The following is a 57,671-nucleotide window of genomic DNA, read 5'->3' as shown; positions in this document are numbered from 1 at the left end:
CACACCCGGCGCCACGATCAGGCGGCCACGGTTTCGCGACAATGGCCACGCCACAGCACGCGGCCTTCCGCCGCTTGGCAGCCACATGACGGACGCCACGGCGCGGCCACGTAAACTCCGGCACGGCAGCTGCCACCCCTGATCGTCTGGAGACGCCGTGACCTTGCCCCTGCTCCGCCTGCCCCGCCTGCTCCGCCTGCTCACCCTGATCGCCATCGCGCTGCTGTCGGCCTGCGCCACCCAGGCGCCGCGCGCGCCGCAGCGCTCGCCGGAGGCGGTCAAGGCCGATATCGCACGGCGCCTGCCGGCCAACCTGCCCGATCGCAGCGGCTGGGCCAACGATGTGTATGTCGCGCTATCGTCGCAGGCACTGGACACCAGCGCCGAGCACATCTGCGCCGTGCTGGCGGTGACCGAGCAGGAATCGACCTACCAGGCCAATCCCGCGGTGCCCAACCTGGGCAAGATCTCGCGCGCGGAAATCGACCGCCGCGCCAGTGCACACCACATCCCGGCTTTCATGGTCGATGCCGCCCTGCGCATCACATCGCCGGATGGCCGCAGTTACGCCACCCGTATCGCTGCGGCGCGTACCGAGCAGGAACTGAGCCGCATCTTCGAAGACTTCACCGGCAGCGTGCCGCTGGGCGCGCGCCTGTTCGATGGGCTCAATCCGGTGCATACCGCCGGGCCAATGCAGGTGAGCATCGCTTTTGCCGAACAACATGCCGCGCGCTACCCGTATCCGCCCGACAGCTCGGTCCGCCACGAGGTGTTCAGCCGCCGTGGCGGGCTATGGTTCGGCACCACCCATCTGCTGGGCTACCCCACGACCTACGATGCGCTGCTGTATCGCTTTGCCGACTTCAACGCCGGTTGGTATGCCAGCCGCAATGCCGCGTTTCAGGCCGCACTGAGCAAGGCCAGCGGCATCGCGCTCGCACTGGACGGCGACCTGCTCACGCCCGGCGCCAGCCTGGAGTCACCCGGCGGCACCGAGCGCGCGGTGCGCTCGCTGGGCAGCCAGCTGGCGCTGAGCGACCGCCAGATCCGCAGTGCGCTGGAAGCCGGCAACACACTGGAGTTCGAACAAAGCGCGCTGTATCGCCAGGTGTTCGCGCTGGCCGATCGCAGCGCCGGCAAGGCCTTGCCGCGCGCGGTGCTGCCGGGCATCACCCTGGACAGCCCCAAGATCACCCGTACGCTGACCACTGCCTGGTTTGCGCAGCGAGTCAATGAGCGCTGGACGCGCTGCATGAGCAAGTAAGCGACTGGCTTGGCAGCGCTGCGCGCAGTGCCTGCGCTGCGCACCGGCATCTCATTCCCCACTTAGAGCAGCTAACAAAACTACTGTGCAGCCGCCAGGCGGGCGCGGCCGGTGCTCGGAATCCTCATGTACCAGCCGTACACTCCGGTTCCTCCGCGCCGTCCACACCCACCTGACGACTGCTCGCTACGTTTTGTTAGCCGCTCTTAGGCGACTGCTCAACACATCGCCGACAACAGGACCATCTTCCACGTTGCCATCGCGACCGCGTTGATAGTTGATGCCGACCCGACAGGCTGCAGGGTGCATCTCCCAGACCCAGCCATACAGGGCGCGCCCCGTGTCTGGCGGCGAGCGCAGCGGCATGTTCATGCGCAGCCCATCGTCCTGGCCTCGGTCCAGTGTGCACATGACGGTGCCGGCGCCGTCGTCTTCAGCGTCGGGGTCGACGTCGTCCACATGGGTGATGGTGGCGATGATCGCTTCGGCATTCACCCGTTGCTGTAACGCGCGTGGAAGATCGGCAAGCGGCGGCGCAGCGCGTCCATCGGATGACTCCTCGACAAATGCATCACTCAACCTCACCTTGCGAAAGTAGTACTCGCTGCGGCCCAGCGTGTTCGAGCCATCCATGGCCGTTGCCATGTCTGCCAGCTCGTCGCTGCGCAACAGAAACATGTCGGTCCCCGAGCGCATGACCACCAGCTGCGCATCGTTGGCATCGCTACCGCTGGAGTCGCTGCGCAACCGGATATCCAGCGTCACGTGCTCGTCGCCAATCTCGGTATGCGTCACCGCATAGCGGCCCGCATACGCACGCACATCGGTGCGTGCAAGACTGCGATGATCGATTTTCCAGAACAGCAGGCGATACTGGCCGTTGGGCTCGAGCGCCAGCATGCGATGCCAATCGATGTACGACGACAAGTACAGGCCGTGCAGCGCGTTGCTGGACTGTGACCCGTTGACGATGTCCTCGAACATTGAGCGCTGCGCTGTAGGCAATGCGTCACCATTGGTCGTAGGTGCATCGGCGACGGCTGCGGTCCCGTCGACAGCATCGCGAAGCCGGGTGTGCAGCGCCAACGCATCGACCTTGTTGACCCGCAACATCTGCATCGAAAACAGCATCTGATCGATCTCGTAGACCTCGCCCGCAGCGAGCGGGCCGCACTCTTTGCGCGCGGCGGCAAGCAGGGCCGATGGGATCAGGGAGTCGCAGAATTCCGCCTCGCACAGGGACTGGTTGAAGAAGTCGTCCAGGCTCCAGCTCAGGTCAGCGGCGGCTTTGGAGACCGGGTCCAGGTAGACCACGTCTTCGTCGGTGGCGGTCAGCTTGCGGTAGTACAGCAGCGCGCCGAAGGGGGTGAGCGCGATCGGAATACGCCGCACCGCATCGGGTGGCGAGACGATCCAGCGATCCAGGACCGGCTGCCATTGCCGGGGGTCGATCAGCGCGAACTGCATGTTCCCGTAGTGCCCCAGCCCTTCTTGACGCCACAGCTCAAGCAGGCTGGCAGGCAGCACCGGCGCATAGGCGGCAATCAGATCCGCCGGGGCAGGCTGCGTCTTGCGCGGTGGGTGTGCCTTGATAAAGGGGGACAGTGCCAAGCGGCGGAACCATGACATCAGACGGCCTCCAGTCAACGTTGCGTGCGGTCAGTAAGAGCAGCGAACAAAACGACTGTGCTCACCGCCAAACGGGCGCGGCCGGTGCTCGGTGCTCGGTGCGGCATGGTCCACTCGTACACTCCGGTTCTGAGCGCGCCATCCGCACCCACCTGACGACTGCTCGCTACGCTTGTTAGCCGCTCTAAACCCGAATCGTGCCGCATGATCCTGTGTGGACGACGAGAAGCGTAGTGCATAGCCTGACATTCCCGTAATCAGTGGCTGGCCGATCACGCAGCGTGCGTGCGGTCCACGGGTGTGATCTCCCTCGATGGGCATCGAGCTCGACGAAATCGGTCACGCTGTGCCGGTGCCGGGCCGGGCGATCCGCTCGGCAACCGCTTGATCACAGGTCCGCCCCGCGTCGGTCACGCCCACTCGGTCGCCGAAACGCGTGCGGCCTGCTACCGTCGACAACGGCGCAGACACGACTTCTGGCAGAGGCACCCGGCCCACGTGGCGGGTAGCATCGGACGGTCGCGCCGACCGCATTGCGCGCTCCTTTCGTCCCGGAGAGTCCTACATGCCCACCCCGTTGCCGATGCGGCAGCTGTTCGCCGCCCTCGCCCTGGCCGTCCTGCCGGTCATCGCCAGTGCGCAGGCACCCAGCGTCACCGAGGCCGACTATGCGCGCGCCGAACGCCTGATCGGCTACCTCACTCAGCCATTGGTCGATCACACGGCCTCACGCATCGACTGGCTGGACGCCACCCACCTGGTCTATGTCGACCACGATGCCAAGGGCGACCGGCTGCTGCAGCTGGATACCGCCACCGGCAAGACCGCACCGATCTTCAAACAGTCCGCGCTGGTCGCTTCGCTTAACACGCTATTGAAGACCGGCGACAAACCGCTCAAGGCCGACACCTTCGCGCCGGTGGTCAAGGTCGCTGCCGATGGTCGTTACCGCCTCAATGTGCGCGATACCGCCGTGGTCTGCGATGTACGTGCGCGTTGCAGCAAGCTGTATGCCAAGGACAAACCGGAACCTGGCGTCTTGTCGCCGGACAAGCGCAGTGAAGCCTTCATTCGCGACTGGAACCTGTGGGTACGCGATCTGGCCAGCGGCCAGGAAACCCAGCTCACCCGCGATGGCGTGGAAAATTTCGGCTATGCCACCGACAACGCCGGCTGGCAGCACAGCGATCGCGCCATCGTGGCGTGGTCGCCGGACTCGCGCAAAATAGCGACATTCCAGCAGGATCAGCGCAAGACCGGCGACATGTATCTGGTCAGCACCAAGCTCGGTCACCCCGAGCTGCAGGCGTGGAAATACCCGCTGGCCGGCGACAAGGACGTGACCATGATCGAGCGCGTCATCATCGATGTGCCATCGCGCAGCGTGGTGCGTTTGAAGATGCCGCCGGACCAACACCGCTCCACCTTGTGCGATGACGTCAGCTGCGACGGCGCCTGGGACGATGCGAAATGGGCACCCGACGGCAAGACGCTGGCATTCGCCTCCACTTCGCGCTTCCACAAGCAGACCTGGTTCCGTATTGCCGATGCCGCCACCGGCGAGGTCCGCACCGCGTTCGACGAAACCGCCAAGACCTATTACGAAAGTGGGCAGGTGGCCGCCAATTGGGCGTATCTGCCGGGCAGCGATGAGGCGGTGTGGTTTTCCGAACGCAGCGATTGGGGTCAGCTGTTTCTCTACGACCTGCGCACCGGCAAGCCCAAGCACGCCATCACCACTGGCGAAGGCAACGTCACCGAGCTGTTGCGCGTAGACCCGGCGACACGCACCGCCTGGTTCATGGCAGTCGGCCGTTCGCCGGGCGTGGACCCGTATTACCAGCAGCTGTGGAAGGTGAGCCTGGATGGCGGCGCGCCGGTATTGCTGACGCCGGAAGTGGCCGACCACAGCGTCGTGCTATCGCCCGACGGCGCGCGCTTTGTCGATACCTATTCCACCTCGCTGACGCCACCGGTCACGCTGCTGCGCGACGCCGCCGACGGCCGCAGCATCAGCACGATAGCCACTGCCGACATCACCCGCCTCAAGGCCGCCGGCTGGGTGCCACCGGAGCCGATCACGGTCAAGGCGCGCGATGGCAAGACCACGCTGTACGGGTTGATGTTCAAGCCCAGCAACTTCGACGCCAGCCGCACGTATCCGGTCATCGATTACATCTACCCCGGCCCGCAGACCGGCTCGGTCCGCGGTCGCCGGTTCTATGCCGGCCATGGCGACAATCAATCGCTGGCCGAACTCGGTTTCATCGTCATCGCCATCGACGGCATGGGCACGCCGTGGCGCTCCAAGAGCTTCCACGACACCTGGTACGCCGACATGGGCGACAACACCTTGCCCGACCAGGTGGCCGGACTGAAGGAACTGGGACAGCGCTACCCGTGGATGGACCTCAGCCGTGTCGGCATCTGGGGGCACTCCGGCGGCGGCAACGCCTCCACCGGCGCGATGCTGCGCTACCCCGACTTCTTCAAGGTGGCGTGGTCGGAAAGCGGCAACCACGACAACCGCGGCTATGAAGACGACTGGGCGGAGAAGTATCACGGCGAGCACATCGTCAACAAAGACGGCACTTCCAACTACGACGACCAGGCCAATGCCACGCATGCCAGCAAGCTCAAAGGCAGACTGATGCTGGTACACGGCACCCTGGACGACAACGTACCGCCGTATCTCACCCTGTTGGTGGCCGAAGCGCTGATCAAGGCCAACAAGAACTTCGACATGCTGATGCTGCCCAACGCCAAACACGGCTACGGCGAGATGACCCCATATGTCACCCGCCGCCGCTGGGACTATTTCGTGCAATACCTGCTCGGTGACACGCCGCCGGCGCAGTACCAGATGAAGCCGATGCCGTAGAGGTGATGGAAGCGAAACTACGAAGTGCGCTTAGCACACGGGCGCTCTGTCACAAACAGCCGACAGAGCGCATTCCATCTCAAGGCGTCGCGGACAGACGGCTCCAGGTTTCTTTCCATTTCGTCCACCCTGTCTGTCGACCGCGCGTCACTTTCTCAAACACCACCCGGAGGTGCGAGGCCTCCGCCATGCTGAGCGCATGCATCCGCTGGTATGCCGATGTTTCGGTGCAGGCTTAGCTTGTAATCTACTCGGCCAACGATCTTCAAAGGAACTGAAATGCAGTTGTCACAAGGTCAACGCGTCCCGCTGTCTACGCTGATCCAGCAGCCCAGGTTCGACTTCGTCACCCAGATCGCCTCAAACCGCACTATCGATTACGTGTGCTTTGGTCTCGACGCAGCCGGCAAGCTGTCCGACGACCGTTACATGGTGTTTTTCAATCAACCCAGTAGCCCATGCGACAGTGTCCGACAGCATGCGGACGGGCGCTTCGAGCTGTCCTTGGCAAGCCTGCCGACGACGATCGATCGCCTAGTCTTCACTGCCTCCATCGACGGCCAGGGCGTCATGCACGACATCGACGCCAGCCATTTCAGTCTCCAGGCCAGTGGCCAGGAGACTGCACGCTGCAGTTTCTCCGGCACAAGCTTTGCCGACGAAAAAGCGATCATGGTCGCCGATATCTACCGCAGCAAGGATCAGTGGCGCATCGTCGCCAACCTGCAGGGTTTCAATGCCGGGCTGGATGCATTGGTGGCCCACTTTGGCGGTGAAGTCTCCGAGCCGCCGGCAGTGCCCGCAGCGGCAGGTACGCCCGCGTCTGCAGCGAAAGTCTCGCTGGAAAAGCGGGTGGGCGATGTGGCACCGCAATTGGTCAGCTTGGCGAAAAAGGCACAGGTCAGCCTCGAAAAAGCCCGGCTCACCGACGTCAAGGCACGGATCGGGTTGGTCCTGGATGCCTCCGGCTCGATGAGCGCTCAATACAGCCGAGGTCATGTTCAACAGGTGGTCGATCGCCTCATCCCGATGGCGGTCCATTTCGATGACGACGGCGCACTGGATTGCTGGGCATTCGGTGCAACTCCATGCCAGCTGTCACCTGTGACACTTCATAACTTTTCGGGCTATATCGAGCGCGATTCGGGTGGCTGGAAGAAATGGTCACTAGGCCCGCGCATCAACGATGAGCCCAAGGCCATGCGCATGGTGATCGACTACTACAAGCAATCCAAGGACCGTACCCCGGTCTACATCCTGTTTATCAGTGACGGCGGCGTGCATCAGGATCGCGAAATCACCCAGCTGATGAAGGAAGCCGCTGCACTGCCGATCTTCTGGCAGTTTGTCGGCCTGGGTGGCCGTGGCTACGGCATCCTCGAGAAGCTCGATGACATGCATGGCCGTGTCGTGGACAACTGCAATTTCTTCGCACTTGATCGGCTGGATCAGATTCCCGAAGAAAAACTTTACGACCTGCTGATGGAAGAGTTTCCCATGTGGCTCACCGCAGCGAGAGCGAAGAACATCCTGTAAGACAAGGCGTCACGCCTGGCTGGCGCCGGTCGCCTTGCCTGCAAGCGACAAGCACGGCTCACTTGGCCGTGCTGCCACCCAGCTGCTTGCTCAAGAACGCCAGCAAGCGCGTGTAGTACTCGCGTCGATGTGCTTCGGTGTAGAAGCCGTGGCCCTCGTTGGGGAAGTACAGCGACTCCACCGGCACGCCGGCGCCTTTCAACGCGCGCTCCATGGCCTTGGTATGTTCGATCGGCGCGCGCTCGTCCTTGCCGCCGGCCGCCAGAAACACCGGCACCTTGATCTGCCGTGCCAGGGTCACCGGCGAACGCGCAGCCAAGGTGTCGCGTGCGCCCAGCCAATCGACCGTCCAGTTCTTTGCCCAACGCGCGGAGCGCCCGGTATCGCGCGCCATCATGTCCAGATCGTAGACACCCACATAACCGGCCGCGCAGCGATACAGCGCCGGCTCCTTGGCCACGCCCATCAGCGCTGCATAGCCGCCGTAGCTTGCGCCATAGATGCAGATGCGCGATGCGTCGGCAATGCCTTCGCCGATGGCCCAGCGGGTGGCATCGGTGACATCGTCCTGCATGCGTCCGCCCCACTCCTTGGCACCGGCCTGGGTAAACGCGTAGCCATAATTGGCCGAGCCGCGGTAGTTGACGCGCAGCACCGCGTAACCGGCTGCCGCCAGCAACTGAGTGTCGTCATCGAACTCCCACTTGTCGAAGATCCCGAACGGGCCGCCATGCGGCATCACGATCAACGGCAGCGGCTTGCCGGCTTGCGCATGCAAGGGCTGGGTCAGGTAGCCATGCAGCACCAGGCCATCGCGCGCCTTGAAGCTCACCTGCCTGGTCGCCGGCACTCCATCGGGCGGGAACCATTCGCGACGGCTAAACACGCGGTCGGCCTTCTTGCTGACCGTGTCGAACAGATAGTAATCGCCGTTGTTGCGATCGCTCCACACATACGCCAGCACCATGCGGCGGTCGCTGGTGGCTGAGGTGATGTAGACCGCGTTGCCGTCGAAGGCTTTTTCCAGGCTGCGATACAACTTGGCGGTGGGCGCTGTTTCGTCGAAGAAGCGATTGCGCACGCGATCGCTCATATACGACGCACCGATCGGCGTGGTGCCGTCCAGATCGCGCAGGATGTGGTACGGGTCCACGGTATCGTCGTGCAGGAGCGGTGTTGCCTTGCTGGTTGCCGGGTCCCACGCCACCAGCACATCGGTGCCGGTGGCCTGCTCCACCTGCAGATAAGCGCGACTGCCATCGGCGGAAAAACCCAGCGGGAATTCGCGATGCTTGCTGGTGGCCGCATCGTCGATCAGCCGCCACGGTGCGTCGTCGTTGTCGCGGTAATACAGCTTGCTGATGTTGCTGATGTCCAGGCCGTTGGCAAAGCGGATCCGCCCTTGCTGGTCGGTCACAAACCCTGCCCGACGGACCGGCGAGGTGGCCACGGTCGTGCGCCGGCCGGTCTGGATATCCAGCTTGTCGATGCGGACATTGGGATCGCCCACGAACGGAACCGCGGACACCAGGATGTTGCGTGCGTCGCCCGGCAAGGTGTCCAGCATGTAGGTGGCCGGGTCCAGATCCATCTTCAACTGCGCGCCGTTGATATCCGGATTGGTGCCGTACGGGCTGGCCAACAGGCGACCGTTCTTGCCGTCGGCATCGATGGCATGCAGCTGGCCGATGGCCACCGGCTCGTCGCGCGAGCCCAGCCGCTGCGCCATCGACACCACGATGCGCTCATCGCTGGCCCACCAGAAATCGTCCACCACGCTGTTGACGCCGCCGGTGACCTTGGCCGTGGCCACCTTATCCTGCCGCCGCACGATGCCCAGCACGGTGCGATCTTCCAGCGGCATGGTCAGTGCGAGATAGGCACCGGACGGCGAGATCTTGATCCGCTCGAACTGGTCGCTCTTGAGATATGGCGCAAGATCCATGGTTTCCGGCGCGCTCTGCGCGACTCCAGGGCTTGCCACTCCCCATGCCAGCACACTCAGCACGCCTATCGTCCAACCACGCATATCGCCCCCACGACCTGTCCTTGAGAGGTGCATGGTGGCAAACGACTGCCGCCGCGTCCATGCCCCCATCAGCGCAATCGGTGATGCTGCAAACCTGCGACTGGCTGGCCTAATGCGCTCGAACCTACTGCGGTCGATGACGCAAGCGGCCTAAACGCATGCTCCGCATCAACCGACAGACGGCGGCCGCTGGCCAAGCAAGCCGATGCGCCGGAACCACATTTCCAACGGCACCGTCACCAACGGCGGCAGCGCGGCCAGCAGGCTCAGCCCCCAGGCCCACCACGGCCAACGCAGCCGCAGTGCGGCAAGCACGCTCACCACCACGTAGAAGAGAAAGGCGCCGCCGTGCAGGCGACCGAACAGCCACACCACCACCTCGGTGGTTTGTGTGCCGTACTTGAGCACCATGCCGAGCAACAGCCCGGCCCAGGTCACGCCTTCGATCAAGGCGGCAACCGCAAACAGCCGACCCATCGGCGACAACGCAGCAGCAGAACGCATGCAACACTCCAGTGGATACTCAAGGATTGCCGCGACGCGATAGCGGCGGCGACGCCCGCTGGCAGCACCAGTTTACAGGCAAGGCCAAGTGAACCGGCGCGTGGCGCTGCCAGTACACGTCCCGCGCTTGCTGATGGTTGCGGCACGCACGCAGCGTCCTACGGCTCGGCGCATCCACGCGCATCCCGGCGATAATGCCGGCACTGTTGTCCTGACGCCCCACACCATGCGCATCGCTCTGCTGCTTTTACTGCTCACCGCCTTACTACCCGCCACCGCACTGGCACTAAAGGTGCACGATGGCGACCTGCTGTTCGTCACCGCAGCGCGCAGCGGCCTGAGCGGGGCCATCGACGACGCCACCGCCACACAGGGCGAACGCAGCTTCGACCATGTCGCGCTGGTGGCACATGCCGGCGATACCCAGGTGGTACTGCATGCCGACGAACAAGGCTCGCGCGAGCAACCGCTGCAGGCATTCATCGATGAGGCCACCGCCAAGCAGCGGCAGATCGTCGTGTACCGGCTCACCCCCGCGCATCGCCCCGCCATTGCCGACGCCATCGCGCAGGCGCGGCGCATGCTCGGCAAACCGTACAACCAGACCTACGTGCAGGATGACAACAGTTACTACTGCTCGGACTTCATCGAGCGCGCCTTCCGCGCACATCAGGTGTTTGCGCTGCAACCGATGAACTTCAAAAACCTGCAGACCGGCAACGTGTCGCCGTACTGGACCGACTTCTATCGCAACAGAGGCATGGCCGTGCCGCAGGGCCTGCCCGGCACCAATCCGAACGATATGGCCAAGGCAGCGGCATTGCGCGTGGTTGGTCCGTTGAACTGAAGGCATGTTTTCCCGCGGTTTTAGCTGGTTGGGAGCGCTGCGCCGTTCGATCATCGAAGACTTTGGACCCAGGCGTGGTGTGCGGTACCAGGTGCCTACCGCTTCTTTCAGGTCGACTGACATCATCGATATCTACACGCGTCCAACGCGACAGAGCAGGTACGCGCGGTTCGCCGCGTCTCCTCGTCTAGATGTCATCTGCACTACTGCAACAACATTGCGCTCTAGCGCCACACAGGAGGCTGTCTTGAATAAGCTGTTATCAGCAGGATTGGGAATATTGCTTCTGGCTGGCTGCGGCAAGGCACCAGCACCAGCACCGGCACCACCGCCAACACCGGCTACTGCAGCGACGCCACAGCCAACGGTGTCAGCGCGTACGCCCGCTCACGCACCTGGTAGCCAGCGTGGCAAGGGCCAACCGTATGAACTTGCCGATACGCAGGTCTGGGACGTGCCCGATCCGGCGACAGGTCGCACCTACCAGGTCTTCGTCGCCTTGCCACGTGGCTATGCGGACAATCCGCAGCGCCGTTACCCAGTGTTGTATGCCACCGATGGCGACTATGCGTTTCCACTGGTCAAGCAGATTGCGCGTCGCTTGAACGGCGAAGGCCCAGCCATCGAGGATTTCATTCTGGTTGGGCTGTCCTACGCACTCGGCGACGAGCCCATGCCGAGCCGCAGACGCGATTACACGCCCACACCGGAAGATGGCCCAACCGCAACGCCCGTTGCCACCCACGGCAAGAGCGCCGACTACATCCGCTACCTGCGCGATCGCGTGCTGCCGTTCGTTGCCAACCGCTACCGAACCGACGAACAGCGCCGCCTGTATCTGGGGCATTCGTACGGTGGCCTGCTGGGCACGCAGATCCTGTTGAGCACACCGGAGATGTTTGCCGGCTATATCCTGGGCAGCCCATCGTACTGGTACGGCGAGCACGCGATGGTGGTGCAGGAAAAAAGCTTTGCCGCCTCGCATACCGACCTGCCGGCACAGGTGTACATGTACGTCGGCGAGTACGAGCAGGTGCGCTATCACCAGAATTACGACATGGTCATCGACGCACAGCACATGGCACAGGCACTGCGCGCGCGACACTATCCGTCGTTGCAGGTCGAGCTGGACGTTCTCAATGACGAGGACCACCTGACCATCGGGCCACGCGGCGCCACCCACGGCTTGAAGGCCTTGCTCGGGATAAAGACTTCTGATCGGAGCGAGCGGTGAAACATCGGGTGCTGGCTGGATGCAAGGTCCTGACTTCGCTACTGGCAATTGCGCTGCTGGCAGTCGCACCGTGTTCGCTGATGGCCGCAGCGCCGACACTGCCGGGCGCAGGGTTCGAGGTCGAGCGCTATCACGTGCAACTCCGCCCGGATCTCTCCACCACCGCACTCTCCGGAACACAGCGCAGCAGCCTACGCAGCACCTCCGACCACCTCACCCAGCTGACGTTGATGCCCCCCCACTTCCGGCACATGGCGCAAATGCAACAGCGCTTATACATTTGATTCATGAGCGCAGCATCTCCGACCCTAGGCACCCTGGTCCGTCACCTGATCGAGCTGCTTGATGGCGATCTGGAAGCGGTCTATGCCGCTGCAGGGCTGGACTGGCGGCCGCGCTACACACCCGTCCTGCGCGTCCTGCTGCGATCAGGGCCGCTGCCTATCAAGGCTCTAGCGCAGGAGATCGGCATCACCCACTCCGCTGCCAGCCAGACCGTGGCGCAGATGACCAGGCAACGGCTCACCGTGTTGAAGCCAGGTGCCGACGCGCGCGAACGCATCGTGGCACTGACGCCGAAGGCAAAAAAGATGGTGCCTGCGTTGCAACAGCAATGGGCCGCGACCAACGCAGCCGCCGCACAGCTCGATCAGGAGCTGTCCGTTGCGCTCTCCGCTGTCCTTGCTGAAGCCATTGCCGCCTTGCAGCACCGCTCATTCGCTACCCGTATCGCAGCTGCCTCAGACGCGTCATTCCGTTCGACCACCCGCTAGCAACCACCCCACAGGACGTCACCCATGCACGCACCCACGCCATCGGTTGCCAGTAGCGCAGTGGCCACGCACAGCCAAACGCCCCACCGGATCGCGCTGGGCGAGCGCAAATTCCTGCATCCCGGCCGCCTACGCTGGCTGCGAGCGATTGCCTGGGCGGTCCTGCTGCTGGTGGTGGTCGCCACGCTGGCGCCCATGGCCGGCAGAGGCATCGGCAGCCTGCTGCCCAAGGACTCCGGCCCCCTGCAACTGGTCGCCGGCCTGATCGGCGTCGCGGTTGGATTGGCGGTCTACGTGTTGGCGGTGCGCCTGGCCGAAGGGCGCAGCGCCAGCGAGCTTGCGCTGCGCCCGATGCTGCCGCAGCTGACCATCGGCGTGGTGATCGGCGCGGCCATGTTCGCCGCGGTCATGGGCATCATGGCGCTGTTCGGGCTGTACGACATTCAAGCGCTCGGCCCGGCGCCAGCCTGGACGGCGCTGCGCAAGGCCTTGCAGGCCGGGGTGATCGAAGAGCTGTTGTTCCGCGCCATCTTTCTGCGCCTGATATGGCGCGCGTTCGGCCCGTGGGTGGCGTTCGTCGCCTCTGCTGCACTGTTCGGCTTCGGCCATATCGCCAACCCGCATGCAACGGCGTTTGCGGCGATTTGCATCGCACTGGAAGCCGGCATCCTGCTCGGCGCGTTCTATGCCTTGACCGGCCGCATCTGGATGTCGATCGGCGTGCATATCGCCTGGAACTTCACCCAGGGCTATCTGTTTGGTGCAGCGGTTTCCGGAACCGACATGGGCCCGTCCATCGCCCGCAGCACGGCCCGTCCCGGATTTCCCGAATGGCTCACCGGCGGTGCCTTCGGCCCGGAAGCCTCGCTACCCGGCGTGCTGATCTGCCTGGCGGTGGGTCTGGCGGTGTTGTGGATGGCGTGGCGCGCGGGCAGCTTTGCAAAGCAACCCTGAACTGCGTTGGCGATAGCAATACGCTGCCGCGCCTGCATGGTCGGGCAGCGTCATGGCGCACCCACCGCATCGCCGTTTCACAGCGGCACGACCACCCCGGCATGCATCGAGTACCGCGTGATGCCACACGTCAGGCAAGGTCTCACGCCTGGACGCCAGCACACATCGCCATAGCACCGCCTTGCCATCGCGCAGACATCCGGCCTCCTAGGCTCTGAGCACCAACAACCTGATGCGCGCCTGCTGGCTCCACGTTGGAGTCCGTCGGTACGCCCTTGCAGAGGTGCACATGGCGTTGATCCACTCCATTTTGATGAGCGCCGTTGCCGGCATGCGCTCCATGACCCCACTGGCTGCAGTGGCCAACGCTGCACGCACCGGCAAGCTTCCTGCCGACAACGGCGCGCCGGCGTTGCTTGCCAATCCCATGGCATCGGCTGGCATGCTGGCACTGGCCGGCGGCGAGCTGGCCGGCGACAAGATGAAAACCGCCCCGGACCGCATCGTGTTACCCGGCATGATTGCCCGCATCGCCACAGGCGTCATCGTCGGCACCGCATTGGCACCGCGCGAACAACGTGGCATCGCAGCATTGCTCGGCGCTACAACTGCGGTTGCCGCGGCCTATCTCACCTTCAATGCGCGCATGCGTGCGATCGAACGCTATGGCCAGACCAGTACAGGTGTTGTCGAAGACGCCATCTCGGTGGGTGCGGCGACGTTGATCATTCGGGATGCAGCCAAGCGTTAGTCCAAACTGGGCAGCTGCGTCTCAACCACCGCGCCCATGCGCTGCATGCAGATCCAGCACCGGCCCCATCGGCACGATAGCGGTCGGGTTGATGCTGTCGTGACTTTGGTAGTAATGCCCCTTGATGTGCTGAAAATTCACCGTGTCTGCAATACCCGGTATCTGATAGAGCTCGCGCAGAAATCCGGACAACTGCGGATAGTCGGCGATCCGTCGCAGATTGCATTTGAAGTGACCGACATACACCGCATCAAACCGGATCAGTGTCGTGAACAGCCGCCAATCAGCCTCGGTGAGCATGGCGCCGCAGAGATAGCGTTGCTCACCCAGGCGCGCCTCCAGCCAATCCAGCGTCTCGAACAGCGGCACCACCGCTTCTTCGTAGGCAGCCTGCGTGGTGGCAAAGCCCGCCTTGTAAACGCCGTTATTGACGGTGTCGTAGATGCGCGCGTTGAGCGCATCGATCTGATCGCGCAACGGGGCCGGATAGAAATCGCCTTCGGCCGCACCAACTTCATCGAAGGCGCTATTGAACATGCGGATGATATCGGCCGACTCGTTGCTCACCACCGTGTTGCGCTCGCGATCCCACAACACCGGCACGGTCACGCGCCCGGAGTAATGCGGGTCGGCCTTGAGATACACCTCGTACAGGCGCGTGGCGTGGTGAATCGGATCGGCCACCACACCCGGGCCGGGATCGAACGTCCAGCCCTGGTCGCGCATCAACCAATTCACTACCGACACATCGATCAGCGGCTCCAACCCCTTGAGGCGGCGAAAGATCAAGGCGCGATGCGCCCACGGGCACGCCAACGACACATACAGGTGATAACGCCCCGCTGCCGCCTGAAATCCACCGCCCCCATGCGGCCCCGCTGCGCCGTCGCACGTCACCCAATTACGAAATTGCGCTTGCGAACGCTCAAAGCGCCCATCGCTCTTATCGGTGTCATACCAACGGTCTTGCCACTTGCCATCGACCAGCAGGCCCATGGTGTTTCCTTGCACTGCAGAACAGGCAAGCACCGTAGCCCAGCCATGTTGGAAAACACGTGAGCGGGCCTGCGATTACAGCGCGTGTGCTTACCGCGCAAGTCGCTTCAGCAGGTCGCAGCGCGCTCCCTGATGCGCTGCCTGCTAGCGCGCGATCACGGATGTGCCGGACGGCACCATGTAGCACGCCTGCGCTTTCTTGCACGCATCTGCATTGAGTTCGGCGATCTGGCTGGCGAGATACTGCTCCGGGGTCAGCCCCATGCGATTGCGATAGGCATTATCGGCATCAGCCTTGGCGACCTGCTCCTGTTCACGCTGCCGCTCGGCCGTGGTGGCCTCGACAAGCGTCTTGACCCGCTGCTGCTGTGCAGCGGTCAGGTTCATCTGCTGCAAAACATCCGGATTGGGACGTGCACGGCCCAACGTGATGTTCTGAATCTCGATCGGCAGCCGCTGCTCCTTGACCAACGCACGGACGTTCTGCGTGACTGAGTCGTCGATTTTTTTGGCGGTGTCGGGATCGCTCATCATCTTGGTCATGTCGTAGCGTTTGACTTGGTCGCGCACAATGGACGCATATTGGCTGGCGACGTTGTTCTTGAACCAATCCTGCCCGAAGCCGGACAACAACGATGCCGGTGCGCTGATCCGATACTGAATCTGGGTGGAGAAATCCAGCAGGATATTGTCACTGGACGAAAAGTCATCAAAGGCCACCTGCACGGTCTGCGGCGTCACATCCACATAGGTAGCGGACGTGGTCAACCACGCATACGTACGACCAGGATCACGCACATCGTCCAGGCGGATTCCCCCTTTTCCAAACAACAGCGGCTTGTCCACAAGGACCGCCTGCTGGCCTGGATCCGGCGAAACCACCGTACACGCACAGAGCAAGCCGGCCAATCCAATGGCCAGAGTGGAATTTCTTATCGATGCCCCCCTGAATGCCCGGGCGCCTATCCGCCCGGTTGCGTGAAAGACTACCGAATCATTCGGGCGATCTCATCCCCGCTCGCGGCCTGGAACCTGGTCAATGATCAGCCCCCTGAAACGCTCCACCATCGCTCCGCTCCGTCAATCGCAGCACAACCTCTTTCCAGATGGAGCAGACCTCACGTCATCCTGTGCTGCGGCGTGATCGATTGCTCTCGCTGCTGCTGCTCCTGCTGCTGTGACTGCTGCTGCGTCTCGCCCAAGGACTGCAGCTGTGCCAGGGATTGCGCGACGGGCTGCGCGATCGCATCGCCCGTTTTCATATGTGCCATCTTGTGCGCTGGGTCGTTCAGAGCTCCCTCGACAACAAACACGTTCTCACCCTGCCGCGCGGAGGGCGTGTGTTCGCTCAATACAACATGATCGATCCGCGACAGACCGTGCTCCTTGGCCAGGGACGCAGAACTTGCCGCCAGGCGCGCGCTGTTTTCGTCGTACTCCCTGCCAAGCCCTTGCTCAAGGCGGCTTACGGCCTCCTCGGCCTGGCGATGGAGCGGGTCTGTCGGCGTGCCATCAGCAACCAAGCGGCCGGTATCGGTCTGTGTTTGGTTATCGGACAAGATGAGTTGCCACAGGTCTCGCTCGGGCTTCGGGTTGCGCACTTCCCTGTTGAACTCACTCTCCGGAAACGGTGCCCTGAGCTTCTGAATTTCAGGCTCGTTATGCAGCACCTTCGGCTCGCCTTCATAGCCCTTTATGCCTCCGAGGACGGTCTGGCGATAAAGACCGGCATGATTCAGTGCCGCCCAGCTGAAATCGACGCATGAGTTGGAAAATGAATCGTACTTCATGTCGAAGCCATGTTTCGCAGGGTCGGCGGAAAATTCGCGGATTTTCTCGTATTGCTCCCTGGTGATCTCCATCGTCCTGGCGTACTGAGGGTCCCTGTAATTTTCTACATCTTTTCCGGACACCTCACCAGGGACTTCGTCCGAATCGCGCCCCTGGACTCTTGATCTTCCGCTTGGTGCAAAGCCGAAGCTTTCATGGATATCAGCGTGGGAAGTTTCCAGATACATATGCCCGGTGAAGGATGTTCCCCCTTCCTTTAGCGGCGTACCGGGGGATGCAAGATAAATTGTGAGAAGGTAAGGATCTTCCTTGGCCATGAACTATTTCCCTTTATTGAAATAAGCAACAATCAACTCAACATTCTTTACATTCAAATCCGGCCGATCATCCTTGAGTTCAACAACAAGGCGATATCTTCCGGGCACAGTTCTTTCCACCTGGGCCAGACTCAACACGCCATACACCGAGCTCTGGTCGAGAAGTCCGGCATCCTTGAGCATTGCACTGTCTACGCTGGTCGATGTGGTACCAGACACCTCACCACTTTCGGCAACAGGAAGTCGACGACTCAAGTCTTTGCTGATACTTGTCAGCGCAATCTGCACTGGGGCTGCACCATCCACGCGCGTCAGATGCAATCTCGCCGGGAACTCTCCACCATTAATCAGATCCTTGGCCTCGTACATGGATGTCGCATCCGCAGCCCACACACGCAGGCCCAGCATCAGATCGGCAGATGCCCCAGGTCGAGGCGGGGGAAGATCGAACTCCAGATCCGCAATCATGCCGGCTTTGTCCAGGGCGACGGGGCGCGTTAGTGGGACCACAGTTCGCTTCGCGGCCACCTCGCGGCTGATCGGGGGCGCCGGTTTCGACTGCTCTGGAGCAGCGCCGCACGCGGTCAAACCTGCCATCGCCAGTGCAAGAGTGAACCGGCAAAAGTATGGAACCGCAAATGCTGGCATGGCAGGTCCTTCCTGACTGGACGTGGTGTGGGCATCCCACAAAGCCGCGTTGCCGGCCCTGCGTGCGACCCGATTCTAAGCGCTGTCAGCGTCGATGAGAGAACTGGCAACCGCATGCGGCGGCAGCACACCCGCTCGGCCAGCCCCAATCACGACTCCGTGCACGTCTGGGGCTGTCGCAGCCTGCAGCCCCTCATCCGTCGCGGCAGAGGGATCGGCCCCCTCCGACCCGTCGATTGGCGCCACGGCCCCACAATCGGCGAAAATGCCCAAGCGGCGGCCCGAGGCTGGTCGCCAGCCGGCAGCCCGCTGTCGTCCTCACCTGCGTCCCTTTGTGCATTCCCGGCTGCCCGCCGTCCTTGCCACGGCCTGTGCCGCTTCTTCCGGATCTACCTTGAACACCACGACTCCCGCACCCCCGCCCACCGACGACCTGCCCCTGACCGACCGCCTGCGCGCCGCGCTGGACCTGCTGGAGGCGATCGAGGCCGACCGCAGCGTGCTCGACGCGTTGCCCGAGGCCGACCGCGTGCGCCTGCACCAGGTGGTGGCCAAGGTCTATCACCCCGAGCCGAAGGCGCGCCGGCAGCTGCTCAAGCAGCGCGAGCGCGAGCGGCATCAGGAGAAAGTGCGTAAGGCAGAGGCGCTGCTCGAACAGCGTGGTATCCGTGCGTTGCGGCGCAAGCCGGTGTTCAGCACACCGAACGTCTTCCCGCCGCACGCCGCTGGCCTACACGACGCCCACAACGGCGAGAACGCATCCGAGACGCCGGAGCCGATGCATTCGCCCGAGCTGCGTCACTGCTATGTGTGCAAGCAGAAGTTCACCCAGCTGCATCACTTCTACGATCAGATGTGCCCGGCCTGTGCCGAACTCAATTTCTTCAAGCGCACCGAAACCGCCGATCTGCGCGGCCGCGTGGCGTTGCTCACCGGCGGGCGGGTCAAGATCGGATATCAGGCCGGCTTAAAGTTGTTGCGCGCCGGTGCCGAGCTCATCGTCACCACGCGTTTCCCGCGCGATTCGGCCGCGCGCTACGCGGAAGAACCGGATTTTGCGCAGTGGGGTCATCGCCTGCAGGTATTCGGCCTGGATCTGCGCCACACGCCCAGCGTCGAGGCGTTCTGCAGCCAGTTGCTGGCCACACGCGAGCGGCTGGATTTCATCATCAACAACGCCTGCCAGACCGTGCGCCGCCCGCCGCAGTTCTACGCGCACATGATGGCCAACGAAACCGCCGCACTGGATGCACTGCCGGACACCGTCCAAAAGCTCGTTGGCCATTACGAAGGCCTGCGCACGCCCGAGCTGTTGCGCGAAGCCTCGGCTACCGCGCTACCGGCCGTGCACGGACGCGGCCTGGCGGATGCCGATGGCCTCACCCGCGCCGCCGAGCTGTCGCAGGTGGCGCTGCTGGACGACGAACTGGTCGGGCAGGAGCACCTGTTCCCGGAAGGCCGTCTCGATCAGGATCTGCAGCAGGTCGATCTGCGCGGCCGCAACTCCTGGCGCCTGCTGATGGCCGAAGTACCGTCGGTCGAGCTGCTGGAAACGCAACTGGTCAACGCCATCGCGCCTTTTATCATCAACGCGCGACTCAAACCGCTGATGCTGCGCACGCCCGAGCGCGACAAACACATCGTCAATGTCTCGGCGATGGAGGGGCAGTTCTACCGCAACTTCAAGACCACCCGTCACCCGCATACCAACATGGCCAAGGCCGCGTTGAACATGATGACGCGCACCTCGGCGGCCGATTATCAAAACGACGGCATCCACATGAATAGCGTGGACACTGGTTGGGTCACTGATGAAGATCCGGCCGACATCGCCGCGCTCAAGGTGCAGCAGGAACGCTTCCACCCGCCGCTGGACATCGTCGACGGCGCCGCCCGCATCGTCGACCCGATCATCCACGGCGCCAACACCGGCGAGCATGTGTGGGGGCAGTTTTTGAAGGATTACGCGCCGACGGATTGGTGAGGGGTGATACTGGGCCACGCATCCAGGACAGATGCGCGGCCCATGCTCGCAATACGTATGCGCCACACGTGGCAGTGATCAGCACGCAGGGTGACGTGGTGCATCAGCGCCGACGCGACGGCTCGCATCCCACGCCATCATGGTCGCGATCCAGATGTGGGCCATATCCTGGATCGCCACGCCGCACCGGTGCAGCACCAGCTGCGCGTGCTTCTGCGCAATTGCGGAAGACCGCCCCGGTCCATGGGGTCCACTGGGACCGATCAAGCGGCTCGGCCGCGGCCGTCGGTTTGCGTTCGCCACTGGCCGAGCGATGACAGTGGTATCCACCGTTCTTGCGATCGTTGTGGCAGCCCTGCTTGTTCAATCCACCCGGATGCGCGACAGCCGCAGGGGTTACCCAGGCAATTGCGGCGATACACATCGCCAGCACTAACGGGCGTGAGGGGATTCGATCAAGCATTCGTAAATTGCCACGGCCAATCGTGCAGCGCTTGTGCTGCACCTGTTTTAGAGTGGCTAACAAAAGGTAGCGAGCAGTTATCAGGTGGGTGTGGACGGCGCGCAGGAACCGGAGTGTACGAGTGGTACATGCCGATTCCGAGCACCGGCCGCGCCCGCCTGGCGGATGCACAGTCGTTTTGTTAGCTGCTCTTATTTCTGCTGCGCCGATGTGCTGCAATTTACTTGCAGTCTTTTGCAACCGGCGCAACATCCACCGGACTGACCTGACCGTTCGCATCCACACGATTGACGGCCAGCGTGCAAACCGAGCTCCGAAAATCCAGGTTCAAGGCCACCTCGTAATCTGCGCCAGGTTCAGGAATAAACGTAGAAGCAAGCAATGCGCCGCAGCTCCAGCCAATGTGGTACCCAGGCGACTGACTCCAATGCGCCGGCGAGCTCGCACCCGCCTCCACAACGACCGGCTTACCAGGCTCGATCGTGTATTCCTTGTAGAACGGCTTGGAACCGATCATCTTCCGGTCGCGCAGATGGCGCGTATTTTCTGTCTCCGGGATGCCAATCGACTCATTCTTCACCGAGCCCATCAACGACCCGAAAGCGCTTTTCAGCGAACCGGATGCGCGCACCTTCTCGCCATATTGGGCCGTGCACACCGCATCCTTGTACAGCACGATACCAACACCATTTTGACCAAACATCCGGATGCGCGCGCCGGTACCATCGGTGGGCGAGGACGCAGGCTCAGCAGCCATGGTGGGCACCGTAGACACCAGAGACAAGGCCAGCAATCGAGTCAATTTGTTCAACGCATTCTCCACGATCGCAATCCAGCGATTCCATTGAGCTGGTGATAGCGGCGCGACCTGACAGTTCTTGATAACAGACGACGCCCTGATATGGAAAGTGCGCAACAGCGCACGAACAGGCATGCTGATCCGCGCCAAGCGCCAGGAGTTCCACGCTGCGACTCCCGCTCACCCGGTTGCCAACACCGCTGGCATGATGACGCGTGGATGTTTACCGCTGACGCAAAGGACGCCCGGATGTCACAACACGCTATTGAGGAGTTGGTCGAGCGCTGCATCCATTTGGTCGATCGCAGCACCTTGCGTCGCGCGCACAAGGCAGCGCTCATGCGTAGCCTGCTTCGGCTGCAGGCGCGCTACGACACCGGCCTGACCTGGTTCCGGCTGCACACCGAGTTACTGCGTCATGGCGTGCTGGTGCGCACAGCGGCCGAGGAGATCGACGACGTGAACTTGCGCGCGCAGGCCTTGGCCGCCGAGGCGCCGGGTTGGCTCGAAGATGCACAGGGCGAGGTCTATCTGGAGTCGCAAGACCAGGCACGCGTGGTTTACCGCCAACCAGACATCGGCCAAACGCTGCCGCTGGCAACTGTGTTCGGTGATCTTTTGATGCTCGCCGATCAAGCCGATGACAGCGCGTTGTTCGCCGACTGCTACGGGCTGTTGGTCAACGGCTGGCTGGACGAGACCTTCGACGCTGCCGACGGCATCGCCTCCACCCTGGACGGCCTGCTCGCTTCCGACACGCTGCGCGCTATCCGTGCGCTGGCTGCACACCGCGGGCTCAAGCCTCGGCGTGGCGCGCCCGAAGACCTGGCCCTGCCGCGGCCGGGCGACAACGCTGTACTCGGCGAGCTCGATCGCGTGATCGGCCTGCGTTTCTTCCTGCAACCCAAACGCACACCAACAGCGCTGCGCGCAGCGCGCGACAAGGCCCAGCGTCAGCAGGCACGTGTCCGCGGGTTGCTCCCGCTGCTAGTCGAACAACGCCTGGGCGCACCGCTGCAAACCGCTGGCTGGTCGCCCGTGCCAGTTGAACAGGAGCATCGCTGGCAATGGATCCGCGACCGTGGTGGCAGCCGTCAGTGTCTGTGGACCATCTATGAACCGGATCTGGGTGAGCTGATCGTCCAGGTGGGGATGCAGCATGCACGTCTGCTGGCCTGGCAGCAGCGTGCGGCGACCACGCAGCTGCACGATCTGCATTTTGTTGATACCGCAACAGCCTTCATGGGCAAGGAAATCCTGGACAGCGCGGACGTGGGCGCCTATGGCGGATGGGTGCTGAAACAGGCCCACAGCGACGCGGCGCTAAGCGCCGGGCTGGACCGCCTGGCGGCTGCGCTGCCCCACCTGGATGCGCGGTATTTCGGCCTCATTGACGAACAACTAGATGACCCCTGGTTCCAGCAGTCCGCCGATACTTGGCTGCAACGGATGGAAGGCGACCAAAACGGTGTGGTTCCGCCTGAGGTGTTGTTCGCCAGCCCCGAGAGCGTGCTGCTGGCGTTCGCGTTCTACCACCTGGAGTGCGATGAACAGCCACGCGCGCAGGCAATGGTCGAACAGTTGCGCGCACGGCAAACCGAACGCAGCCAGCGAAGTGTCTGGTATCGCCTGGTGCTGGCGCCGTTTTTTCAGCAATGGGAACAAGGGCTGCGCAACCTGCCGATGCCACCGGTACTGCACCCGCCGCTGCTCGCTCACCTGTGCGCACAAGACAGCGCCTGATTGCAACGCTGCGGCACGTCTGCGGGTGCGCAGGCGAGTGAAACCATGCAGAGCGATCCATCCATCACCAACGTGAGCACATCGGCGCGGCGCATCAAGCACGGCGACGCATGCTGCCGCTTGGTCAGCTTACAAGCTCTGCAGCGCGCAGGCGTTTTGCACAGCGGATCAATACCGCAGCGCCTCCGCCGTGGGTGCAACCGGCGCAAACCGCGCATTGCTGAAGTCATGCAGCAGCCGAACCACCTGCTCGCCGTCCTCCGGATAGCGCCGAAAATCGCTTTTGCACAGCCGATACAGGCAGCCGCCACGCGCGAACACCAGGTCGCCACCGTCCCAATCGGCCCAGTCGGTGCCGGGCAAGTCCGCCAGCACGGCACCATCGCGATCCAGCACGCGGTGATCCAGCGCATACCACGCATAGTTCTGACGCCCCACGGCATGCAGCCGCGATTGCAGCCGACGCCCGCCACTGCCGCCCTTCTCCCACACGCGCGGGCGCGTGAAGCGGTAGAGCACCCCGCTCCGCAGGCCGCCCCGCTCCACCTCACCGGCGTCGATCACACGCCAACCATCGCGCTGCCGCAGCACGCTGTCGATCGGCTCGTCTTCGCCACCGCCAGACCATTGCCCGAATGGCCGTACCGTCATCGTGTGCTTCAGCTGAAAGCCTGTCGGTAGCGGAAAAGGCTCGCGACCTTCCTGCGGGCGATGATTCAGCAGCAACGTCTGCTCATCTTCGAACGCACCGCCGCCGCCCCAGGCATCGCCCTTGGGCCAAAGCGCCAACGCCGTCAGAAACGGCGGGCGCGACAATGCCGTCCAGGTGCCGAAATCGCCTTTGTGCTTGCCCGCGAAATACACCAGCAACCGCCCCGACGGCGACAGATCGCAACGCCGCTCGTAGATGCGGCCCTTGAACCATTGCCCGTGCTCGAAGGTGTCGGAGGCGCGATCCCAGCGGATGAGCTGCACCTGCTTGCTGGGCCCACGCCGAAAGATCACGCCGGTGCGCGCCTCTCGCGCCAACAGCGCGTAGAGCCGTGTGCGCGAAGCCAGGCGATCCTGATGGTGGGATGTCGAGTCCATGCGAGTGCCTCCGTGCTGCCTATCCTACGCAACCGTGCGACACCTGCGCCGCCCCTGCCCCACCCGCGGCCAGGGATCGCCCAGGGTTCCAGCGCAACACAGCACCTGCAGCGGCCGCCTGGTCGACATCCCCACCCGCGCCCGCAGCTGATGCGGCAAAGCCTTGTCGCGCGTTTAGCATTGCTGCGTGCATCCTTGCTCGCAGACGCCTCGCCCCGTCGCCAGACGCAAGGAACCGCTTCTGATCACGCTCTCACGCCGCAAGCTTCTCGAGGCCGGCCTCATGGCCCTGGCCACCTCCACATTGCTCGGTGCCTGCACACCACAGGACACCGCCCTGCAGACACGCTGGACCCAGTGGCAGGCGAAATGGCGCTGGATGGAAGCCATCGCCCGCAAGCGCGACTGGCAGGTGACGCCGCTGCTGATCGCCCCGCCTGCGACCGAACGTCAGCTGCTGTCGCTCGAACGCCGTCACCACCTGCCGATCCCGACACAGCTGCGTCGCGTGCTGCGCGAGCTGTCGGCAGAGGTGAGCTTCGGCTGGTACGTGCCCTCGCACCTGCGCGCGATGGAGCAGCAAGACCTGCCGTCCATGAGCTGCAACCGCGACGCGGTGTGGAGCCTGACCCACATCGACACGATGGCCCTGCCCGTGTTTTTGGACTGGAAGCAGGAGCTCGCCAATCGAGACCTGTCCGAAGCACCCAACAGCCCCGCACTGTGGGAACACCAGTTCGCTTTCTACACCCTCGTCAATGGCGACTGGCTGACCATCGACACCACGCACCCGGATCCCACCAGGCAACCGGTGCGCTATTTTTCGCACGAGCTGGAAATGCTGCACGGCCTGGCGCTGGCCCCGGATTTCTTCAGCTTCATCACCCAGATGTCGGCGTTAGGCATGGCCGGCACCGAATGGGCCTCGTGGATGCGCTTCGGCAATGGCCAGAAAAACGACACCTTCTACCTGGATGCCGGCGGCGAGGGCGCCAAGGCGTGGCTTGCCTGGCTTGAGCGCGACCCCGCACAGCCCGACAACGACACACCGCCAGTGCCGGTAGTGGAGCGCAGTGCGGCCGATCGCGCATTGCTGGACGCAGCACGCGCCAATTCGCTCGTCGGTATCGAGGCGGCATTGCTGGCAGGCGCCGTGCCCGATTGCACGCCGGACAGCGACTGGCTGAGCGAGCACATCGCGTCCGATCAGGAATTTTCCACCGCCATCAACTACGCCACCCGGCACGACAACACAGCCATGATCGCGCGCCTGCTCACGGCCGGCGCAACGCTCAATACACGGTTGCTACCGCTCAATACGGCGGTCAAACACAGCACGCTGGCCACCGTGCGCTGGCTCATCGCCCACGGCGCACGCGTCAACGGCTGGACCAATCAGCGCTATTGGCCGCTGCACGATCTGGTGGTCACCCGCGGGCCCATCGCCGCAATGACCCGCGCCCAATACCGTCAGCACCTGATCGACAGCATCAGCATCGGCAGCCTCGACTCGCTGGATGCCATGATCGCCCACGCCAAGGATGCACAGACCCGCGAGCGCTATCGCGCCGCCAAGCATGCCCTGCAGCAAGCCAGCAAGGAGGCGGTGAAAGACGTCGACAGAAAGCTGCGCAACCACCTCAGCCTGCAGGACTATCTGGACATGCTGGAAGCACTGCTGGATGCCGGCGCCGACCCCGACGCACGCTGGGACAACGGCACCACCATGCTCGACTGGGGCGGCGTCGCCACTGCACGCGTGCTGCTGGCGCACGGCGCCGATCCCAACGCGCGCGACATCCACGGCACCACTCCGCTGCACACCGCCAGCACCGGCGAGAAAGTGCGTGTACTGGTTGCCGGCGGCGCCGACATCAACGCGCAGGCCATCGCACAGAAGCCCGACGACTCGCTGCACTACACTCCGCTGCAATCGGCCTTGCTGTCCCACACGCTAGACGCCGATAGCCCCATCACCGCGCTGCTGGAACTGGGTGCGGACGCCACCCGCATTGCAGCCGATGGGCGTTCGTCGCTGGCCTATTGTTTCCAGCCAGACCTGGTCCGCCTGATCATGGCCAAGGGGCTGGACCCGCTCGCCCTGCAACCGGGACAGCAAACCCTGTTGCACAACCTCACCTCCCATCACTGGTTACCGCGCCACACGTTTCCAAGGGAAGTGACCTTTCTGGATTTTCTGCTGAGCCTGGGCATCGACATCAACGCCCGCGATGCGCGGGGCCGCACCCTGCTGCACTACGCCGCCGAACAGGAAAGCAATGACGAAAGCGCGCCCAATTACGCGCTCTTGGTGGCCAGGGGTGCCGACAAGACCATCAAAGACAACGACGGCAAGCGCGCCGTCGATCTATTTGCCGCCTCGTTGCAGACGGTGCGGGCGGCATTGCGGTGATGTGCATCAAGGGTGATGGCAATGTACATCGCTCGATAACCTCAGGGACGCCACAGCAGACGCATGGACAGGAAAAACAAGATCTCCCTTCTGACAATGACATGCCTTGCATCTACGGTATTTTTCACCGCCATCTGCCTCGCGCAGCCGCCTGACGGCGCGCCCGAACCCGCAGCGATCGTGGACCACCCCGCAGCAAGCGTCGCTCTTGTGCCCGGCGAATACATCACCGAAAAGGGATGGGGGCATCTGCGACTGACCAGGCACAAGCAATCGCTACGGTTTTCTTTGGAAAGCACTAACGGCCAAGCCATGTGCTTTCTAGAAGGCGTGATCGATGGAAGCCAAGGCATCGCCACAAGCGAGATGGGTCCCACGGATTGCAAAGTGCAGTTTGCGGGCAACGCCGAAGGTATCGACGTGACCACCACCACGCCGGTCGAATGCAAGTCTTTGTGCGGCTATAACGGCGGTTTCGAAGCCCCCTACCTGCGGGCCATAGCCGGCTGCAGCGGCAACTCCCTAGCGCGCACGCGCACGGCATTTCAGCAGCATTACGACCGCAAGGACTACAAGACGGAATTGGCCACCTTGTCCCCGGTACTGGCGCAATGTGCGCCGACGCTGGAATGGGAAGAAGAGGGAGATATCCGCAATGATCTGGCAATCACCCAGTACAAGAACGCGCTCTATGCGCAGTGTCTGGAGACCTTGAATGCCTACGCGGAAGACGCAGCGACAGAAGACGAAGCGGTGATGGAGAACTGGCCACCGATCCTTGCGGACCGCTATCTGGCAATCGTGCGCGCAGCGCGAACCAATCTTGCGCTATGCAGGAAAGGGCTCACCAGGCAAAAGAACTAAAGCATTAAATTCAACCGGTATTACTTCGAGCGCGGCTCAACTCTTCGTAATACCAAAATCCCCATGGCGCAATCTCACGTCTGGCGTCCGCAGATCCGACCACGGCTTATCCTTCCTGCGATACGTTCTGAAACTCGATAGGTGCTTGATAGCCCGGATACTTCTTCTTGATCAGGATGCGATCGGATGGCGTGACACAGCTATCTTCCAGGGAATTGGCCACATGCGTCTCGTCCACGAAGAAATCTTCATAAGGCAACGGCAGCACGGATGTCTCTCCGTCGCGATCGAACTTCAGCAACAGGCTGTCATCGCGCTCGAAGCACAGCGTCTTCCAAGGGAAATCGGTCAGCTTACCGGCTTCCACCACAGCCGAATCCTTGCCTGCCAGCAGCGTCACAACATGCTCGGAAAACTGTTTGTTTGAGATTGGCGGCTCGGTCATGGCGCATCCTGCAAAGGTGGCAACGACCACTGCGGCCGATGCCGAAACGTAAGAACGGAAGATAGCGAATGGCATACGGCGCGGCTCCTTCCTGCGGTAGAGCGATGTTTTACCAGAAGCGCAAGGCGCGCGCATCTTGGCGGTAGTCGCGATCCTTCCACCTAACAAACTCCAGACCCAGGCTACTAGAAGATTCATTGACATTCTTCTCAGGAAACTACATTAAATTTGAGTAGTCACCGATCTGATTACAAATCTCTGAGGGTGGATCATCCATCTTGACGACTCTTCGCAATCCTTTATCGGACTTTCTTTTAGGATCCACGACATGGTAGACAAGATAGAACTCTTGTCGACTTTCCCAGAGGCTAAACGTCGACATTTCGGAGAATCGAAAAACTCGTCCATTCGAATCAGTTGCCTCAAAGCTACATTCAGCATATGCACCGAATCCACAACTGGCCTCCAGATGGCGCAGCCCCTTTCGCCCACCGAGATCAAAGCGATAAGACCGGCCGTTCTCGTCTTCGACAATCTGTGGCGTCACTCGCAGCGCCCGAGGTGCGCTTATGCGCTCCCAGTCCAGGACCTCTGAACACAGCGAGGGGCCGGACGGCTTATCCATACCAATTTGAGCGAACCTGTAAGTGCAACCGGTTGTAGCGAGCAACCAGAGCACGGCGTACGTCAGTGAATTTTTCACCAGCTTCTCATCCTCCGTCGCACTCAGTGAAAGCCGATACCGACGACATGAAATATCTCAGCGGGCTATTGTTGGCCCTGTCTGGATAGCAGATTGCTGCGACTGCTCAAGCCCCTGCTGCTGTTCACGCGCCTGGGCCTGAGTCTGGTTGATTGCCTGCAGGCGGTCGAACGATTGCGCCTCTGGCGCCTGCACGGCGTCCACCGTCGGCATATGTGCGCGCTGGTGTGCCGGGTCGTTGAGAGCACCCTGGACGATGAAGACCTTTTCGCCGCCGGCCAACTGCGGTGTCGGGTTATTGAGCACGACATGATCCACCCGCGACAGTCCTTCCCCTTTTGCCAACGCAAGCAGGCTGGCGGTCATGCGTTGGCTCGATGCATCCCACTGCCTGTCATGCTGGGCGTCTAGCTGCGTCACGCCACCCTTGATCTGCTGGTAAAGCGGGTGGTCCGCATGGCCTGGCTGTGAGGGCAACAACGCGGTCTTCGGTGATGCCGGATGTGACTCAGATCCAAGTCCACCCTGCTTCACATCAGAAGTAGTGATGTCGCCAACGGCTCCGGGCTCCGGTCGCCCCTGTTTAAGCTTCCAGGGGACGATGTGTTTGTCGTAGTAATCGCCATAATATTGCTCGTATGTCTTACTTGGAGCGACCGAAGGTTGTTCCGTCTTGAAGACCTGGGCAATCTGGTTCAGTGCAGCATCGCGTGTGATGCGACCTGCCATTTGCTGATCTGCAATTGCCTCGTACTGCTGCGGCCTCGTGCCGCTCCCAGAAATACCGATATCCGGCCCCTGATGATTCAGAATCTCACGTCGGACTACTGCGTTACTGAGCGTTGCAGCTGCTTCGCCGCGAAGCATGTTGTTCACATAAGCTTGCTTGGAAGAATAATCTTTAGGCTCGGTGAACCCATGGTGTCCAATCTCGTGTGATAGTGATCTAGCGATTCGTTCACCTTTGCCAGTTGCGTTCTGATCAATCACTACTCTCTTACCTGGTTCCAGGTAGGTGCCTCCACCCGCGCCACCCCAATCAACGCCTATGCCATCGCGCTTGAACTGGGAAAGGCCCGCTTGGAGTGTAGGCGAAGAGTTAATTAAAGGCGCTAATGCTGGATCCTTCAGCGGAGAAGCCGGTAGCGCGCCACTGGATGGTGCACCTACCTGTCGCGGCTGTGGAAATTTTTCTTCTTCGTTACTTTCCATCACGCATTTCCCTTGCTTGATTGATCAAACTTTATCTCAAAGTTTGTTGATCGAAATATAGCTTAGGTGTGACTGATCTTCCGTCAGACCAAAAATGACTTTAGTGCCGTTAACTGTCATCTCCCAATACGCCCTGGAATCTCGCGCATCTGGACGAGGTGGGTAAGGAATAGCGTCTACCCAGGGAGACTCCATAAAACCCGGACCAGGTGGCGAGAAATCGATAACCAACTTTCCACGCGATGGATCATTTATTGCATTGATGAACTCAACATGCTGCACCCTTTCACCTGCCAGCACGCCTTGCTCGCTTACCCGAAGCTCTCTTTCTCCATCTAAGTGCCGTGGTCCAAATTGAGCTTGGAGCTGAGTACTGACGGCGGCGACATCCTGGAAGTCGGTTGCTATCAAACGATCGACGTCTTGTTTAAGGCGTTCCGTCACGTCTTTTCTCCTAGTTTCAGCGGAGGGCTTTGCAGCCGCTATGGCTAACTGATCGCGTGGAGTGCTCGGGGCACACCCCGCATGAAAGGTGCATAGTGCCAGCAGCGCAATTGATAACAACGTTGCCTGAGGGAAGGCATTACGTCCTTGGTTAACTCGCCGGCCATGGGATTTCCCAACGTGAAGGGCCATCTCCCTTATCCTGCACTAAGAATAGCGCTGAAATTTAACACGTTGATGACCTCGGATCAGGCGGCGGCAGCAATTACTTCACGTGGTTCTTCGTTTGCAAGATCGGCTAGCGGCGGACAGGATTCAGCTGAATGCGGCGGGCGGCGCTAACCGACGCGCCCTAAGGTGCTTTGCAGGCACCTCCACCGGCGGCAACACCTCCATCAGCAGCTGCCCTTCGCTGGCAGTGATGCGCAGCTTGGTGCCGATAGCAAAGCCCAGTTGCTCCAGCCATAGGCCGCTGAGGCGGACGTGGGGCACGTGCTGGTCGCCGGCGTGGTCGCCGGCGTGGTCGTGGGCACCTGGGTAATGGGCGTAGCTGACGGTGCGCTGGCGTGGGCGGCGAGCGCGGCGGGGCGCGCGTAGCGTGCCGGGGCCTTGCGGGGAGGCGTCCGGGTCGGGCGGTAGCAGCGGCGGCAGCTTGGTGCGGTCGGGTTCCACAACGCCCCACTGCACCCGCTTGGGTGGCGCTGGGCGCGCACGTTGACGGCTGGGCCGTGCGGTGGCGGACGCGTTGGGTGGGCGGCGACGTGTCATGGCGCCTCCGGGTAGCGAGTGTTGGGATGGGTGCAGTAACGCACTGCTGCAACGCCACGTCGATGCGTGCGGACAGGCGGCGCAAGGCCTGCGACAACACACCGGGTTGGCTGAGCAACTGCCGCGCGGGATCGTCGTTGTCCTGCTCAATAGCCGCGCGTGCGGCCAGCCGGCGTAACACCTCGCTTGCTTCGCACAGCACGACGTGAGCGGAGGCTGGCAACAGATAACCCGGCACCGATGCCGGCATGGATGGTCGGTAGACATGGCAACGCACTCCTGGAACAACCCAAGAACCGCCGCCAACGGCGACGGGATGTCGGGAGGTTCGAAACCGCTAAGAGCCGGCGGGCGTATTTCCCTTGCGGGTGTTGTATTTGCCGCCCTCCCGACGCAGGCATCGCATCGGTTGTACCTGCGGGATGCAGGCACAAAAAACCCATCGGTTTGACGGAGGTGGGTACCGCTGTGTGAGGAGTTTCGACGCTCCTTGATTTGGAGATTGCAGCGCACGGATCGCGATGTCAACCGTGGTCATCTGTTGTTAGAAGGCAGATCCGAAAGGCAGCGACACACGACCTGTGTGATCAAATATTTGAGATCACAGGCCCGCTATGCACCGGACGCACTACGAAAGAAATTTCGTGCCGTCCCATCATTTCCACCTGGCTGTGTAGAGCAGACACCTTTAATCTTGCCGTATCACTCAACGATGGCAGGCGTCATGGAAAGTAGCGGCGTAGCACCGGTCGTGCCCTTGACTTTCAAGGCATTAGAAGAGCGCCTCAGCGCGCTACCGGAGTTTCCAACAGATAGCGCCAGCCCAAGCCGCCTCCTCCACGGCGCCGCCATCGTTATGGCGTTGGCAATCGCTTCGACGCTGATTGCATCATTCCTCAGCTTCACAAGTGTTCCGCCTCAGTTGCTAGTAAAGGTAGCAACCGCAGGCCTCCGGGTTGCTTTAGTGGCATTGGGTGTCCTGATGCTGCTTGGCATCTATGGGATTGTGAGTGATCTACGTCGATGGACATTAGATCAAGCAATGCGCACTGATCATCAGCTAGAGCAATTTATGCAGGAGGTGACTTGGCTGCAAGGGTATCCGGCAGCAACCCTGCAAATCATGCTGGATCACGCCCGCTACAGCCATACACGCCGTGCGGGCCGCATTGCGCTATTGGCTGGAAGCATCGACAAGCTAGGACTTCTGCCGGTTGCGGTGTCGCTCTTTTTGGTTCTTCGCGCTGGTGGCAATCCTTTAGCAATGTCCCCATTGACAGCAATGCTGGGTATTTTCCTGCTGTTCTTCTGGATGATCTGCTGGGTTGCCACATCGGCTAGGGGTAAGCTGCAGACCTATGAATACTTGCTCGAGATGGCGTTAAAGGGCAAAGAGAAAGACGTAACAGCAGCTGATGCATAGATTGGGGTCAGACATGGTCAGGTTAGTCCGCCTCCGTAACTTCATAGCTCCGCTACCCCGCAGGGGGCATACTTGCAACCGGTCTACACATGGATAACCATCCGTGTGATTGCGGTGGAGCTGTAAAATCATGCAAACGAATCCTCGCGCCAACCTTAGTTCTCTAGCACTGCTAGTAGCCGCTAGTCTCTTCTTCATACCAGGATGCTCTGCCATGCAGCAAGACTCACGGCCCGGCTTTAATAGTCAGCAGTCTGCCTCCAAGGCGAGGCAAGAGCTTCAGGCCGCTAATCCTATCGGGTCACCGCTTACGACTGCGCAGAAGAACCTTGAGGATCTTGGATTTCACTGCCAAGCGTTGAGCTCTCCCGGCGCAGGTTACAAAGCATCGATGGTGTGTACGCTTGCCTCTGTCGTGAAAGAGGCGCAGCCATCGGTGACGGCGCCAGCTGTGCCGGTTACCTGGATGGTCGGCTTTCATTCTGCTGACGGAATCCACTTGAGTACGCTGGTGGTGAATCGGGCTCCGCAGGATATTGGAGAATAAGTTATGGATGAGCAGAAGAAGGCAACAATTTTCGTGGGGGCAAGCGAGGTTGCTGGTGACCGCCGCCATCTTTACCTGCTCTTTCAGAAATCCGATGGCAGCCAGACTGTAGTACGTGGAGGACCCGACACCAGAGCCGAGGGAAATGACCTGGAAAATTTTGCCGAGAGCACGGTTCTTGGCTCGGAGAAGTTTGGGCACATCATTGTCCAAGCGGCGCCTTACGTTGCGCCTTATGAAGTTGGGTACCGACTAAAGCAGGACGGGAACTACGAGCGAGTTCCCTTGAATCAGCTGGATCCTTCCGACCCTGGCATTGCACGGGACGTAAGAGGCGACGTCGTGAAAGAGACGATCGCCGCTCCAGACTGGCCAGCACCGGGCGAGCGTCACGAGCGTATCGTTGCCTGGAGTGGCTCTGACCAGGAACTAGCCGCAAAGCTCGAGTCCGCCGTCAAGGCTGGCGAGCAGATCAATCACGCACAACTGGAATATTCCCCGCTGCACAACAACAGCAACGGTGTTGTCAGCAACTTGCTCAAAGCCAGCGGCGTTCAACCTGTTCTGCCGAAGAACGCACAAGGCGAGACAGTCAACGCCCCGGATTTTGGGGAAGACCTTTATCAAGACGTCGGCGCGGCATCGGTACGCAGTGGCTACAGGTTTGACGGCAAGCAGTGGTTCGATGCAGACGATCGTAGAATCGCGCCTCCTACGAGTGGGCAGCCATTGGTACCTCAGGATCCGGCCGCGCCGTCGCGTGGATCATCGGATGGTTTCAAGCTCAGCGCGCAGGCTCCATCGCCTAGCGATCCCATGTTTGCTCAAATCCAGGATGGTGTACATCGGATCGATCATTCGCTGAATCGTGTTCCCGATGCGGCAAGTGACCGTATGACCTGGAGCCTGTATGCCCTTGCCAAAGAGCAGGGACTGGAACGCGTAGACAGCGTGGTGCTTGGCGAAGCGGGTGCCCGGGCGGCCGCCGGCGAGTACGTTTTCCTGGTCCAGGGAGATCCCTCCACCTCCGTGTACCACCGTGAGCAAATGCGCACGGCAGATGCGGTGGAGAGTTCGGTTGAGCAAAGCCAAGCGCGCGTGCAGTCTGCCGAACAGACACGTGCACTCGCGATGAGTGCTGAAACTCAGGAACAGAGTCAAAAGCAAGATGCACCAAGGATGCAAGTCTGATTGGCCTGGTCATAGCAGCCTTTCGACCAGCCTAGCAGAGACAACACGTAAGTATTCAGACACTTTGCAAGTAGCTCGCTTCCGGCGTTTGAGGTTAGCTTTTGGCTTGCCGAGATGGCGGGTGCTAACGTTTCTACACGGATCCCAAACCTTGGCATGAACTTAGATATGAAAATTAGGCTCATTTTTGGGACAGCATTACTTTCGCTATCAATCTCGACTGCATCTGCAGAAGTAAGTATGCGCTCTGATTATAGAAAGAGTGATGTGCAGCCGGTCAAAGTTGCAAAGTTGGGATCCAACCTGCTCCAAATCACCTATCACATGCCGGCGGAAAGCCAATTTTATTCTCCCGGCGTTGATTTTTTAAGTGACCGCGGCATCTTGCGCATTGCCATCCGCAGATGTGGCATTAATACTAGGTGCGATGCCATGGCGAAAGCTGTCATACCACCAGCCGAGCTTTGGATGCCGAAAGTCACCGTCCCCTATGCGGGCGAAGAGGTCTTTGTGGTTTACGTGGATACAGAAGAAAAATTTTCGCCTTAATTTTAAAGTCTGTGCTAGCGGGTCAGGTCAACCTGACCGCGTTAGTCTTAGCAGTAAAATGCATAACCGCAACATTCAGTCGGTCATGCAGCTACCTATCTCACTATTCACTCAAGCCGCCAGCGTTTTGCTGCACGGCCCAATGGGAGCGTTCACTCCATGGAAATCCTCTACTCGGGTACGGACAAGATACTTTGCGATTCGCTCACTTTGATGCTCACTGAGTCTCGAATCGAGTACGAGACTAGCAGGCGCTTCTACAGAGTGCAGATAAATGATGGCGATGAAGTGCATCAGGTTTTGGTTCATTGCAGTGATTGGGACAGTGCAGCCCGACAGCTCGACATGCTTACCAGAAGAACGCAACGCAAAGAGGTACCCGCGTCAGTGAATCCTGGATCGCATCGCCAGTACGCCGCGGCGATCATGATTGCTCTTGTAATCTCTGCCGGTCTTGCCGCCACAAAGCTAATCCCTAGCGCCCCGAACCCTTGCCTATTCTTACCGCAGTCCCCGGCTCCAACCCGATAAGCGACTGGCAGGTCGTGTCGTCGACACCGGCAACGCAGCGATCAAGGTATCAGGGGCCACTCATGACCGCGAAACACAACGTCCAACGGACGCTGCGGCGGCTGTTGCTCGATCTCGGGTGTTTACACGATTGAAGGGACAGAAGAAATTAGCCAACCTGAATTTCCCCGGCAGGACAACCGCGCGGGCGACACGTCGTTGGTCTGCCCAAAGCACGCTCTACCATTGCCTGAAACCGCGGGTCACCCAAGGCGCGCTCCTGCATGAGGTGGAGGCGGATTGAATGTTCGTCTTCTTGGGCTAGACCCGCACGAAGCCATTGTGCATAGACAGACACCCGCTGGGCTGCATCGCAGCCAAGATGCAGATAGACCTCGTGCGGCATGATGAGCTGGCTCTTTGCACGCCCCATATGCGCATGCACGCTTGACCAGCGGTACTCGGTTGGCAATGCCACCATGCGGGCGCGCACCGGATTGAGTTCGATGTAGCGCAAGACCGTGAGCACATACCGTTCGGCTTGCACCAAGCAGGACTTGAACCGCCCCTGCCACAGGGCTCCGCTGCGCCGGTGCCTGACGTTGAAGGCTTGCACATATGATTGGCCGCTGAGCCGCATCGCCGAAGACACTGCGCCAGCCTTCTCCGCCGAGACCAGCAGGTGCACGTGGTTGTCCATCAGCACAAACGCATGCACCCGCACAGCAAAGCGCTCGCAGGCCACGCGTAATAGCAGTCAATAGTGATGCCGATCCTCATCGTCCAAGAAGATCGCGCACCGGTTCACGCCTCTCTGGACGACATGCATCGGAACGCCGGGCAGTTCCAGACGCGGCTGACGCGGCATGGCCGGGCCTCCTGCTCAAGAAGAAGACCTCAAGCTGACGGGAGCGACACAGACCCGCTATCAGACATCGCCGCGCGGGCCTGTACGACCGGTTCGCTTAATTACCTCCATCCCCTTTTACCCCAACGCTTACCTCGCCCTTATCGCTGAAGCTTTAGCCGACGACCTGCTCGCCAGCATCCGCCTTCATCTACAACAGCAGCGAGCTCTGGGCCACGACGCCTTCCGCGCGATGGTCGAAGCCAAGACCCACCGCTTTGCGGGCGTAAGGCCGACGCATCGGCCATGCAAGCCGAGCACCGTCAATTGATAAGTTAACCTGCCCCCGTTACTTGCTACTCAAACTTAGGGGGACATTGGGCGGATAGTGACGAAATAACTCAACATTGTCGTCTTACTGCCGATATACTGATCCTACACAGATCCTTAACGACCACGATGAAGTCAGTTTTCTTTAGTGCCGCATTACTCCCCTTCCTCATCGGCTGTGCCAGCACTCCAGGCACGCTTGTCAACGAACCATCTCCGGGCTCTCCAGCGGCTACGATCGTCAATAAGCTGAAGCACTTGAGTGGGAAGAATGAATCAACTGCTATCTTCATGGCGGACGGCCAGGAGTGCGGCGAGGGTCCCAAGAAGAATCAGCCGCCCTATCGCGCGTTATTCTGGATGAACGAATCAATGGCAGTGCAAGAACCCAAGCGCGTTACTGCGCTTAAGCCATTACGCTTCTACTATCGTGAATACGCATCTCTCGGGCGTAAATGCGAAATCGTCTTCGATACCGTTCTACTTCCAGAGCATACGTATGAGCTGCGAGGCGGATACGAGTACGACGAGGGGCCCATTCCTATCCTGACGGGTACACGCATGTGTCGATTTATCCTAGTAGACACGACCACAAAGCAATCCCCACCGATGCTGCAGCGTCAAGGTGACGGTATCTGCAGCGGAAAGCTCGGCCAGCTTTCGGAATTGCTTCAGCTGACGAATTGAGCGTCGCGTCATTAATCTTGAATGGGACAGGAGGCAGCTAAACTGTCTCGACCTCGTCACTAGGACCAATGCACGGACGGCACATCGCTTGTCCGCACTAACAGTGGTCAGGTTTACTTCCTACGCGAATTTCAGTCTATGGCGTCAGCTTTTGAGACGTCTCCTAGATATCAGCACCAACGTCTGGTTGCGAGTCTTGCGCCATGGCCAGACTCACACGCATCGACCTTCCCGGCATCCCACAGCATATCGTGCAACGGAGGAATAACCGCTTGCCGTGCTTTCTGGATGATGGCGACCGATTGCGCTACCTGCATCTGCTGCGTGAGGCCCCGCTAACGGGGTCAGGTTAACTTCCTACGCAATTTTCAGGCTACAGCCTCAGTGTTTGGGAGGGTGATAGCGTACTTATCGTCCATGAGATTACCTACTTTGATTTGTGTCGGTAAGCGACCGGCAACTCGGATTCGATCGATGCAAGCTGGGGCGGCTGGCCAAGCAGCCTGATGCTCAACTGATACTTGCCAGGTTGAATTCCTTGCGCCCATGCGAAAGCAAGCTGCGTGTAGCGACGCTCTGGAGATTCCAGACCCGCAGATTGAAGGGACGAGCTATCCACATCGTCCAGCCACACGCCTGGAACACGGCCGTCTGCACTCACAGCGATGGTCTGAGCGGGAACTCCTGGCCTCGATTCAACACGCACCAATGGCATGTTGGTTGCGCCGCTTGGTTCAAGCCGTTTCAGAACAAGCTCAGCGTGCAAGCCAGATCTGCGGAGCGCTTGAGCAGCTTCAAGAGACTTCAGAGCATCCTCGTCACCGACACGGATACCCAGGAAGAGTGTGCCAGTCGCATTTTTGCCAGGAGGCTGCACGTTGAATTCGACCACCATCGGACTGGTCATCTCCGCCAACTGCAACGGTCGTACGATGGGAACCTGCCCATTAGCCACAACGCGCGTTGGCACGTCCTGCGTTTGGGTTGTCTGTGCTTGGCAGCTTGTCAGCAGCGAGATGCCTGCGCAGACCAGAACACATAGCAGTAGTTGCCCGTATCGTTGCATGTGTATCCCTTCACTTTACGCAAGACTAGCAAGCCGCGAGTCTATGCCTCTGCTTATTTATACACCGCCAACAGCGGTCAGGTTTACTTCCTACGCAAACTTCAGGCTGCGACCTTGTCTTTCGTGAGGGTGTCCTCGCTATCAGCACCATTGCCTTGCTGCGAGTCTTGCCGGATGGCCAGACTTCCGCGTATCGACCTTCCCGACACTCCGCAGCACATCGTGCAGCGCGGTAACAACCGCTTGCCCTGCTTTCTCGATGATGGCGACCGATTGCGCTACCTGCACCTGTGGCATGAGGCCCTACATGCCACAGGCTGCCAGCTGCACGCCTATGTGTTGATGGACAACCATGTGCACTTGCTTGCCACGCCACCTGCAACGGGACGGATCGGGCAGCTGATGCAGCGGCTTGGGCGCAACTACGTGGCGCTGTTCAATGGCCGCCACGGACGCACCGGCACGCTATGGGAAGGGCGCTACAAAGCTTGTTTGGTAGACAGTGCTGACTACGTCCTTCGTTGCTATCGCTACATTGAGCTCAACCCAGTGCGCGCTCACCTGACTGACGACCCAGCGACGTATCGCTGGTCCAGTTGCCCGGCCAATTTGGGCCAGCGTAGGCACTCCGCACTGACACCACATCAGTGTTGGCTTGCGCTTGGCAGCAACTCTGTTGAGCGATCCAACGCCTACCGCGCGCTGCTCGATGAAGCCCTGTCCGACGAACTGCTCGCCAGCATCCGCATTCATCTAAAGCAGCAGCGAGTTTTGAGCCATGATGCCTTCCGCGCGATGGTCGAAGCCAAGACCCGCCGCTTTGCGGGAGTCAGGCCTGCTCATCGGCCACGGAAGCCAAGCGCTATCGATTGATAAGTGAACCTGACCCCGTTATCGTTGTCCAGATACCAGCGCTCAGACCAGCGAGGCAGTGCTTTTCATGCATTTCAAATGCCAATTAATCTCAAAATACACATGAGCCAATTTTTTTTGCGCATGATGCGGGCGCTACTGGGGAGCGGAACTGTTCCTAGATATGGTGTGGAAGTTTCAGAGAGTGAAGCGCACTTTGATGAGGAAGTGATCCTCAGCAAGCGCCAAATCGCATGCCTCCGAAAGTTGGTTAAGCTACTTGCGACTAGACTCGGTGCAAAGCGCGCCGAGGCGATAGCCTCACAAGCGAGTCAAGCATTCAGTACGAACGATGATGTGCCCATGGCGTTCGCGAGCGGCACAAACTTGGGAGCCGAGCACCCTCTTTCTATCTACGTAGATTGGAATGGGAGTAGCGAGGTCGAATGGCAGATCAACAGGATCTTCGAAGCTCTTGAGCTTCCGGACCGTTGGCGCTGGACTTCGGAAGGAGCCGATCGATCGATGTTTTCGGTGTTAAGGGCATTGGAGCAATGGCTTTATGCGCGCGGCTACCATTTGTGGCACGTTAAAACAGATGGAGACGATGCCCTCGTATTTCCGGTAGAACTTGAAGATGCGGCATTGGCTGAGCAGTTCGCGAAAGATGCCGGAATGATCTTGTTCACCCTTGCTGCCGCCGAACCGCATTACGGCACAGCCCCTGGTTCGAACCCTTAGAATGGCCGTACTAACGAGTCAGTTTCACCTCCTACACAAATTTCAGGCTGCGCCGTCAACGTTCGGAAGGGTGTCCGCATAATTAGATTATCGCAACCCACCGCGCGAGCTAACCACACTGCCCTTTGCTCGCCCCCTATAACTGCCGCACCAAAGTTTATAACTACCACTGCAAGGCCACCTAGAATCATCAAGGGGGCGATAGCTATATACTTAAGGAATCCACCTTTGTTCCTGAAATTAACTTCAAAATATTTTACGTAGTGCTTTCCGGTTAAAATTAACCAGAACATGGAAATTGAGAACGAAAAAATCGCGATACTAAATCGAATGAAGGGCGCTAGAGTCAACGAAGATACTCACTGAAGCAGGATACCTATGTCGCTGCCCATGACCTTAGCACTCGCAGCCGCCATCACCGCGGCAGTTCAAGATTCCGCCCTAACTCAGGCGTTGCTCCTACAAAGCTCCCTCGCCCTACAGGCTAACTAGCAGTCCCCGGGGAAACTTTGCTCATTGCTCTCTCCACTTACTTAGAAACCACACGCGCCACGGGTATGGGGCCAGATTCAAATATAGCCAGAAGTGGACCTAACCCTGCTACCTTTCTCGACGAACTGCTCGCCACCGTTTACATTAGCAGCCAGCCCTTGGCTATGAGGCCTTCAAAGCGATGATCGAAGCCAAGACCCGCCGCTTAGCGGGAGTCAGGCCTGCTCATCGGCCACGGAAGCCAAGCGCTACCGACTGATAAGTGAACCTGACCCCGTTATTCCGCGATAGCCATTAGACAATACTGGTGGACTCGCAGCCAAAGTCCAGCCAGTTGGCGAATGTCGCCAGCGCATTGATCAACAACAGAATTTGCTGCTGCTGACCGTGGCGGGTCAAACTATCTTTCAGTGCTTGGCCGTAGCGATGCGACTTCAGATCACGAAATGGGAGCTCGGTCTGCATCCATCGTGCATACACATTCACCAACTACTTTGCGCTGGGTGCTTGCAACTTGGTAGATGTAAACGATGAGGCATGGTTCGCTCTCACGCGCTGCACTTTAAAGACATTTAAAGAAAAAGAGGCAATTAACCCATCTGAATATCCCCGGCAGGACGACCACGCGGACGGCACGTCGTTGGCCTGCCCAATGCACGCTCCACCGTTGCCTGGAAGCGCGGGTCGCCCAAGGCATGAGGTGGAGGCAGATTGACTGTCCGTCCTCTGGGGCTAAACGCGCATGAAGCCATCTTGCATAGAAGACACCCGCTCGGCTGCATCGCAGCCCAGATGTAGATAGACCTCGTGCGGCGTGATGAGTTGGCTTTTCGCGCGCCCCAGTTGCGTGTGCACGCTTGACCAGCGGTACTCGGTTGGCAATGCCACCATGCGGGCGCGTACCGGATTGAGTTCGATGTAGCGCAAGACCGTGAGCACATACCTTTCGGTTTGCACCAAGCAGGACTTGAACCGCCCCTGCCACAGGGTTCCGCTGCGCCGGTGCCTGACGTTGAAGGCTTGCACATATGATTGGCCGCTAAGCCGCATCGCCGAAGACACTGCGCCAGCCTTCTCCGCCGAGACCCGCAGGTGCACGTGGTTGTCCATCAGCACAAACGCATGCACCCGCACAGCAAAGCGCTCGCAGGCCACGCGTAACAGCAAGCAATAGTGATGCCGATCCTCATCGTCCAAGAAGATCGCGTACCGGTTCACGCCTCTCTGGACGACATGCATCGGAACGCCGGGCAGTTCCAGACGCGGCTGACGCGGCATGGCCGGGCCTCCTGCTCAAGAAGAAGACCTCAGCCTGACGGGAGCGACACAGGTCCGCTATCAGACATCGCCGCGCGGGCCTGTACGACCGGTTCGCTTGATTACCTCCGTCCCCTTTTACCGCTGTCAAATTACCTCCGCCCCCTTTTGCCCGAGTGTCAGGCCCGCTCATTAGCCACGCAAGCCGAGCGCTGTCAACTGATGAGTGAATCTGGCCCGTTATCATCCTAGGAAGTGGCCAGCCAATCACCAATCTTTCCATCGACACCAACGATCAAATTGCTACAAAACGCGACAAGCTCAATGACCTCGACTTCCGTGGGATAGGTTAGAAGGCCACCGTGTGATATTTCATTTCTTCGTCCAACCATGCTATCGAGGCGGCCTACCGGAAGTCCTGCCAGATCCAATCCAATCACTTCTGAATTAAGAGTGAGAACGCTGCGATCAACATTTGAGTAGGTCATCACTAGGCCCTCAAAGCCACTAGCGTGGTCAACTGGCGCTTCCAACCAATCAACGAAGTTCTCAGAGAAAGTGGCTAATGCTTTGTACTGAGATCCAGTCTTGGGTGAAACTGGCTTGCCGGGCTGCATTGCATTGACCAGAGAAGCCAAGTAAGACTTCACGAATGGCTGCTTCTGTAGCCAAAGCGTCCTGTAGATTCCAGGATAAGCCCGAGCCCGCAACGCCAGCTGACATTTGCGCTTGATGCACAGAGTGAACGAAATCTTAAAGTAGCCTTCCCAGGCGGCGTAAATGATCGGAATCGCCAGAAGGTATTTGAAGCCATCTCTTGTTGCGTTCTCGTCAACGCAGTGCCTCTTTACGTCATCGAGAAGGGACACATGCCTTTCCCTTGCGGCCATTAGTTCTTGACGGGCTGCACGAAGTGTCAAGTGGCGAGCCATCAGCGGAACCAGCGCCGACCGAATGCGACCCTACCCAGCATCTTTGCCCTTGTATTTGATCCAGCACCAGTCAGCGCGAGCGCCTCCTCAACGGCGTGCATCTTGGAGATTCTTGAACGCAGAAACTTGACTCCGGAAGCCTCAACATTCTTGAGGTTTTGGTACACACCACACGCAACTATGTCGAAAAGGTTCGTACTGAAGGCACCCTTAAATATTCCGTCTTTCCGAAACCTGAACGCCTCTCCATTCGGATAGGCATTCGATATCAACGCGAACGTCTTCAGTACTGCCGATCTCATTCTTGGAGTAAAATTGAAATCCCCAGAAGATGCCAAGTACATAGCGCGATCCAAAAACTCATCAATTCTCTGCGTCGCAGGCTGAAAATTGCTAAATGCAATTAGACGCAAAATATTCTCTTGAATGCCCATTGCTCGCCTGTCAGCATCGGATAGCTTGAGCGCACTTATCACACCCGCATCGTTTGCGAGTTCCATCAATACGTCTGCGAATGCACTTCTAAACAATCTGGCAGAGCAGTTCCTAATCTCTTGATTTGAAAGAGTAGTGCCAGCACGATTTAGCCGCATGAAAACGTGATATTTTGCAAGTTCGCTTGATCTTCTCTGAATGAGAATCACCTGAATTCTTGCGTACCGAAGAGTACGCACGAGTGTTTCCGGCATCGATTCTAGAGTCAATCCTTCGAGTCCCTCAAGTATCGGAGCGGCCGTTAGCGTTGAAGGGATGGAGACATTGTTATCAAGGGGATTTTCCAGATTTACGCCATACGCTCCGGCCCCTTCCTCCTCAAATACGTCCGACGCAAAAAACTTAAGGACACTGCTAAATCTCTGAAGCCCGTCAATTACTTCGAATTTTGCATCCTCAGTCTCAGCCAAGAATATCGGCTGGGTCGGTATGCTTAGCAGCAACGATTCCAAGTACTGTGTCTGCTGATCCATCGTCCATCGGAATGCTCGCTGATATAAGGGATCAATCGAGATGTCGTGTTTCTTGAACTGATCAAGAAGCTCGTTCCATGTAGCAGTGTAAGTATCGACCACCACGTCGTGGCGCTGCCTCTCCACTTCTGCTATTAAATTACCTGACATCGAACTTCCCCTCAGTTGGCGGCAGTCGTATGAAAACTACCCATTATCATTTACGGCTTATTGATCCAATTTTTAACTTTACGCAGCAGCCTTTCGGCGATAGACCTGACGATGCAGGGAATCTCGCAGTTTAAGGCGCACGTCCCGCATCACATCGAAAACAACATCGCGGAGCCTGTCATACCTTTCCTTTGATACGCCAGTCATACTTTCACCGTGTGCGATACTATTGCGAATTCTAATCATTTTATTGATCGCATATTCATGGTGATCATAAAGATGATGATCAAGTCCAAGACGATAAAGAATCTTCCTCAAGACTACCGGCTTCAAGTTCGACTCGGTATTCACGACTCTATCATCGATGGAGAGTCTCCTACCCAATATCTCAGGGAGCACAGACATCAACTCTCGGTCCCTAGCGAACCTATGTAGATCGGAGTCATCCGGCAGCTCCCTAGAGAACTCAGGGCACTTCCGGTATGGATCGCGCAGTGCCTGCATTACGTCGCTAATACCTGCAGCAGCGATCTCTGCATTGGCATCACCGACAGCAATATTAAGCTCGTTCAGAAATTTCACGTAGACTTGGAGGCTGAACTTTACGCCACCTTCGAAGTGCGCATAGAGCATTAGTACCATTGCACGCCTATATCGGTCCGCATCGGCGATCTCCATTCGCGCAGCCAGATTCTGAAGAGCAAGTAGCTCATCTTGTCTGATAGCCCAACCATCCTCTAGCTCACTGAAGAACTCATCTTCTGTCACAGCGCCTCCATGACTTTCTCTACCATTCCAATCCTGGCGCGCAAAGGACCAGGCGAGTTCTTTCCGCCCCCCGTTGTTGCGGAAATGAAATCCGCATCCATCTTGATCGCGGTCACCGCGATCCTAAGCGCCTCTGGATCTCGGTCGGCCAGCTTTAAGAGCTTAGGAATGAACGGCTGGACACCAATACAGAGGGCCTCATAGTGGTAAACACTAAATCCGGACACGAGTTCCTTACCAATACCCGAAGGTCTCTTCTTGTTTTTCGCATTAGCGAATGAAAAGGCGTCACTACCGTAAGCTCTCGCTAGGACTTTGAACGTATCCTTGAAGGCCTGCTCTGCCTCTACGTAATCCAAAGGCATGTGTTCGTCGCGACCTGTATCGGACACCTTTTCCATATAGTCTGTTAGGAAATCAGAAACGTCATGCTTGAACGAAGCCAAGTCGTATTTGAATGCGAAGAACCTCAACACAAGCTCTTGGTCGTAAGAGTCTCTTAAGCGCTCATCAGTGAGATTCTGAATGCAGGTCTTGAAGTCTTCATTAGCAGACATTTCGGCCAAAAAGTCGGTGAACTTGTTGTCCAGAAGGCGAATAGTGCAGTTTCGGAGCTGCTGATCACTAAGAAGTATGCCTCCAGTATTCAAACGCTTAAACATATGATACTTCAACCGTGGGTCACTATTCTTTCTGATGACCTCAACACGGACGAATGAGCGCTTCAACCTGATCTGTAAAGCAGTGGGCAGATCCGAATACAACAACCCGTTTAATGCTGGCACGATGTCACAGTCTGCTAGCTTAAGAGATTCACCCAGTTGAACGCGGGGAAGCGAATAGGGCGAGTCCAGCACTCCCCTGAAGTGGAGATATGACGAAATTCTCTGGAGACCATCAATCAGCTCGTACTTCCCCACTTGGTCCTCAATGACATATATTGGAGGAACGGGCATTTCAAGTAGCAGACTCTCTATAAATCTTGACTGCGCACCGACAGTCCAACGGAAGATCCGCTGGTACTCAGGACTGATATTGAGTTCATGATCTGGCGACCTATACATGTCGTACAGCTCATTGAAAGATAGATCAAGGCTTTGCGTTTTCGCAGCACTTGATTCAGAGTCGAGAAGGTTAATCAGATCCATGATTCCCACCTTATTTTTTGAATGTAAGAACGCTCTCAATTGGGAAGGCGCCGGACGCATACATTTTACTTCCCGCATTGAGGGAGCGCATGCTTATCCTTTTCTCAAAATCATCTCTGCCAGTGCTACGCACCCCGAGTGACTCGAACATTTCGACAGTTATCGAGGCAAGGTCGTTTCGTATTCCCTTGTACTCCGAGTCCTGAACCACGAAGACAGCCGCACCTCCCTTTTTCAGGACACGCTGACACTCCTCGATCGATTCGAATAGCCCTTTGAAATACTGGACATGCGATTTAAGATAATAAGTGGATGACGCTTTCGAAGGATGGCTCCGCACAGAGTCGAGGAATGTGCAACACGACGCCCCCCAACGCTGGTCGATATCGCCAATATCTTTTTCGACCGTCGTGGTTCCCATGAGCGATCTTCTCAATAAGTCAAAAGATTTTTTTCCAGTACCAAGAACGGCAAGTTCTGGGATGGTCGAAATTCCGTAGTCAATACGGGTGCAGTATGGCGGAGATGTAAGAATCAAGTCCACCACGCCATCTTTCAGTGGGATTGCTTGCGACAGCGATGCACTCAGCGTTCCCATGCCCAAGCTAATGTCACTCCGATCGACATCCGATGAAAGTTGCTTCCATATCGAGACAATCTCGGCACGGGCAGCTTCTGAAGAAAGCTCGATGAATTCAGCACTAGACAACTTATGCCAAGTAGGATTCGTTGTTTTCGAGCCCTTCGCCAAGCTCCTTGCAGCCCGAAAAAGTGTCAAATACATCAGCGCAAGTTCTGGCTTCATCTCCTCCGGAATCTCAGGAAAGGAATCCAATTCTGCGCATAAGTTTCTCAGGCTGCGTTCGATGCTCCTTATCTCGGTAGCCGGGCCGGGCGGTAGCAGTCCCAGCAACGGATCTTCCGAATGAATTGTCGAGGACCGACACGATCGGGACGCCAGAATCGCCTCGAATGCTCCCCTAGATGCGGCAAGCTGTCTCGCTGAAACCTGTTTAGCTCGCGCCACGATAACCATTGCGGGATTCGCATCCCCCCCCCAAGTTCGGTAGCCTTCGGCCTGAGCAACAGTTGTCGTTGTCCCAGCCCCATTCCAAGGATCCGCAATGAGAGCAGCCGGCAAAAGCCGGCTGCTCTGGAGAACGTAACTAACGAATTGAGGCGAGAAGCCTGCGTAGTATGGATACCAACTCGCACGGCCATCCGTAGCCTTTGGATCGCGTTTTGGATTGATCACTGTTTCACGTTTCAACCTTAACGTTAACCTCAAACCCCAACAGGATTCGCCTTCTCAGGATCAATCTTGTACTGCTTGATCGCCCTTGCCACATCCTTGCCCGTCATCTTGCCATCCTTCGCCAGCGCCGCAATCGCCGCGTGCGCGATGTAGTAACGGTCGACCTCGAAGAACCGGCGCAGGTTGGCACGCGTATCCGAACGGCCGAAGCCATCCGTGCCGAGGACGGTGTAGGTCATCGGGACGAAGGCGCGGATCTGGTCGGCGAAGGCGCGTACGTAGTCGGTTGCAGCGATGGCCGGGCCCTGGCGGCCTTCCAGCAGCTGGGTGACGTACGGCTTGCGCTGTTCGGCTTCCGGGTGCAGGCGGTTCCAGCGTTCAACGTCGAAGCCGTCGCGGCGGACTTCGTTGAGGCTGGGGCAGGACCAGATGTCGGCGGTGACGCCGAAGTCCTTGTTGAGCAGTTCGGCCGCGGCAATGGCTTCGCGCAGGATGGTGCCGCTGCCCAGCAGCTGCACGCGCAGCTCGCCCTTCTTGGGCTTGCCGGCGTCGGTGAGCAGGTACATGCCCTTGATGATGCCTTCGGCTGCGCCGTCTGGCATGCCGGGGTGGGCGTAGTTCTCGTTCATCAGGGTGATGTAGTAGTACTCGTCGATCTGGTCTTCCATCATCGACTTCATGCCGTGCTGCATGATGACGGTGACTTCGAAGCCGAAGGTCGGGTCGTAGCTACGCACGTTGGGGATCGAGCCGGCGATGACCTGGCTGAAGCCGTCTTCGTGCTGCAGGCCTTCGCCGTTGAGCGTGGTGCGGCCGGCGGTGCCGCCGAGCAGGAAGCCACGCGTGCGCATGTCTGCTGCCTGCCAGGCGATGTCGCCCACGCGCTGGAAGCCGAACATGGAGTAGTAGATGTAGAACGGCAGCATCGGCACATCGGAGACCGAATAGCTTGTGCCGGCGGCCATCCAGGAGGCAATCGCACCCGGTTCGCTGATGCCCTGCTGCAGCACCTGGCCGGTCTGGTCTTCGCGGTAGTACATCAGCTGGTCGGCGTCGACCGGCTTGTACTTCTGGCCGAACGGGGCATAGATGCCGATCTGGCGGAACATGCCTTCCATACCGAAAGTGCGCGCTTCATCGGCCACGATCGGCACGATGCGCGGGCCCAGTTCCTTGTCGCGCAGGGCGATGTTGAGGCTCTGCACGAAGGACATGGTGGTGGAATAGCTGCGCTCGCCGCTGTCCTTGAGCAGGCGCTCGAACTTGTCGAGCGTGGGCGCAACGAAGGACTTGCTGGCCTTGGGACGGCGCTGCGGCAGGAAGCCGCCCAGCACGTTGCGACGGTCCTTCAGATACTGCACTTCCGGGGAATCGTCGCCGGGGTGGTAGAACGGCACCTGGCCGTCTTCCAGCTGGGCGTCGGTAACCGGAATGTTGAAGCGGTCGCGGAAGTGCTTGACCGCCGCGTCGTCCAGCTTCTTGGTCTGGTGGGTGGGGTTGAGCGCCTCACCGGCCGAGCCCATACCGTAGCCCTTGACCGTCTTGGCCAGGATCACGGTGGGCATGCCCTTGGTGTTCACGGCCTGGTGGTAGGCGGCGTAGACCTTGTGCGGGTCGTGGCCGCCACGGTTGAGGCGCCAGATGTCGTCGTCGGACAGGCCGGCCACCATGGCCGCGGTCTCCGGGTGTTTGCCGAAGAAATTCTCGCGGGTGTAGGCGCCGCCGAAGGCCTTGCAGTTCTGGTATTCGCCGTCGACGGTTTCCATCATCAGCTTCTTGAGGACGCCGTCGGTGTCCTTGGCCAGCAGGGCATCCCAGTAACCGCCCCACAGCAGTTTGATGACGTTCCAGCCGCCGCCACGGAACACGCCTTCCAGTTCCTGGATGATCTTGCCGTTGCCGCGCACCGGGCCGTCCAGGCGCTGCAGGTTGCAGTTGACCACGAAGATGAGGTTGTCCAGGCCTTCGCGGCCGGCAAGGGCAATCGCGCCGAGGGTTTCCGGCTCGTCCGACTCGCCGTCGCCGATGAAGCACCACACCTTGCGGTCGGACTTCTCGATGAGGCCGCGGTTTTCCAGGTAGCGCATGAACTGCGCCTGGTAGATGGCGGCCAGCGGGCCCAGGCCCATCGACACGGTGGGGGTCTGCCAGAACTCGGGCATCAGCCACGGGTGCGGGTAGGAGGAGATGCCCTGGCCGTCCACTTCCATACGGAAGTTGTCCAGCTGGGCCTGGCTGATGCGGCCTTCCAGGAAGGCGCGGGCGTAGATGCCCGGCGCGCTATGGCCCTGGACGAACAGCAGGTCGCCCGGATGGCTGTCGGAGGGCGCGCGCCAGAAGTGGTTGAAGCCCACGTCGTACAGCGTGGCGCTGGAGGCGAACGAGGCGATGTGGCCGCCCAGGTCACCCGGCTTGCGGTTGGCCCGCACGACGGTGGCCATGGCGTTCCAGCGGATGATCGAGCGGATCTTCCACTCCAGCGCGGAGTCGCCGGGGTTCTTGGCCTCGTTGGCCGGAGAGATGGTGTTGACGTACTCGGTGGTGGGCGAGAACGGCAGGTAAGCGCCGGCGCGGCGGGTCTGTTCGACCATGCCTTCCAGCAGCTGATGGGCGCGCTCCGGGCCTTCGACGTCGATGACGGCCTTGATCGATTCGAGCCACTCCTGCGTCTCTAGCGGGTTCGGATCGTTGTGCAGCACTTCGTTCAACCAGTTCATTAGCGCTCCCGGGGGGACACACCCCGCGGGTGTGTCGACATCGTGAATTCGTGAACCCCCAAGTGTACCGCACGCACCTGTTGGCATTCCTCGCTACGGGTGCGTATGGAATGGGATGGTGTGTGCATGGGCGGGGGTGATGGCGGGTGCTGTGCACACGGGCGCGGCCGGTGTACGACCAAAGGATGAGGGGCATGGGCGGGTGATGCGCACGCGGCCATTGCCGCTCGGGCACAGGCGGAATGCACCCACACAGGTGCACGTGTTTGTAGGAGCGCACCTGGGCGCGATGGGCTTTACCGGTGACGCCCGTCGCGCCCAGGTGTGCTCCTACGGGTGTGCGGGATGGCCGCGGTCTGCTGGTCCGGCAGGCTGGCGTCGGTAGGACGTCGGGCCATCGGCGTTGGTGGGCAGATACCGTCGATGCAGCGTTTGCGCTGCGCGGCTAGGTACGCGTGCAGGCACGACCATCCCGTAGGAGCGCACCTGGGCGCGATGGGGCTTTACCGGTAACGCCACAGTCGCGCCCGGGTGCGCTCCTACGGGTGTGCGGGATGGCCGCAGTCTGCTGGTGCGGCGGGCTGGCGTCGGTAGGACGTCAGGCCATCGGCGTTGGTGGGCAGGTAACGTCGATGCAGCGCTTGCGCTGCGCAGCTCGACACGCGTGCAGGCCCGACCATCCCGTAGGAGCGCACCTGGGCGCGATGGGCTTTACCGGTAACGCCACAGTCGCGCCCGGGTGCGCTCCTACACGGTGGGCGAGGTTTGGCGGGGCTGGAGGGCCCCGCCGTGTTCGCTGGGATGCCGGTCAGAACGCCTGCAGCGCTTCGGTCAGTTGGCCGTTGTTGTTGACTGCGCCCATGGTGTAGCCCTGCCAACCCGGGTAGGCGTTGGGTTCCCAGTAGAAGACGCCGAGCACGCGTGAGCCGATGGCGTTGCTGCGGCTGAGCAGGTTGGTGAGCATGGCGCGGGTGGTGGCGGCCTGCTGCCAGTCCATGCCGACCTCGGCCACCACCACGTCGGTGCCGTAGCGTTTGATCATGTCGCGCATGTTGGTGTCCAGCCGGGTGTTGTAATCCTGCCAGCTGCCCACCGGCGGATAGTGCGACATGCCGATGACGTCCCATTTGCCGCCGGCCGAGCGCAGGTTGTCGAAGAACCAGCGGAAGTTGGCGTTGTCGTAGCCGTTGGCCAGATGCACGATGACCTTGGCATTGGGATACACCGCCTTGGTCGCGTTGTAGCCGCTGTTGATGAACTGCCCCAGGTTGGCGAAGTTGGGCGTCTTGCCCTGGTCCCACAGCATGCCGCTGTTGATCTCGTTGCCCACCTGCACCCAGGTGACGGTGATGCCGTTGTCCTTGAGATATTTGAGGATGCCCTGGGTGTGGTTGTAGACGTCGGTATTGAGCTGGGCCACGGAATGCCCTGCCCAGGCAGCCGGTTTGTTCTGCTTGCCAGGGTCGGCCCAGCTGTCGCTGTAATGAAAGTCGATCATGATGCGCATGCCCTGCGCGGTGGCGCGCTTGGCCTTGTCGAGTGTGTCGCGGCCATCGTTCCAGCCGCCGGACGGGTTGACCCACACGCGCAGGCGCACGGCGTTGCCGCCGACATCCTTGAATAGCTTGAGGAAGTCGGTGGTCTTGTTGGAGGCGTCGCGAAACACCTGCGGCGGATTATTGGCCGCCTGTTGATTGAGCCAGCTGACATCGGCGCCTTTGGCGATGCCCTGTGCGCCTGCGCTCAGGCTGACCAACGACAGCAGCAGCACCAACAGTAGGCGGCTGTAACGCGTACTCACCACACTCATGAACCCTCTCCCTTGATCGATAGATGTCGCGCCAGATGGCGCCCTGCCTGATCCCCTGCTTTCGATCCGCGTGGCGTGGCGTGACGGGTCGTACAAGACACGGCCAGCTGCACTGCGAAACGCTGGCGATTCAAACATGGACGTTTCGATCGCTCGAGGTCGCTATAGCTCAGCGGTGATGTCGGAATACCTCTATGCGAAAAAATACGGTAATGGCGTACATGCGCGTTGGTTACCGGCGTGTCTGTTGTGCGGCTGCAGCAAGAAACAGCTGCATCTGCGCGCAAACAGGCAACAAAAACGCCGGCAAGCCGGCGTGTCTGTGGAAGTGCTGGATGTACGCGATGCGCGCAGGGCGGGCTGCCACCTGCAACCGCGCGGAGTGCTCAGCCCATCGCGCGTGCACCCTGCTGCTGTTGCTGGGTCTGCGTTTGTTGTTGTTCCAGCGCCACCGCCTGGCGCGCTGAATTTTCGGCCACCCGCTGGCTGCTCTGCTCCAACGGTGTGTTGATCGCGGTCATGGTTTCGACGCTGACGCGCAACTGCGCCGGATCATCGGCGCGCCCCTGCACGGCGAAAGTCCGGGCGGCATCGGGACTCATTGCCACCGAATCGATACGCTGGCCGCCGGCGGCATGCATCTCCGAGGCGAGCGCGCCAGACAGCTGCGCGCTGTGCTGATCCGGCGTACGGCCAGCACGCACGTCTTGCGCATGTACGCCACGCTGGGCGTCCTGGAACAAGGGGTTACCCACGTGCCCAGGTTGATCGATGCGCAACGAGGTGTGGTCGTTGCCATGCTCACGCGCATCGCGCTTGGCCGGCTCGCCTGGAGCGAGGGGGCCACGAACGGCGTCGACCACATCCTGCCCAAGGCCTGGTGCACCGCGCGTCAGGATGGTAGTACCGGTACGCAACCCGTTCACGTCGCTGCGGTATTCCTCAATCATCCGCGCGTTCTTTTCGGCGAGCGGACGTGCGTTTGGATCGGTGAGCGCGGAATGCTCCCCTAAAAAATTGCCCAATTTGTGCGCACCCAACGATGCCGTAGCTGCCATCAGCGGATCGTCGGGAATCAGGAAGTTGGCCTTACTATTGCTATAACCGCTAGCGCTCAAGGCGAGCATTTCAGTGGGCTTGGCATAAATCCGCACCTGGCCAAAATGCGGTGATGCCGCACTGACCGGGTCGGAGGCCATGACGTGATTGATCACGCTGTTGCCGCCTTCCGGGATGCGATAGCTCAGGCTGGCTGCACCATACGAATTGAAGGTTTCGCCCTTGAGGTCGTAATGGTGTGCGGAGATCTGTGCGAGTGCGCCGCCGAGGGAGTGACCGGTGACGGTGACTTCCGGTGCATGGCCGCTTCGCTGGCCAGCGACCTCCGCATAATCAAGCGCATGTTTGGTCAACGCTAGCGCATCAGCCGCCTGCGGATTGGTTCGCGACGTGACCATGGTGGCGTCGGTGAGAATGTCATTGGCCACACCTTCGGTGCCGCGATGCGCGACCACGATTTCGCCACTGCCTTCGCGGCGGTAAATCGTGCCTTGGTAGCCAGTGGACTTGTTGTTGACGTGTTCGAGAACCGCGTAACGCTGACCCTCGACCACGACGATTTCTTCCTGACCCGGCGCGCGCCGACCGACTGCGCGATCCTTGTAGACATCGTCAGACAAGCCTGCATATTGCGGTGACGGGATGCTCATGGCGCAACTTCCTTGGCAGCCAGCGTGATGGTGAAGAGATTGTCGCGGATGTCGGGCTTGAACTTCTCAGGAGTCAATTCACCTACATCGGGGAAGTCGTCCATTCCCGAACGTGGATAGCCCTCTCTCCAGTAATACTTTGTCTGCGACTGCTGTGCAGTCACGGTCTTGCCTTCGACAGAAAAAAGAAAACGGGTGTCTTCTTCCGCACCAGTCGCCTTCAGCATCACGCTGGCGCCACTGAATTCCCAATGACAGACGCCGCGACCGTAATAGTCTTCGTCCTGCATCAGGTCTAGATAGACGGTGCCGCGATACTCGGTATCGGACACCTTCTTCAGCGCGAAGTCTTCCTGACTGGTGATGCGGCCGGCGGTGCCGGTCTCCGGCTGGATCTTGCCGCACTCGGCTTCGTTGCTGACGTCGTACTGCGCCGCGCCCTGCACCAGACCGAACGCGCCAGGCGCGTTCTTCAGGGTGAGCGTGACCTCGAACGCCTTGCGTGGACTGGGATTCAGCTTGGCAAGGCCGCGGCCGCCCGCCTCGACGTTGGCTTCTGCAGCGGCCTCGGTAGCGGGGGATTGGGTCTGGGTCATGCTGGTCTCCGGGGCGCTACAGGCCGTAAGCAATAGGGCCAGCAGGCTTGGGGTCAGAATCTGGCGCAAGGCCGGCCTCCGTGGCAGTTGGGCAGCCAATCTAGTCCGCCTGCGCTCGGGGGGCAATCGCGGCGGCGTGAGGATGAGGCCGCTGCCGGAGATTGTGGGTGAGCGCAAAGCTGCCATGATCGAGCACAGCCATCGCCAGGGAGTGCGCGCCATCGTTACCCGCCCACCAGCGCCCACGCCGTCCGCACCGGCCGCCCCGCGCGTGCACTGGCGTAATAGCTTGCGGATGCGGGTGATGCTGGCGGCCACCGGCGTGCTGGTGGCGTTGCTGGCGGTGCTGGGCACGCTGTTCTACCTGGGCGCACGCGCCGAGCTGGTGGAGGCCGCGCGCAACGAGGTGGACGGGTTGACCGAGCAGACCGCGCGCAGCCTGGCGGCGATGCTGGATTCGGTACAGGTGAGCGGGCGCACGTTGGCGGCCAGCAGCGGCGCGGTGGGGTTGCAGCCGTTCAACCTGCGCGCGTTGTTGCTGGCCACGCTCAGTGGCGACCCGGATATCGGCGCGGCGCGGCTGATCATCGAACCGCGAACGCAAAAAGCGCGCGATACCGGCTTTCTCTGGTACGTGCATCGCGATGGCACGCGCACCGTTGAAAAATCGGTGACGGAGCTGGGCTACGACTATCGCGCGATGCCGTGGTACCTGCGCACGCAGCGCGAAGGCCGCGCGTGGTGGTCCGAGCCGTACCTCAACAGCAATGGCGGCAGTGCGCTGTACACCAGCTACAACCTGCCGCTGCGGCGCCCGGGCGATGCACCTGATGCGGCGCCCGTGGGCATGGTGAGCGTGGACCTGCCGCTGCAGCATCTGCGCGAGATCATCGACCAATTGCCACGCGATATCGGTATCCAGCCGATGCTGTTGTCGCCGGAAGGCATGCTGGTATTCAGCCCCGACCCGGCGCTTAACCTGCATCACACGCTGGACGCTTATGTGGCGCGCTCGCGGCCAGATCTGCGGCCATTGCAGCGGGCACTTGCGGCCGGCCAGCCGATTTCGTTTTCGCACACTGCGCCGGATGGCGAACGCTTCCTGACCCATAGTGCGGCAGTTGGGCACAGCGGCTGGACATTCGTGTTGTCCGCCTCGGAAGACTACGTATTGGCTGGCCTGAACTGGCTGGCGGCGTGGGTGGCAGCGGCTGCGTTGCTGGGTGCGGGCGTGTGGTGGTGGTTGATGGGGCGGATTACGCGCAAGTTGACGCGGCCGATCGAGGAATTGACCGACACCGCCGAGCATTTCCGACGTGGCGAATTCGAGTATCCATTGCGGCATATCGAGCGCGATGACGAGGTGGGGGTGATGGCGCGCGCGTTCGACAGCGCACGCGATGCGATCCGTCACCATATCGCCGAGATTGGCGAGATGACCGCTGCGCGCGAACGCATGCAGAGCGAGCTGCAGATTGCGCGCGAGATCCAGCAGGCGATGCTGCCGTCCGGACGCACCTTCGACCGTGCAAGTTCGCACCTGGAAGCCTGCGCCTGGCTGGAGCCGGCCAAGGCGGTGGGCGGCGACTTCTATCACTTCGTCGAAACCGAACCCGGGCTGCTGTGGTTCGTGGTTGGCGATGTATCGGACAAGGGCGTGCCGGCGGCGTTGTTCATGGCGCGCGCGGTGAGCGTGCTGGAAATCGCCGCTCGCCGGTACACGCGCCCGGACGGCATCCTGATTGCCGCCTCCACGCGGCTGGCCGAGAACAACGACACCTGTATGTTCGCCACCGTGCTGTGCGGCTTGATCAATGTGGTGAGCGGCGATTACTGGCTGGCCAGCGCCGGGCACGAGCCGCCGCTGTTGATCGACATCGATGGCAAGACGCATGCGTTGCCGCTGGAAACCGGCCCGCCGCTGGGGATCGAACCGCAGACCTCGTTTCCGGTACTGCAGGGCCGGATGACCGCGGGGCAGACCTTGTTGGGGTATACCGACGGGGTGATCGAGGCGATGGACGAGCACGGCGCCAGCTATGGGCTGGAGCGGCTGCTGGCCACGCTGCACCCGCGCCGCAGTGCGGCGGCGCAGTGCAAGGCGGTGATCGCCAATATCGCCCGCTTTACCGGCAACGCCGATCCGTACGACGATATCACCCTGCTGGCGATCCGGCTGCGCCAGGAGCATGCTGGACGGGTCGCAGAGACCGGCCGGGGCGTCCCCGGGGAGGCAACCAGCCCATGAAGTTCGATCTGGCCATTGCACCGTCGCTGGCCCAGTTGGCCGGCGCCAACGACGCGCTGGAAGACTCGCTCACCCGTGAGGGCCTGCACGCCGAGCGCATCGGCCAGATCCGGCTGATTGTGGAAGAGCTGGGCTGCAATGCGCTCACCCACGGGCAGTGCGCCGAACAGCCGCTACGGCTGCAGCTGCAACTGGACCAGCAGGCCCTGGTGCTGGAAATGCACGACCCCGGCACCGCGTTCGACCCGTGCGCTGCGCCAATGCCCGATGTGACAAGCGAGCTCGACGATCGCCAGATCGGCGGTTTAGGCTTGTTTCTGGTGCATCAGTTCGCCGATCACATCGACTACCGCCGCGATGGTGCATACAACATCGTGCGCGTCACCCTGCTCCACCCGTACGCCCCTGTCCCCGAGGCTTTGTCATGACCACGCTCGCCATCCAGATCGACCCGCCGCAAGACACCCGCCAACGCGTCATCCTGACCGGGCGGCTGGACACTCACACCTACCAGGACCTGGACGCGGCACTGTCGCCGTTGCTGGGCACCCGCATCACCACGCTGGTGCTGGACCTGTCCGCGCTGGAATACATCTCCAGCGCCGGCATCCGCTGCATCTTCAAGGCGCGCAAGGCGCTGGCCGCGCACCACGGCAAGGTGCTGGTGACCAACCCGCAACCGCAGATCCGCAAGGTCTTCGACATGGTCAAGGCAGTGCCGCTGAGCGATGTGTTCGCGTCCACCGAAGAACTGGACGCCTACTTGGCCGCAATGCAGCGCAAGGTCATCGAACAAAGCGCGCAGAGCGATGCACCCATCGTGTCGCATTTCGCCGAAGCGTAAGCCGCATCGCCTGCGCGCACACGTGGGGACGTGTGCGCGTGTGGCATGTGCGCGGGCTTGGTTAGGCTATGACGCCCCATTCGCAGCGTCGCAATGCCTGCACTGATCATTTTCGATTTCGACGGCACCCTGGCCGATTCGTTCGGCTTCTTCCTGAGCACGCAGCGCGCATTGGCTGCGCGACATGGCTTCCGCGCGGCAGAAGCGCATGAGGTGGACGCCGCGCGCCGGCTGACCACGCGCGAACTGCTCAAACAATCGGGATTGCCTGCCTGGCGGGTACCGCTGGTGGCGGCCGACTTCATCCGGCTGATGCGCGGCGCGCCACCGGCTGCGTTATTTCCCGGCATTGCGCAAACCGTGAGCGCGCTGCATGCAGGTGGTACGCGCTTGGCGGTGGTGTCGTCCAACTCGGTGGACAACGTGCAACGCGCGCTGGGGGAGGAACTGAGCGCGAAATTTGCCGTCATCGAGGGCGGCGCGCATCTGCTGGGCAAGCAACGCGCCCTGCGCCGCGTCTTGCGCGCAACCGCACACACGCCAGCGCAGGCGGTCTACGTGGGCGACCAGGTCGCCGACTGGGAAGCGGCGCAGGTCCTCGGCCTGCCGTTTGCCGCCGTCGCCTGGGGCTACGCCCACCCGGACGTGTTTGCCGGGCTGGCCGGAACCTCGCTGATCGAACGGGTGGACGATTTACTGGCGCTGGGGATGCGTTAGCGACGGCAAAGCGCAGCAGCCTTCGTGAACCTTCTCCCACAGAGGGAGACGTAACACCTGCTTGCGCTGAGCGGCGATCGGCACACTGGCACCTCCTTCCCCGGCCCAGCTCTGGGCGCTCGCTGATGTTGGTGTTTGCCGTGGTGAGCAGGCGCTGTTGTTCTTGCTGTTGTTCTTGCTGTTGTTCTTGCTGTTGTTCTTGCTGTTGTTCTTGCTGTTGTTCTTGCTGTTGT

Annotated in this window: 51 protein-coding genes, 3 other RNA genes and 3 pseudogenes; 27 read left to right on the top strand and 30 right to left on the bottom strand. The window is 60.4% G+C overall.

Translation table 11 applies throughout. The features are described 5' to 3' along the window. Positions 1 to 178: 178 nt before the first annotated feature. Together ABQU90_RS13565 and ABQU90_RS13560 are read left to right on the top strand one after the other, a co-directional pair. Entirely contained in the window at positions 179 to 1,267 is a 1,089-nt protein-coding gene (locus tag ABQU90_RS13565) for a DUF1615 domain-containing protein (RefSeq protein WP_323521809.1), read from the top strand. A gap of 126 nt (positions 1,268 to 1,393) precedes the next feature. Further along, positions 1,394 to 1,469, top strand: a non-coding RNA gene (locus tag ABQU90_RS13560) — sX9 sRNA. A 5-nt stretch (positions 1,470 to 1,474) separates the two neighbouring features. Here ABQU90_RS13560 and ABQU90_RS13555 read toward each other — a convergent pair. Beyond that, a pseudogene (locus ABQU90_RS13555) lies at positions 1,475 to 2,896 on the bottom strand (GAD-like domain-containing protein); the annotation flags it as partial. A gap of 105 nt (positions 2,897 to 3,001) precedes the next feature. Between ABQU90_RS13555 and ABQU90_RS13550 the strand changes: the two are divergent. From ABQU90_RS13550 to ABQU90_RS13540, 3 genes are all read left to right on the top strand, one after another. Beyond that, positions 3,002 to 3,077, top strand: a non-coding RNA gene (locus tag ABQU90_RS13550) — sX9 sRNA. A 384-nt stretch (positions 3,078 to 3,461) separates the two neighbouring features. Beyond that, on the top strand, positions 3,462 to 5,777 hold the full coding sequence (locus tag ABQU90_RS13545; RefSeq protein WP_323521501.1) for a S9 family peptidase: 2,316 nt from the start codon (positions 3,462 to 3,464) through the stop codon (positions 5,775 to 5,777). Positions 5,778 to 6,056: 279 nt separating this feature from the next. After that, positions 6,057 to 7,313 carry a VWA domain-containing protein gene (locus ABQU90_RS13540; RefSeq protein ID WP_323521500.1) on the top strand — a complete coding sequence of 419 codons (1,257 nt, stop codon included), beginning with the start codon at positions 6,057 to 6,059 and terminating at the stop codon, positions 7,311 to 7,313. 58 nt (positions 7,314 to 7,371) lie between these two features. Here ABQU90_RS13540 and ABQU90_RS13535 read toward each other — a convergent pair whose 3' ends face one another. Together ABQU90_RS13535 and ABQU90_RS13530 are read right to left on the bottom strand one after the other, a co-directional pair. After that, on the bottom strand, positions 7,372 to 9,342 hold the full coding sequence (locus ABQU90_RS13535) for an alpha/beta hydrolase family protein (protein WP_323521498.1): 1,971 nt from the start codon (positions 9,340 to 9,342) through the stop codon (positions 7,372 to 7,374). Positions 9,343 to 9,510: 168 nt separating this feature from the next. Then, the gene (locus tag ABQU90_RS13530) at positions 9,511 to 9,846 is read right to left on the bottom strand and encodes a DUF3817 domain-containing protein (protein WP_055850449.1); all 336 of its coding nucleotides are present in this window, start codon (positions 9,844 to 9,846) and stop codon (positions 9,511 to 9,513) included. Between the two features lie 211 nt (positions 9,847 to 10,057). Between ABQU90_RS13530 and ABQU90_RS13525 the strand changes: the two genes are divergently transcribed. The 6 genes from ABQU90_RS13525 to ABQU90_RS13500 all read left to right on the top strand — a co-directional run bounded on the left by ABQU90_RS13525 (position 10,058) and on the right by ABQU90_RS13500 (position 14,405). Beyond that, positions 10,058 to 10,693: a YiiX/YebB-like N1pC/P60 family cysteine hydrolase gene (locus ABQU90_RS13525; protein WP_115552931.1), complete on the top strand. Its 636-nt coding sequence runs from the start codon at positions 10,058 to 10,060 to the stop codon at positions 10,691 to 10,693. 277 nt (positions 10,694 to 10,970) lie between these two features. Beyond that, on the top strand, positions 10,971 to 11,927 hold the full coding sequence (locus ABQU90_RS13520; RefSeq protein ID WP_323521807.1) for an alpha/beta hydrolase: 957 nt from the start codon (positions 10,971 to 10,973) through the stop codon (positions 11,925 to 11,927). After that, entirely contained in the window at positions 11,924 to 12,211 is a 288-nt protein-coding gene (locus ABQU90_RS13515; RefSeq protein ID WP_323521496.1) for a hypothetical protein, read from the top strand. The genes ABQU90_RS13520 and ABQU90_RS13515 overlap by 4 nt, the downstream gene beginning before the upstream one ends. A 3-nt stretch (positions 12,212 to 12,214) precedes the next feature. Beyond that, entirely contained in the window at positions 12,215 to 12,700 is a 486-nt protein-coding gene (locus ABQU90_RS13510; RefSeq protein WP_055850446.1) for a MarR family winged helix-turn-helix transcriptional regulator, read from the top strand. A gap of 24 nt (positions 12,701 to 12,724) precedes the next feature. After that, positions 12,725 to 13,654 carry a CPBP family intramembrane glutamic endopeptidase gene (locus ABQU90_RS13505; RefSeq protein WP_323521491.1) on the top strand — a complete coding sequence of 310 codons (930 nt, stop codon included), beginning with the start codon at positions 12,725 to 12,727 and terminating at the stop codon, positions 13,652 to 13,654. Between the two features lie 289 nt (positions 13,655 to 13,943). Then, entirely contained in the window at positions 13,944 to 14,405 is a 462-nt protein-coding gene (locus tag ABQU90_RS13500) for a DUF4126 family protein (protein ID WP_323521486.1), read from the top strand. Between the two features lie 21 nt (positions 14,406 to 14,426). Here ABQU90_RS13500 and ABQU90_RS13495 read toward each other — a convergent pair whose 3' ends face one another. From ABQU90_RS13495 to ABQU90_RS13480, 4 genes are all read right to left on the bottom strand, one after another. Then, positions 14,427 to 15,401 carry a glutathione S-transferase family protein gene (locus ABQU90_RS13495; protein WP_323521484.1) on the bottom strand — a complete coding sequence of 325 codons (975 nt, stop codon included), beginning with the start codon at positions 15,399 to 15,401 and terminating at the stop codon, positions 14,427 to 14,429. 144 nt (positions 15,402 to 15,545) lie between these two features. Continuing rightward, the gene (locus ABQU90_RS13490; RefSeq protein ID WP_323521806.1) at positions 15,546 to 16,337 is read right to left on the bottom strand and encodes an SPFH domain-containing protein; all 792 of its coding nucleotides are present in this window, start codon (positions 16,335 to 16,337) and stop codon (positions 15,546 to 15,548) included. A gap of 182 nt (positions 16,338 to 16,519) precedes the next feature. Continuing rightward, complete coding sequence (locus ABQU90_RS13485) at positions 16,520 to 17,509, bottom strand: XVIPCD domain-containing protein (RefSeq protein WP_323521483.1); 990 nt, start codon at positions 17,507 to 17,509, stop codon at positions 16,520 to 16,522. 3 nt (positions 17,510 to 17,512) lie between these two features. Further along, positions 17,513 to 18,157, bottom strand: a complete 645-nt coding sequence (locus ABQU90_RS13480; protein ID WP_323514397.1) for a hypothetical protein — start codon at positions 18,155 to 18,157, stop codon at positions 17,513 to 17,515. Between the two features lie 394 nt (positions 18,158 to 18,551). Here ABQU90_RS13480 and ABQU90_RS13475 point away from each other — a divergent pair, with 394 nt between their 5' ends. Next, on the top strand, positions 18,552 to 20,141 hold the full coding sequence (locus ABQU90_RS13475) for an SDR family NAD(P)-dependent oxidoreductase (RefSeq protein WP_115561179.1): 1,590 nt from the start codon (positions 18,552 to 18,554) through the stop codon (positions 20,139 to 20,141). 103 nt (positions 20,142 to 20,244) lie between these two features. On the opposite strand, the gene ABQU90_RS13470 is transcribed toward ABQU90_RS13475, so the two are convergent. The 3 genes from ABQU90_RS13470 to ABQU90_RS13460 form a co-directional block, all read right to left on the bottom strand. Further along, positions 20,245 to 20,565: an excalibur calcium-binding domain-containing protein gene (locus tag ABQU90_RS13470; protein WP_115526966.1), complete on the bottom strand. Its 321-nt coding sequence runs from the start codon at positions 20,563 to 20,565 to the stop codon at positions 20,245 to 20,247. A gap of 93 nt (positions 20,566 to 20,658) precedes the next feature. Beyond that, positions 20,659 to 20,734: non-coding RNA, sX9 sRNA (locus tag ABQU90_RS13465), on the bottom strand. Positions 20,735 to 20,824: 90 nt separating this feature from the next. Beyond that, positions 20,825 to 21,427 carry a hypothetical protein gene (locus tag ABQU90_RS13460; protein ID WP_407078750.1) on the bottom strand — a complete coding sequence of 201 codons (603 nt, stop codon included), beginning with the start codon at positions 21,425 to 21,427 and terminating at the stop codon, positions 20,825 to 20,827. A 315-nt stretch (positions 21,428 to 21,742) separates the two neighbouring features. On the opposite strand from ABQU90_RS13460, the gene ABQU90_RS13455 reads away from it, so the two are divergent. After that, positions 21,743 to 23,146, top strand: coding sequence for a hypothetical protein (locus ABQU90_RS13455; RefSeq protein ID WP_323521480.1), 1,404 nt, complete (start codon positions 21,743 to 21,745; stop codon positions 23,144 to 23,146). A 168-nt stretch (positions 23,147 to 23,314) separates the two neighbouring features. On the opposite strand, the gene ABQU90_RS13450 is transcribed toward ABQU90_RS13455, so the two are convergent. Then, positions 23,315 to 24,235: a hypothetical protein gene (locus ABQU90_RS13450; protein ID WP_323521478.1), complete on the bottom strand. Its 921-nt coding sequence runs from the start codon at positions 24,233 to 24,235 to the stop codon at positions 23,315 to 23,317. A gap of 283 nt (positions 24,236 to 24,518) precedes the next feature. Here ABQU90_RS13450 and ABQU90_RS13445 point away from each other — a divergent pair, with 283 nt between their 5' ends. Both ABQU90_RS13445 and ABQU90_RS13440 read left to right on the top strand, forming a co-directional pair. Next, complete coding sequence (locus ABQU90_RS13445) at positions 24,519 to 26,648, top strand: ankyrin repeat domain-containing protein (protein ID WP_323521477.1); 2,130 nt, start codon at positions 24,519 to 24,521, stop codon at positions 26,646 to 26,648. A gap of 63 nt (positions 26,649 to 26,711) precedes the next feature. Then, positions 26,712 to 27,512 (top strand): hypothetical protein, encoded by an 801-nt coding sequence (locus tag ABQU90_RS13440; RefSeq protein WP_323521475.1) that lies wholly within the window; start codon positions 26,712 to 26,714, stop codon positions 27,510 to 27,512. 106 nt (positions 27,513 to 27,618) lie between these two features. On the opposite strand, the gene ABQU90_RS13435 is transcribed toward ABQU90_RS13440, so the two are convergent. The 5 genes and pseudogenes from ABQU90_RS13435 to ABQU90_RS13415 all read right to left on the bottom strand — a co-directional run. Then, positions 27,619 to 28,155 (bottom strand): hypothetical protein, encoded by a 537-nt coding sequence (locus tag ABQU90_RS13435; protein WP_349780866.1) that lies wholly within the window; start codon positions 28,153 to 28,155, stop codon positions 27,619 to 27,621. Positions 28,156 to 28,717: 562 nt separating this feature from the next. Beyond that, the gene (locus tag ABQU90_RS13430) at positions 28,718 to 29,872 is read right to left on the bottom strand and encodes an XVIPCD domain-containing protein (RefSeq protein WP_323521471.1); all 1,155 of its coding nucleotides are present in this window, start codon (positions 29,870 to 29,872) and stop codon (positions 28,718 to 28,720) included. A 36-nt stretch (positions 29,873 to 29,908) separates the two neighbouring features. After that, on the bottom strand, positions 29,909 to 30,508 hold the full coding sequence (locus tag ABQU90_RS13425; protein WP_323521470.1) for a hypothetical protein: 600 nt from the start codon (positions 30,506 to 30,508) through the stop codon (positions 29,909 to 29,911). 123 nt (positions 30,509 to 30,631) lie between these two features. After that, positions 30,632 to 31,084, bottom strand: coding sequence for a SymE family type I addiction module toxin (locus tag ABQU90_RS13420; protein WP_323521468.1), 453 nt, complete (start codon positions 31,082 to 31,084; stop codon positions 30,632 to 30,634). A 100-nt stretch (positions 31,085 to 31,184) separates the two neighbouring features. Then, a pseudogene (locus ABQU90_RS13415) lies at positions 31,185 to 31,334 on the bottom strand (hypothetical protein); the annotation flags it as partial. 333 nt (positions 31,335 to 31,667) lie between these two features. Here ABQU90_RS13415 and ABQU90_RS13410 point away from each other — a divergent pair. The 4 genes from ABQU90_RS13410 (at position 31,668) to ABQU90_RS13395 (ending at position 34,794) form a co-directional block, all read left to right on the top strand. Continuing rightward, positions 31,668 to 32,507 (top strand): hypothetical protein, encoded by an 840-nt coding sequence (locus tag ABQU90_RS13410; protein WP_323521466.1) that lies wholly within the window; start codon positions 31,668 to 31,670, stop codon positions 32,505 to 32,507. Positions 32,508 to 32,721: 214 nt separating this feature from the next. Then, on the top strand, positions 32,722 to 33,054 hold the full coding sequence (locus ABQU90_RS13405; RefSeq protein WP_323521464.1) for a hypothetical protein: 333 nt from the start codon (positions 32,722 to 32,724) through the stop codon (positions 33,052 to 33,054). A 3-nt stretch (positions 33,055 to 33,057) separates the two neighbouring features. Continuing rightward, a complete protein-coding gene (locus tag ABQU90_RS13400; protein ID WP_323521463.1) occupies positions 33,058 to 34,245 on the top strand; it encodes an XVIPCD domain-containing protein in 1,188 nt (395 codons plus the stop codon). A 156-nt stretch (positions 34,246 to 34,401) separates the two neighbouring features. Next, complete coding sequence (locus ABQU90_RS13395; protein WP_323521461.1) at positions 34,402 to 34,794, top strand: hypothetical protein; 393 nt, start codon at positions 34,402 to 34,404, stop codon at positions 34,792 to 34,794. 679 nt (positions 34,795 to 35,473) lie between these two features. Here the strand turns inward: ABQU90_RS13395 and ABQU90_RS13390 are convergent. After that, complete coding sequence (locus tag ABQU90_RS13390; RefSeq protein WP_323521803.1) at positions 35,474 to 36,061, bottom strand: transposase; 588 nt, start codon at positions 36,059 to 36,061, stop codon at positions 35,474 to 35,476. Between the two features lie 109 nt (positions 36,062 to 36,170). Here ABQU90_RS13390 and ABQU90_RS13385 point away from each other — a divergent pair, with 109 nt between their 5' ends. Together ABQU90_RS13385 and ABQU90_RS13380 are read left to right on the top strand one after the other, a co-directional pair. Continuing rightward, positions 36,171 to 36,482 (top strand): hypothetical protein, encoded by a 312-nt coding sequence (locus ABQU90_RS13385; protein WP_323521459.1) that lies wholly within the window; start codon positions 36,171 to 36,173, stop codon positions 36,480 to 36,482. Between the two features lie 128 nt (positions 36,483 to 36,610). Next, positions 36,611 to 37,168 carry a hypothetical protein gene (locus ABQU90_RS13380; RefSeq protein ID WP_323521458.1) on the top strand — a complete coding sequence of 186 codons (558 nt, stop codon included), beginning with the start codon at positions 36,611 to 36,613 and terminating at the stop codon, positions 37,166 to 37,168. Positions 37,169 to 37,595: 427 nt separating this feature from the next. Here ABQU90_RS13380 and ABQU90_RS13375 read toward each other — a convergent pair whose 3' ends face one another. Then, positions 37,596 to 38,075 (bottom strand): hypothetical protein, encoded by a 480-nt coding sequence (locus tag ABQU90_RS13375; RefSeq protein ID WP_323521456.1) that lies wholly within the window; start codon positions 38,073 to 38,075, stop codon positions 37,596 to 37,598. Between the two features lie 333 nt (positions 38,076 to 38,408). Between ABQU90_RS13375 and ABQU90_RS13370 the strand changes: the two genes are divergently transcribed. Beyond that, a complete protein-coding gene (locus ABQU90_RS13370) occupies positions 38,409 to 39,107 on the top strand; it encodes a transposase (protein ID WP_323521454.1) in 699 nt (232 codons plus the stop codon). Positions 39,108 to 39,110: 3 nt separating this feature from the next. Further along, positions 39,111 to 39,827, top strand: a complete 717-nt coding sequence (locus ABQU90_RS13365) for a DUF6630 family protein (protein ID WP_349780865.1) — start codon at positions 39,111 to 39,113, stop codon at positions 39,825 to 39,827. A gap of 789 nt (positions 39,828 to 40,616) precedes the next feature. Here the strand turns inward: ABQU90_RS13365 and ABQU90_RS13360 are convergent. The 11 genes and pseudogenes from ABQU90_RS13360 to ABQU90_RS13310 form a co-directional block, all read right to left on the bottom strand. Beyond that, positions 40,617 to 40,881, bottom strand: a pseudogene (locus ABQU90_RS13360) (IS4 family transposase); the annotation flags it as partial. A gap of 170 nt (positions 40,882 to 41,051) precedes the next feature. Beyond that, positions 41,052 to 41,597 carry a transposase gene (locus ABQU90_RS13355; RefSeq protein ID WP_323521451.1) on the bottom strand — a complete coding sequence of 182 codons (546 nt, stop codon included), beginning with the start codon at positions 41,595 to 41,597 and terminating at the stop codon, positions 41,052 to 41,054. 227 nt (positions 41,598 to 41,824) lie between these two features. Continuing rightward, entirely contained in the window at positions 41,825 to 42,445 is a 621-nt protein-coding gene (locus ABQU90_RS13350) for a HEPN domain-containing protein (protein ID WP_323521450.1), read from the bottom strand. 62 nt (positions 42,446 to 42,507) lie between these two features. Then, positions 42,508 to 43,626 (bottom strand): GmrSD restriction endonuclease domain-containing protein, encoded by a 1,119-nt coding sequence (locus tag ABQU90_RS13345; RefSeq protein ID WP_323521449.1) that lies wholly within the window; start codon positions 43,624 to 43,626, stop codon positions 42,508 to 42,510. 78 nt (positions 43,627 to 43,704) lie between these two features. Then, positions 43,705 to 44,394, bottom strand: a complete 690-nt coding sequence (locus ABQU90_RS13340) for an MAE_28990/MAE_18760 family HEPN-like nuclease (RefSeq protein ID WP_323521447.1) — start codon at positions 44,392 to 44,394, stop codon at positions 43,705 to 43,707. Next, positions 44,391 to 45,542, bottom strand: a complete 1,152-nt coding sequence (locus tag ABQU90_RS13335) for a GmrSD restriction endonuclease domain-containing protein (RefSeq protein ID WP_323521446.1) — start codon at positions 45,540 to 45,542, stop codon at positions 44,391 to 44,393. The genes ABQU90_RS13340 and ABQU90_RS13335 overlap by 4 nt, the downstream gene beginning before the upstream one ends. Before the next feature lie 10 nt (positions 45,543 to 45,552). After that, the gene (locus tag ABQU90_RS13330) at positions 45,553 to 46,797 is read right to left on the bottom strand and encodes a DNA methyltransferase (RefSeq protein ID WP_323521444.1); all 1,245 of its coding nucleotides are present in this window, start codon (positions 46,795 to 46,797) and stop codon (positions 45,553 to 45,555) included. Positions 46,798 to 46,826: 29 nt separating this feature from the next. Then, complete coding sequence (gene aceE / locus ABQU90_RS13325; RefSeq protein WP_323521442.1) at positions 46,827 to 49,514, bottom strand: pyruvate dehydrogenase (acetyl-transferring), homodimeric type; 2,688 nt, start codon at positions 49,512 to 49,514, stop codon at positions 46,827 to 46,829. Between the two features lie 808 nt (positions 49,515 to 50,322). Further along, on the bottom strand, positions 50,323 to 51,324 hold the full coding sequence (locus ABQU90_RS13320) for an arabinogalactan endo-1,4-beta-galactosidase (RefSeq protein ID WP_115526953.1): 1,002 nt from the start codon (positions 51,322 to 51,324) through the stop codon (positions 50,323 to 50,325). Positions 51,325 to 51,710: 386 nt separating this feature from the next. Beyond that, complete coding sequence (locus ABQU90_RS13315; protein ID WP_323521441.1) at positions 51,711 to 53,033, bottom strand: XVIPCD domain-containing protein; 1,323 nt, start codon at positions 53,031 to 53,033, stop codon at positions 51,711 to 51,713. Further along, positions 53,030 to 53,629, bottom strand: coding sequence for a hypothetical protein (locus tag ABQU90_RS13310; protein ID WP_161963806.1), 600 nt, complete (start codon positions 53,627 to 53,629; stop codon positions 53,030 to 53,032). Before ABQU90_RS13310 ends, ABQU90_RS13315 begins: the two co-directional genes overlap by 4 nt. A 295-nt stretch (positions 53,630 to 53,924) precedes the next feature. Here ABQU90_RS13310 and ABQU90_RS13305 point away from each other — a divergent pair, with 295 nt between their 5' ends. The 4 genes from ABQU90_RS13305 (at position 53,925) to ABQU90_RS13290 (ending at position 57,438) form a co-directional block, all read left to right on the top strand. Next, positions 53,925 to 55,877: a SpoIIE family protein phosphatase gene (locus tag ABQU90_RS13305; protein ID WP_323521802.1), complete on the top strand. Its 1,953-nt coding sequence runs from the start codon at positions 53,925 to 53,927 to the stop codon at positions 55,875 to 55,877. Continuing rightward, positions 55,874 to 56,305, top strand: a complete 432-nt coding sequence (locus ABQU90_RS13300) for an ATP-binding protein (protein WP_055853031.1) — start codon at positions 55,874 to 55,876, stop codon at positions 56,303 to 56,305. Before ABQU90_RS13305 ends, ABQU90_RS13300 begins: the two co-directional genes overlap by 4 nt. Beyond that, positions 56,302 to 56,721: an STAS domain-containing protein gene (locus tag ABQU90_RS13295; RefSeq protein ID WP_055853034.1), complete on the top strand. Its 420-nt coding sequence runs from the start codon at positions 56,302 to 56,304 to the stop codon at positions 56,719 to 56,721. The genes ABQU90_RS13300 and ABQU90_RS13295 overlap by 4 nt, the downstream gene beginning before the upstream one ends. Before the next feature lie 93 nt (positions 56,722 to 56,814). After that, positions 56,815 to 57,438, top strand: coding sequence for an HAD hydrolase-like protein (locus tag ABQU90_RS13290; RefSeq protein ID WP_323521440.1), 624 nt, complete (start codon positions 56,815 to 56,817; stop codon positions 57,436 to 57,438). On the opposite strand, the gene ABQU90_RS13285 is transcribed toward ABQU90_RS13290, so the two are convergent. Further along, the coding region (locus ABQU90_RS13285) for a hypothetical protein (protein WP_349780864.1) at positions 57,415 to 57,671 on the bottom strand (257 nt) is incomplete at its 5' end. The genes ABQU90_RS13290 and ABQU90_RS13285 overlap by 24 nt on opposite strands.

Origin of the sequence: Xanthomonas sp. WHRI 10207, assembly GCF_040202975.1 — a bacterium.
In the GTDB taxonomy this organism is placed as follows: domain Bacteria; phylum Pseudomonadota; class Gammaproteobacteria; order Xanthomonadales; family Xanthomonadaceae; genus Xanthomonas.
Note: the sequence above shows the minus strand (reverse complement) of the source record. Positions and strands in the feature narration are given on the sequence as shown.

Coding starts and splice junctions, on each gene's coding strand:
- ABQU90_RS13320 (WP_115526953.1), bottom strand. CDS start 51,324: ATGAGTGTGGTGAGTACGCGTTACAGCCGCCTACTGTTGGTGCTGCTG.
- ABQU90_RS13420 (WP_323521468.1), bottom strand. CDS start 31,084: ATGACACGTCGCCGCCCACCCAACGCGTCCGCCACCGCACGGCCCAGC.
- ABQU90_RS13290 (WP_323521440.1), top strand. CDS start 56,815: ATGCCTGCACTGATCATTTTCGATTTCGACGGCACCCTGGCCGATTCG.
- ABQU90_RS13495 (WP_323521484.1), bottom strand. CDS start 15,401: ATGGGCCTGCTGGTCGATGGCAAGTGGCAAGACCGTTGGTATGACACC.
- ABQU90_RS13480 (WP_323514397.1), bottom strand. CDS start 18,157: ATGCCAGCATTTGCGGTTCCATACTTTTGCCGGTTCACTCTTGCACTG.
- ABQU90_RS13370 (WP_323521454.1), top strand. CDS start 38,409: ATGGCCAGACTTCCGCGTATCGACCTTCCCGACACTCCGCAGCACATC.
- ABQU90_RS13295 (WP_055853034.1), top strand. CDS start 56,302: ATGACCACGCTCGCCATCCAGATCGACCCGCCGCAAGACACCCGCCAA.
- ABQU90_RS13315 (WP_323521441.1), bottom strand. CDS start 53,033: ATGAGCATCCCGTCACCGCAATATGCAGGCTTGTCTGACGATGTCTAC.
- ABQU90_RS13305 (WP_323521802.1), top strand. CDS start 53,925: ATGCGGGTGATGCTGGCGGCCACCGGCGTGCTGGTGGCGTTGCTGGCG.
- ABQU90_RS13505 (WP_323521491.1), top strand. CDS start 12,725: ATGCACGCACCCACGCCATCGGTTGCCAGTAGCGCAGTGGCCACGCAC.
- aceE (WP_323521442.1), bottom strand. CDS start 49,514: ATGAACTGGTTGAACGAAGTGCTGCACAACGATCCGAACCCGCTAGAG.
- ABQU90_RS13395 (WP_323521461.1), top strand. CDS start 34,402: ATGAACTTAGATATGAAAATTAGGCTCATTTTTGGGACAGCATTACTT.
- ABQU90_RS13455 (WP_323521480.1), top strand. CDS start 21,743: ATGCGTAGCCTGCTTCGGCTGCAGGCGCGCTACGACACCGGCCTGACC.
- ABQU90_RS13440 (WP_323521475.1), top strand. CDS start 26,712: ATGGACAGGAAAAACAAGATCTCCCTTCTGACAATGACATGCCTTGCA.
- ABQU90_RS13380 (WP_323521458.1), top strand. CDS start 36,611: ATGAAGTCAGTTTTCTTTAGTGCCGCATTACTCCCCTTCCTCATCGGC.
- ABQU90_RS13355 (WP_323521451.1), bottom strand. CDS start 41,597: ATGCCGCGTCAGCCGCGTCTGGAACTGCCCGGCGTTCCGATGCATGTC.
- ABQU90_RS13470 (WP_115526966.1), bottom strand. CDS start 20,565: ATGTGTATCGCCGCAATTGCCTGGGTAACCCCTGCGGCTGTCGCGCAT.
- ABQU90_RS13385 (WP_323521459.1), top strand. CDS start 36,171: ATGGCCGGGCCTCCTGCTCAAGAAGAAGACCTCAAGCTGACGGGAGCG.
- ABQU90_RS13300 (WP_055853031.1), top strand. CDS start 55,874: ATGAAGTTCGATCTGGCCATTGCACCGTCGCTGGCCCAGTTGGCCGGC.
- ABQU90_RS13535 (WP_323521498.1), bottom strand. CDS start 9,342: ATGCGTGGTTGGACGATAGGCGTGCTGAGTGTGCTGGCATGGGGAGTG.
- ABQU90_RS13450 (WP_323521478.1), bottom strand. CDS start 24,235: ATGGACTCGACATCCCACCATCAGGATCGCCTGGCTTCGCGCACACGG.
- ABQU90_RS13530 (WP_055850449.1), bottom strand. CDS start 9,846: ATGCGTTCTGCTGCTGCGTTGTCGCCGATGGGTCGGCTGTTTGCGGTT.
- ABQU90_RS13405 (WP_323521464.1), top strand. CDS start 32,722: ATGCAGCAAGACTCACGGCCCGGCTTTAATAGTCAGCAGTCTGCCTCC.
- ABQU90_RS13425 (WP_323521470.1), bottom strand. CDS start 30,508: ATGGCCCTTCACGTTGGGAAATCCCATGGCCGGCGAGTTAACCAAGGA.
- ABQU90_RS13375 (WP_323521456.1), bottom strand. CDS start 38,075: ATGACCAGTCCGATGGTGGTCGAATTCAACGTGCAGCCTCCTGGCAAA.
- ABQU90_RS13430 (WP_323521471.1), bottom strand. CDS start 29,872: ATGGAAAGTAACGAAGAAGAAAAATTTCCACAGCCGCGACAGGTAGGT.
- ABQU90_RS13400 (WP_323521463.1), top strand. CDS start 33,058: ATGGATGAGCAGAAGAAGGCAACAATTTTCGTGGGGGCAAGCGAGGTT.
- ABQU90_RS13310 (WP_161963806.1), bottom strand. CDS start 53,629: ATGACCCAGACCCAATCCCCCGCTACCGAGGCCGCTGCAGAAGCCAAC.
- ABQU90_RS13335 (WP_323521446.1), bottom strand. CDS start 45,542: ATGGATCTGATTAACCTTCTCGACTCTGAATCAAGTGCTGCGAAAACG.
- ABQU90_RS13540 (WP_323521500.1), top strand. CDS start 6,057: ATGCAGTTGTCACAAGGTCAACGCGTCCCGCTGTCTACGCTGATCCAG.
- ABQU90_RS13500 (WP_323521486.1), top strand. CDS start 13,944: ATGGCGTTGATCCACTCCATTTTGATGAGCGCCGTTGCCGGCATGCGC.
- ABQU90_RS13485 (WP_323521483.1), bottom strand. CDS start 17,509: ATGGCCAAGGAAGATCCTTACCTTCTCACAATTTATCTTGCATCCCCC.
- ABQU90_RS13445 (WP_323521477.1), top strand. CDS start 24,519: ATGGCCCTGGCCACCTCCACATTGCTCGGTGCCTGCACACCACAGGAC.
- ABQU90_RS13345 (WP_323521449.1), bottom strand. CDS start 43,626: ATGTCAGGTAATTTAATAGCAGAAGTGGAGAGGCAGCGCCACGACGTG.
- ABQU90_RS13435 (WP_349780866.1), bottom strand. CDS start 28,155: ATGAATCTTCTAGTAGCCTGGGTCTGGAGTTTGTTAGGTGGAAGGATC.
- ABQU90_RS13510 (WP_055850446.1), top strand. CDS start 12,215: ATGAGCGCAGCATCTCCGACCCTAGGCACCCTGGTCCGTCACCTGATC.
- ABQU90_RS13545 (WP_323521501.1), top strand. CDS start 3,462: ATGCCCACCCCGTTGCCGATGCGGCAGCTGTTCGCCGCCCTCGCCCTG.